57 protein-coding genes and 3 pseudogenes (1 of these 60 running past the window's edge) are annotated in these 56,688 nt (G+C 56.6%); 26 read left to right on the top strand and 34 right to left on the bottom strand.

Annotated features, from left to right (window positions below; all coding sequences use genetic code 11):
• Positions 1–1,376: pseudogene (locus DDA898_RS02780) on the top strand (dipeptide ABC transporter ATP-binding protein); it begins 320 nt to the left of the window's first position.
• 288 nt (positions 1,377–1,664) lie between these two features.
• Here DDA898_RS02780 and rhaR read toward each other — a convergent pair.
• Positions 1,665–2,519, bottom strand: coding sequence for an HTH-type transcriptional activator RhaR (rhaR, locus tag DDA898_RS02775; protein ID WP_038900177.1), 855 nt, complete (start codon positions 2,517–2,519; stop codon positions 1,665–1,667).
• Between the two features lie 20 nt (positions 2,520–2,539).
• Positions 2,540–3,376 carry an HTH-type transcriptional activator RhaS gene (gene rhaS, locus DDA898_RS02770; protein ID WP_038910140.1) on the bottom strand — a complete coding sequence of 279 codons (837 nt, stop codon included), beginning with the start codon at positions 3,374–3,376 and terminating at the stop codon, positions 2,540–2,542.
• A 379-nt stretch (positions 3,377–3,755) separates the two neighbouring features.
• Here rhaS and rhaB point away from each other — a divergent pair, with 379 nt between their 5' ends.
• The 5 genes from rhaB to DDA898_RS02745 all read left to right on the top strand — a co-directional run bounded on the left by rhaB (position 3,756) and on the right by DDA898_RS02745 (position 10,062).
• A complete protein-coding gene (gene rhaB / locus DDA898_RS02765; protein ID WP_038910139.1) occupies positions 3,756–5,228 on the top strand; it encodes a rhamnulokinase in 1,473 nt (490 codons plus the stop codon).
• Positions 5,225–6,481, top strand: a complete 1,257-nt coding sequence (locus DDA898_RS02760) for an L-rhamnose isomerase (protein ID WP_038910138.1) — start codon at positions 5,225–5,227, stop codon at positions 6,479–6,481. The genes rhaB and DDA898_RS02760 overlap by 4 nt, the downstream gene beginning before the upstream one ends.
• A gap of 23 nt (positions 6,482–6,504) precedes the next feature.
• Complete coding sequence (gene rhaD, locus DDA898_RS02755) at positions 6,505–7,341, top strand: rhamnulose-1-phosphate aldolase (protein WP_038910137.1); 837 nt, start codon at positions 6,505–6,507, stop codon at positions 7,339–7,341.
• A 255-nt stretch (positions 7,342–7,596) separates the two neighbouring features.
• Entirely contained in the window at positions 7,597–7,911 is a 315-nt protein-coding gene (gene rhaM, locus DDA898_RS02750) for an L-rhamnose mutarotase (RefSeq protein ID WP_038910136.1), read from the top strand.
• 561 nt (positions 7,912–8,472) lie between these two features.
• Positions 8,473–10,062 (top strand): methyl-accepting chemotaxis protein, encoded by a 1,590-nt coding sequence (locus DDA898_RS02745; protein ID WP_038900173.1) that lies wholly within the window; start codon positions 8,473–8,475, stop codon positions 10,060–10,062.
• A gap of 78 nt (positions 10,063–10,140) precedes the next feature.
• Here the strand turns inward: DDA898_RS02745 and DDA898_RS02740 are convergent, their stop codons facing one another.
• Entirely contained in the window at positions 10,141–10,947 is an 807-nt protein-coding gene (locus tag DDA898_RS02740) for an IclR family transcriptional regulator (RefSeq protein ID WP_013316167.1), read from the bottom strand.
• A 125-nt stretch (positions 10,948–11,072) separates the two neighbouring features.
• On the bottom strand, positions 11,073–11,783 hold the full coding sequence (locus DDA898_RS02735) for an HD domain-containing protein (RefSeq protein WP_033111566.1): 711 nt from the start codon (positions 11,781–11,783) through the stop codon (positions 11,073–11,075).
• A gap of 416 nt (positions 11,784–12,199) precedes the next feature.
• Between DDA898_RS02735 and DDA898_RS02730 the strand changes: the two genes are divergently transcribed.
• From DDA898_RS02730 to DDA898_RS02720, 3 genes are all read left to right on the top strand, one after another.
• Entirely contained in the window at positions 12,200–13,432 is a 1,233-nt protein-coding gene (locus tag DDA898_RS02730; protein ID WP_038910134.1) for an MFS transporter, read from the top strand.
• 383 nt (positions 13,433–13,815) lie between these two features.
• A complete protein-coding gene (locus DDA898_RS02725; protein ID WP_038900171.1) occupies positions 13,816–14,346 on the top strand; it encodes a chorismate mutase in 531 nt (176 codons plus the stop codon).
• A 183-nt stretch (positions 14,347–14,529) separates the two neighbouring features.
• Entirely contained in the window at positions 14,530–15,033 is a 504-nt protein-coding gene (locus DDA898_RS02720; RefSeq protein ID WP_033111564.1) for an Lrp/AsnC family transcriptional regulator, read from the top strand.
• A 44-nt stretch (positions 15,034–15,077) separates the two neighbouring features.
• On the opposite strand, the gene DDA898_RS02715 is transcribed toward DDA898_RS02720, so the two are convergent.
• From DDA898_RS02715 to DDA898_RS02670, 11 genes are all read right to left on the bottom strand, one after another.
• Positions 15,078–15,731: a DUF4276 family protein gene (locus tag DDA898_RS02715; RefSeq protein WP_038910133.1), complete on the bottom strand. Its 654-nt coding sequence runs from the start codon at positions 15,729–15,731 to the stop codon at positions 15,078–15,080.
• Positions 15,728–16,819: an AAA family ATPase gene (locus DDA898_RS02710; protein ID WP_038910132.1), complete on the bottom strand. Its 1,092-nt coding sequence runs from the start codon at positions 16,817–16,819 to the stop codon at positions 15,728–15,730. The genes DDA898_RS02715 and DDA898_RS02710 overlap by 4 nt, the downstream gene beginning before the upstream one ends.
• A gap of 170 nt (positions 16,820–16,989) precedes the next feature.
• On the bottom strand, positions 16,990–17,172 hold the full coding sequence (locus tag DDA898_RS21935; RefSeq protein ID WP_071604491.1) for a ribbon-helix-helix domain-containing protein: 183 nt from the start codon (positions 17,170–17,172) through the stop codon (positions 16,990–16,992).
• Positions 17,173–17,402: 230 nt separating this feature from the next.
• Positions 17,403–18,419, bottom strand: coding sequence for a 1-aminocyclopropane-1-carboxylate deaminase (locus tag DDA898_RS02705; protein ID WP_013316160.1), 1,017 nt, complete (start codon positions 18,417–18,419; stop codon positions 17,403–17,405).
• Between the two features lie 242 nt (positions 18,420–18,661).
• Entirely contained in the window at positions 18,662–19,594 is a 933-nt protein-coding gene (locus DDA898_RS02700; RefSeq protein WP_013316159.1) for a LysR family transcriptional regulator, read from the bottom strand.
• 376 nt (positions 19,595–19,970) lie between these two features.
• A complete protein-coding gene (locus tag DDA898_RS02695) occupies positions 19,971–21,389 on the bottom strand; it encodes a M20 family metallopeptidase (protein WP_038910131.1) in 1,419 nt (472 codons plus the stop codon).
• A gap of 40 nt (positions 21,390–21,429) precedes the next feature.
• Positions 21,430–22,293: an ATP-binding cassette domain-containing protein gene (locus tag DDA898_RS02690; protein ID WP_013316157.1), complete on the bottom strand. Its 864-nt coding sequence runs from the start codon at positions 22,291–22,293 to the stop codon at positions 21,430–21,432.
• The gene (locus DDA898_RS02685; RefSeq protein ID WP_038910130.1) at positions 22,290–23,339 is read right to left on the bottom strand and encodes an ABC transporter ATP-binding protein; all 1,050 of its coding nucleotides are present in this window, start codon (positions 23,337–23,339) and stop codon (positions 22,290–22,292) included. Before DDA898_RS02685 ends, DDA898_RS02690 begins: the two co-directional genes overlap by 4 nt.
• Positions 23,340–23,365: 26 nt before the next feature.
• On the bottom strand, positions 23,366–24,292 hold the full coding sequence (locus DDA898_RS02680) for an ABC transporter permease (protein WP_038910129.1): 927 nt from the start codon (positions 24,290–24,292) through the stop codon (positions 23,366–23,368).
• A gap of 9 nt (positions 24,293–24,301) precedes the next feature.
• Positions 24,302–25,219, bottom strand: a complete 918-nt coding sequence (locus DDA898_RS02675) for an ABC transporter permease (RefSeq protein ID WP_013316154.1) — start codon at positions 25,217–25,219, stop codon at positions 24,302–24,304.
• A gap of 46 nt (positions 25,220–25,265) precedes the next feature.
• Positions 25,266–26,798: an ABC transporter substrate-binding protein gene (locus DDA898_RS02670; protein WP_038912404.1), complete on the bottom strand. Its 1,533-nt coding sequence runs from the start codon at positions 26,796–26,798 to the stop codon at positions 25,266–25,268.
• 594 nt (positions 26,799–27,392) lie between these two features.
• Here DDA898_RS02670 and DDA898_RS02665 point away from each other — a divergent pair.
• The 4 genes from DDA898_RS02665 (at position 27,393) to DDA898_RS02650 (ending at position 30,137) form a co-directional block, all read left to right on the top strand.
• Positions 27,393–28,028 (top strand): delta-endotoxin CytB, encoded by a 636-nt coding sequence (locus DDA898_RS02665; RefSeq protein WP_022631961.1) that lies wholly within the window; start codon positions 27,393–27,395, stop codon positions 28,026–28,028.
• Positions 28,029–28,098: 70 nt separating this feature from the next.
• Positions 28,099–28,698 carry a type-2Aa cytolytic delta-endotoxin gene (locus DDA898_RS02660; protein ID WP_013316151.1) on the top strand — a complete coding sequence of 200 codons (600 nt, stop codon included), beginning with the start codon at positions 28,099–28,101 and terminating at the stop codon, positions 28,696–28,698.
• Positions 28,699–28,794: 96 nt separating this feature from the next.
• Complete coding sequence (locus DDA898_RS02655) at positions 28,795–29,406, top strand: type-1Ba cytolytic delta-endotoxin (RefSeq protein ID WP_038910128.1); 612 nt, start codon at positions 28,795–28,797, stop codon at positions 29,404–29,406.
• Positions 29,407–29,477: 71 nt separating this feature from the next.
• Positions 29,478–30,137, top strand: coding sequence for a cytolytic delta-endotoxin (locus DDA898_RS02650; RefSeq protein ID WP_038910127.1), 660 nt, complete (start codon positions 29,478–29,480; stop codon positions 30,135–30,137).
• Between the two features lie 102 nt (positions 30,138–30,239).
• Here DDA898_RS02650 and DDA898_RS02645 read toward each other — a convergent pair whose 3' ends face one another.
• The 9 genes from DDA898_RS02645 to DDA898_RS02605 all read right to left on the bottom strand — a co-directional run bounded on the left by DDA898_RS02645 (position 30,240) and on the right by DDA898_RS02605 (position 39,487).
• Entirely contained in the window at positions 30,240–31,037 is a 798-nt protein-coding gene (locus DDA898_RS02645; RefSeq protein ID WP_038910126.1) for an SDR family oxidoreductase, read from the bottom strand.
• Between the two features lie 10 nt (positions 31,038–31,047).
• Positions 31,048–32,559 (bottom strand): FGGY family carbohydrate kinase, encoded by a 1,512-nt coding sequence (locus tag DDA898_RS02640; protein ID WP_038910125.1) that lies wholly within the window; start codon positions 32,557–32,559, stop codon positions 31,048–31,050.
• The gene (locus DDA898_RS02635; RefSeq protein WP_038900157.1) at positions 32,552–33,619 is read right to left on the bottom strand and encodes an ABC transporter permease; all 1,068 of its coding nucleotides are present in this window, start codon (positions 33,617–33,619) and stop codon (positions 32,552–32,554) included. The genes DDA898_RS02640 and DDA898_RS02635 overlap by 8 nt, the downstream gene beginning before the upstream one ends.
• A 16-nt stretch (positions 33,620–33,635) precedes the next feature.
• On the bottom strand, positions 33,636–35,189 hold the full coding sequence (locus DDA898_RS02630; protein WP_050570308.1) for a sugar ABC transporter ATP-binding protein: 1,554 nt from the start codon (positions 35,187–35,189) through the stop codon (positions 33,636–33,638).
• A gap of 50 nt (positions 35,190–35,239) precedes the next feature.
• The gene (locus tag DDA898_RS02625) at positions 35,240–35,872 is read right to left on the bottom strand and encodes a DUF2291 family protein (protein WP_038900154.1); all 633 of its coding nucleotides are present in this window, start codon (positions 35,870–35,872) and stop codon (positions 35,240–35,242) included.
• 43 nt (positions 35,873–35,915) lie between these two features.
• The gene (locus DDA898_RS02620; protein ID WP_038910123.1) at positions 35,916–36,851 is read right to left on the bottom strand and encodes a D-ribose ABC transporter substrate-binding protein; all 936 of its coding nucleotides are present in this window, start codon (positions 36,849–36,851) and stop codon (positions 35,916–35,918) included.
• Between the two features lie 92 nt (positions 36,852–36,943).
• Entirely contained in the window at positions 36,944–37,747 is an 804-nt protein-coding gene (locus DDA898_RS02615; protein WP_038910121.1) for a GolD/DthD family dehydrogenase, read from the bottom strand.
• Positions 37,748–37,760: 13 nt separating this feature from the next.
• The gene (locus DDA898_RS02610) at positions 37,761–38,681 is read right to left on the bottom strand and encodes a transketolase family protein (RefSeq protein ID WP_038910120.1); all 921 of its coding nucleotides are present in this window, start codon (positions 38,679–38,681) and stop codon (positions 37,761–37,763) included.
• A 2-nt stretch (positions 38,682–38,683) separates the two neighbouring features.
• Positions 38,684–39,487 (bottom strand): transketolase, encoded by an 804-nt coding sequence (locus DDA898_RS02605; protein WP_038910119.1) that lies wholly within the window; start codon positions 39,485–39,487, stop codon positions 38,684–38,686.
• A gap of 344 nt (positions 39,488–39,831) precedes the next feature.
• Here DDA898_RS02605 and DDA898_RS02600 point away from each other — a divergent pair, with 344 nt between their 5' ends.
• The 3 genes from DDA898_RS02600 (at position 39,832) to DDA898_RS02590 (ending at position 42,526) form a co-directional block, all read left to right on the top strand.
• The gene (locus DDA898_RS02600; RefSeq protein ID WP_033111556.1) at positions 39,832–40,623 is read left to right on the top strand and encodes a DeoR/GlpR family DNA-binding transcription regulator; all 792 of its coding nucleotides are present in this window, start codon (positions 39,832–39,834) and stop codon (positions 40,621–40,623) included.
• Between the two features lie 122 nt (positions 40,624–40,745).
• A complete protein-coding gene (locus DDA898_RS02595; RefSeq protein ID WP_033111555.1) occupies positions 40,746–41,906 on the top strand; it encodes an AAA family ATPase in 1,161 nt (386 codons plus the stop codon).
• Complete coding sequence (locus DDA898_RS02590) at positions 41,903–42,526, top strand: DUF4276 family protein (RefSeq protein WP_081639205.1); 624 nt, start codon at positions 41,903–41,905, stop codon at positions 42,524–42,526. The genes DDA898_RS02595 and DDA898_RS02590 overlap by 4 nt, the downstream gene beginning before the upstream one ends.
• 59 nt (positions 42,527–42,585) lie before the next feature.
• On the opposite strand, the pseudogene DDA898_RS21930 reads toward DDA898_RS02590, so the two are convergent.
• The 3 genes and pseudogenes from DDA898_RS21930 to DDA898_RS02580 all read right to left on the bottom strand — a co-directional run.
• Positions 42,586–42,777 (bottom strand): annotated as a pseudogene (locus DDA898_RS21930) (MFS transporter); the annotation flags it as partial.
• A gap of 85 nt (positions 42,778–42,862) precedes the next feature.
• The gene (locus DDA898_RS02585) at positions 42,863–43,294 is read right to left on the bottom strand and encodes a carboxymuconolactone decarboxylase family protein (protein WP_038910117.1); all 432 of its coding nucleotides are present in this window, start codon (positions 43,292–43,294) and stop codon (positions 42,863–42,865) included.
• Complete coding sequence (locus DDA898_RS02580; RefSeq protein ID WP_038910116.1) at positions 43,291–43,740, bottom strand: GNAT family N-acetyltransferase; 450 nt, start codon at positions 43,738–43,740, stop codon at positions 43,291–43,293. Before DDA898_RS02580 ends, DDA898_RS02585 begins: the two co-directional genes overlap by 4 nt.
• A 106-nt stretch (positions 43,741–43,846) precedes the next feature.
• On the opposite strand from DDA898_RS02580, the gene pdxR reads away from it, so the two are divergent.
• A complete protein-coding gene (pdxR, locus tag DDA898_RS02575; protein ID WP_038910114.1) occupies positions 43,847–45,331 on the top strand; it encodes a MocR-like pyridoxine biosynthesis transcription factor PdxR in 1,485 nt (494 codons plus the stop codon).
• Here pdxR and DDA898_RS02570 read toward each other — a convergent pair.
• A complete protein-coding gene (locus DDA898_RS02570; protein WP_038910113.1) occupies positions 45,294–46,685 on the bottom strand; it encodes an MFS transporter in 1,392 nt (463 codons plus the stop codon). The two genes, pdxR and DDA898_RS02570, sit on opposite strands and share 38 nt — an antisense overlap.
• Positions 46,686–46,901: 216 nt before the next feature.
• Here DDA898_RS02570 and DDA898_RS02565 point away from each other — a divergent pair, with 216 nt between their 5' ends.
• Both DDA898_RS02565 and DDA898_RS02560 read left to right on the top strand, forming a co-directional pair.
• Positions 46,902–47,678 (top strand): HNH endonuclease, encoded by a 777-nt coding sequence (locus DDA898_RS02565; protein WP_038910112.1) that lies wholly within the window; start codon positions 46,902–46,904, stop codon positions 47,676–47,678.
• A 177-nt stretch (positions 47,679–47,855) separates the two neighbouring features.
• On the top strand, positions 47,856–48,482 hold the full coding sequence (locus DDA898_RS02560; RefSeq protein ID WP_038910110.1) for a LysE/ArgO family amino acid transporter: 627 nt from the start codon (positions 47,856–47,858) through the stop codon (positions 48,480–48,482).
• 69 nt (positions 48,483–48,551) lie between these two features.
• On the opposite strand, the gene DDA898_RS02555 is transcribed toward DDA898_RS02560, so the two are convergent.
• The 5 genes and pseudogenes from DDA898_RS02555 to DDA898_RS02540 all read right to left on the bottom strand — a co-directional run bounded on the left by DDA898_RS02555 (position 48,552) and on the right by DDA898_RS02540 (position 50,917).
• Positions 48,552–49,178 (bottom strand): LysE family translocator, encoded by a 627-nt coding sequence (locus DDA898_RS02555; protein ID WP_038900143.1) that lies wholly within the window; start codon positions 49,176–49,178, stop codon positions 48,552–48,554.
• Between the two features lie 70 nt (positions 49,179–49,248).
• A pseudogene (locus DDA898_RS02550) lies at positions 49,249–49,572 on the bottom strand (bacilysin biosynthesis protein BacA); the annotation flags it as partial.
• Positions 49,557–49,985 (bottom strand): hypothetical protein, encoded by a 429-nt coding sequence (locus DDA898_RS22975; protein ID WP_152490662.1) that lies wholly within the window; start codon positions 49,983–49,985, stop codon positions 49,557–49,559. The pseudogene DDA898_RS02550 and the gene DDA898_RS22975, both read right to left, overlap by 16 nt.
• 132 nt (positions 49,986–50,117) lie before the next feature.
• Positions 50,118–50,540, bottom strand: coding sequence for a DUF2000 domain-containing protein (locus DDA898_RS02545; protein WP_038900138.1), 423 nt, complete (start codon positions 50,538–50,540; stop codon positions 50,118–50,120).
• A 2-nt stretch (positions 50,541–50,542) separates the two neighbouring features.
• On the bottom strand, positions 50,543–50,917 hold the full coding sequence (locus DDA898_RS02540) for a Dabb family protein (protein ID WP_033111551.1): 375 nt from the start codon (positions 50,915–50,917) through the stop codon (positions 50,543–50,545).
• Positions 50,918–51,080: 163 nt separating this feature from the next.
• Between DDA898_RS02540 and DDA898_RS02535 the strand changes: the two genes are divergently transcribed.
• Positions 51,081–51,563, top strand: a complete 483-nt coding sequence (locus DDA898_RS02535; RefSeq protein WP_013316124.1) for an Lrp/AsnC family transcriptional regulator — start codon at positions 51,081–51,083, stop codon at positions 51,561–51,563.
• 193 nt (positions 51,564–51,756) lie between these two features.
• Here DDA898_RS02535 and DDA898_RS02530 read toward each other — a convergent pair whose 3' ends face one another.
• Entirely contained in the window at positions 51,757–52,560 is an 804-nt protein-coding gene (locus DDA898_RS02530; protein ID WP_038910109.1) for a hypothetical protein, read from the bottom strand.
• 472 nt (positions 52,561–53,032) lie between these two features.
• On the opposite strand from DDA898_RS02530, the gene DDA898_RS02525 reads away from it, so the two are divergent.
• From DDA898_RS02525 to DDA898_RS02500, 6 genes are all read left to right on the top strand, one after another.
• Positions 53,033–53,371: a hypothetical protein gene (locus DDA898_RS02525; protein ID WP_038910107.1), complete on the top strand. Its 339-nt coding sequence runs from the start codon at positions 53,033–53,035 to the stop codon at positions 53,369–53,371.
• Positions 53,372–53,815: 444 nt separating this feature from the next.
• On the top strand, positions 53,816–54,073 hold the full coding sequence (locus DDA898_RS02520) for a YjhX family toxin (RefSeq protein WP_013316120.1): 258 nt from the start codon (positions 53,816–53,818) through the stop codon (positions 54,071–54,073).
• Between the two features lie 16 nt (positions 54,074–54,089).
• Positions 54,090–54,803 carry an SAM-dependent methyltransferase gene (locus tag DDA898_RS02515; RefSeq protein ID WP_038912402.1) on the top strand — a complete coding sequence of 238 codons (714 nt, stop codon included), beginning with the start codon at positions 54,090–54,092 and terminating at the stop codon, positions 54,801–54,803.
• A gap of 572 nt (positions 54,804–55,375) precedes the next feature.
• Positions 55,376–55,648, top strand: coding sequence for a type II toxin-antitoxin system TacA family antitoxin (locus DDA898_RS02510; RefSeq protein ID WP_013316118.1), 273 nt, complete (start codon positions 55,376–55,378; stop codon positions 55,646–55,648).
• The gene (locus DDA898_RS02505) at positions 55,639–56,118 is read left to right on the top strand and encodes a GNAT family N-acetyltransferase (protein ID WP_013316117.1); all 480 of its coding nucleotides are present in this window, start codon (positions 55,639–55,641) and stop codon (positions 56,116–56,118) included. The genes DDA898_RS02510 and DDA898_RS02505 overlap by 10 nt, the downstream gene beginning before the upstream one ends.
• Before the next feature lie 28 nt (positions 56,119–56,146).
• Complete coding sequence (locus DDA898_RS02500) at positions 56,147–56,548, top strand: hypothetical protein (RefSeq protein ID WP_038910096.1); 402 nt, start codon at positions 56,147–56,149, stop codon at positions 56,546–56,548.
• Positions 56,549–56,688: the final 140 nt, after the last annotated feature.

Genomic DNA, 56,688 nt, shown 5'->3' with positions numbered 1-56,688 from the left:
GGATGCGCTGGTGTCGCTCGATCCGCTGCGGCGCATCGGGCAGGAAGTGGCGGAGCCGCTGCTGACCCATAAACTGGCCTCGCGTAATGATGTGGCGACGCGCGTCGCCGAGCTGCTGGCACAGGTCGGCATTCCCGATCCGGCCAACCGCGCGGCACAATATCCGCATGAGCTGTCCGGCGGTCTGCGCCAGCGGGCGCTGATCGCCTCGGCGCTGGCCGCCGGACCAAAACTGTTGATTGCCGACGAACCCACCACCGCACTGGATGCCACCGTTCAGCAACAGGTGTTGAAGCTGTTTACCGCGCTGGCGCAGGCCGGGCACGGCGTGTTGCTGATCACCCACGATCTGGCAGTGGTGTCGCAGGTCGCCGATCGGGTGATGGTGATGCAGAAAGGCGCGCTGGTGGAACGCGGCACGGCAGGTGCTGTCCGCGCCGCAACACCCGTACACCCGCCGGCTGCTGGCCGCGATCCCGACCGCCGCGACCCGCGGCAACTGGCTGGCGGGAGAAAACCCGCTCAGCCCGCAGGCATCGACCCTGCTCTCTTCCGTCGGCGAGTCCGGCGAAAAGAGCGGGCTGGCGTTGCAGGTAGACGGCGTGTCCGTCTCGTTCAAACGCCCGGACGGCAGCCGCATGACCGCGGTGAATAATATTTCGCTGACGGTGGAACGGGGCGAAACGTTGGGTATCGTTGGCGAGTCCGGCTCCGGTAAAACCACGCTGGGGAAGGTAATGCTGGCCTTGCAGCCGCCGGACAGCGGCGACATTCGTCTGTCCGGCCAACCCTGGAGTTCGCTGACCGAGCGGGAACGCCGCCCGCTACGCGCTAGCATCCAAACCATCACGCAGGATCCGCTCAGTTCGTTCGATCCGCAGTTCACCATTGAACAGATCCTGCTGCAGCCGTTGCGGTTGCGGCGCGATCTGAGCCCGCAAGCCCGTAAGCAACGCATTCTTGCCCTGCTGGAGCTGGTGGGACTGTCGCCGACGCTGCTCTCCAGACGGCCGCAGTCGCTATCCGGCGGGCAGCGCCAACGTATCTCCATCGCACAGGCGCTGGCGGCGGAGCCGGAGGTGCTGATTTGCGACGAACCGGTATCGGCGCTGGATGTCACCACGCAGGCGCAGGTGCTCGACCTGCTGGTGGCGTTGCAGCAACGCCTGCAATTGTCGATGGTGTTTATCTCCCACGATCTGGGGGTGGTGCAGCACATGAGTCACCGGATTGCGGTCATGAAAGACGGAAATGTGGTGGAACGCGGCACCGTGGAACAGATATTCAATCAACCGCAACACCCGTATACCCGGCAATTACTTTCCACCGTCGCCCCGGTGGCGATTAACCGAAAAAATAACGATATTTACGCCTGACGTTATTTCAACGCGCCATCATAGACATTACATTTTCAATTAACAGGAGAATGTAATTTATGATGGCGCCAGTTATCTACTAACTCGGAAACAAACCGATCTGTTAGTAACACTATCGGAAAAAGCCGGCTGGAAAGACCCTGAATTGTTCTACATCACCGTGATGTCAATCATCGATCTTATCGCCGCCACTCTCGCTTATGTAGCGATAATAAAACTCTGGCGCTATTACCACGCCTCACGCGCAGCACGTCAGGCTTCATCGAAATAACCCAGCCATTTATCACGCTATACCTTGCCGCCGGTCTGAAAACGTTGCCGGTAACCGCTCGGTGTGACGCCAAACGCCTGATGGAACACCACGGAAAAATAGTTGCTGTCGTCAAAGCCGCATTCGGCCGCCACTTCGCTGATGGTCTGGCGATTGTGGCGCAGCAGCTCCATCGCCCGGCACAACCGCAACTGGCGCAGGTACTGCGCGACGCTCATGCCGGTCTGCTGTTTGAAGCGGGCGCGCAGGCTGCGCATGCTGATGTCGTGTAGCCGGCAGAAATCCTCCAGTCGGAACGGTCGGGCGATGCTGGCGCGTAACGCATTCATCAGCAGGTCCAGCTGTTGGGCATCCGCCAGTTGCGTGCTGCCCGGTGCGTAGCGGTAACGCAACGCCAGCAGCGCAATCTGCAACAACAACACTTCGCTGAGCTGCAACGACAGCGGGTCTGACTTCATGCACTCCTGCGTCAGATTTTCCACTTTGTCGCGCAAGCTATCCATGCTGTGGGTCGCCAGCCGCCAGTAGCGTTGCTGCTGCGGCACCTCGCCGCCCGGCAGCAGGTTTTGCCAGTCGGTGGGCAGCGTCAGGCGGTCACGGATATAGAGAATATTGTCCAGCTCCAAATCATGCACCGATTCATAGCTATGACGATCGCGGGCGGAGACATAGAACAGGTCGCCGCAGGTAATACGGTAAGGCACATCATTCCACAGATGCAGGCCGTTACCGCGCCAGACGATCACCAGTTCGTCGAAGTCGTGATGATGCAACGGAAACGCCGGCTGCGGGCTGCGCTCCGCCACCGTGACCGTATTCTTGTCGGTAAGAAAGTAATCTTCCGTTCGTAACTTCAACCCGCGGGATGGCACAGCCTGTCGCCCCTATAACGTTAGTCCTCATACTGCGCCTGATGGCGCAACGTTTTGGGGGCCAGCGCAAAGGCTTTGCGAAACTGCGTGGAAAAATGATTGCTGTCGCTGAAGCCGCAATCATGGGCGATGGTGGTGATGGAATCATCGCTGTGCTGCAACCGTCGCCGGGCCTCCAGCAGCCGCAACCGGTTCAGATAGCGCTGCGGCGTCATGCCGGTGTGCTGCTTCAGTTGCCGGTGCAGCGTACGCAGCGACAGCGAAAAGCGGTCCGCCAGCGTATCCCAATCCACCTCTTCACAAAAGTTGTGCTGCAACCACCCCAGCAACGCCTGAATACCCTGCCGTTCGCTGCCGTCGCCCTGCGTCTGGAAACGCTTTTGCCGCAGCAGTACCAGAATCTGCAGGAACAGGCTTTCGCTGGCGGCGATATCCTCCGGCTGATCACGGCGCGCCAGCGCCGCCAGTTGCAGGATCAACTGTTTGACCTGCTGCTGGGCGGCGACGTTCACCTGCCATTGCCCCAGCCACTCGCCATTAGCGCCATACGGCAGAAACGGCGCGATGTCCGACAGAAAGCGAAACCCGCGCGGCGACCGATACAGCACATTGGTCAGGTGCAGTTCCTCTACCTGTTCAAACAGATGGCGATCGTTGTCCCGTACGAAAAACACCGCCCCGCTGCATAACGCGAAGGGTTGATCGTTGAACACGTGCACACCGGCGCCCTGCTCCACCAGCACGATCTCCCAGAAGTCGTGATAATGCCCAGGAAAGGCGCATTGCGGCATACGAGGCTCCACCGCCACCGTCGCCGCCTGCGAAGCAAAAAATTCATCGCCATGAAGTTGTGTCATGTCGCGTTCCTCCCCTCATCCTGACGCATCCGCATGTCCGGATAGTAGTCAGAAGGCAGGCCCCCGCGCCTTAAAATAGCGCCGCGACATCGCCGTCGCGAGGTCATTTTTTCAAGATCCGGCGGTTAAATCACTGAAATGTGTGCAGGATCACAAGCGTTTACCACCCGTTATTAGCGGGTTACAAGCCGGCTATCGCCATAAACTGTGAGCTGATTCACAGTCAACTTTGCCATTTTGCCAGCCCCATTTTGCAGATGGCACTCACCCAAAGGTGCCGCCGCGCCAACTCTCCTACACTGCCGGACACAGTCACAAACACACCATAACTAAACACTCCATAACTACACGCACCATAACGACAACGGAGGGAACGGCAATGGCGGTTAAGCATTACGTAGCGGTCGATCTCGGCGCTTCCAGCGGGCGGGTGATGTTGGCGTCGCTGGAGACGGGGACCCAGCGGCTGACGCTGGAGGAAATCCACCGTTTCAGCAATCCGCTGCGGCTCTGGCAGGGGCATCATCTGTGGGATCTGGACGAACTGGAGCGCCAGATTCGCCACGGACTAGAAGCCGTCGACGCGCGCGGCGTTCACCCCGTCAGCATCGGTATCGACAGCTGGGGTGTAGACATGGTGCCGCTGGACCGGCAAGGCAACCGGCTGGGCCTGTCTTACTCCTATCGCGACCACCGCACCGACGGCCAGATGGCGCACGTCATCGCCGAACTGGGCCGCGAGCGCCTCTACCGGCAGACCGGCATCCAGTTTCTGCCGTTCAACACCCTTTACCAACTGCGGGCGCTGCGCCAGCAGGATCCGGACGTCTGGGGGCAGGTGGCGCACCTGCTGATGATCCCCGACTACTTCCACTACCGGCTGACCGGCCGGATGGCGTGCGAATACACCAACGCCAGCACTACCCAGTTGCTGAATCTGGACAGCGGCGACTGGGACCGCGGCCTGCTGGATTATCTGGGCGTGCCGCCCAACTGGCTCGCCGCGCCGCGCCAGCCGGGCCACCGGGTGGGTGAGTGGATCGCGCCCAGCGGCCGCGCCGTACCGGTGGTGACGGTGGCGACCCATGATACCGCCAGCGCCGTGGTCGCCACCCCGCTGACCGACGCAGACAGCGCCTACCTCAGCTCCGGCACCTGGTCGCTGATCGGCATGGAAAGCCGGGAACCGTTAACCGGCCCGGCGGCGCTGGCCGCCAACATCACCAATGAAGGCGGCGTCGGCGGCCGTTACCGGGTGCTGAAAAATATTATGGGACTCTGGCTGCTGCAACGGGTGTGTCAGGAACAACAGGTCGCGGACCTGCCGGCGCTGCTCGACGCCGCGGCGGCGCAGCCGGGGTTTGTCAGCCTGATCAACCCGAACGACGAGCGGCTGATTAATCCGCCGTCGATGAGCGACGCGCTGCGTGAATGCTGCCGCGAGCACGGCCAGCCGGCGCCCGCCACCACCGCCGCGCTGGCGCGCTGCATTCTGGACAGCCTGGCGTTGTCCTACCGCCAGGGCCTGCTGACGCTGGGCGAGCTGCGCGGTGCGCCGCTGCGCCATCTGCATGTGGTAGGCGGCGGCAGCCGCAACGGCTTGCTGAACCAACTGTGCGCCGATGTTTGTCAGGTGCCGGTGCTGGCCGGGCCGGCCGAAGCCTCCACCCTCGGCAACATCGGCTGCCAGTTGATAGCACAGGACGAAGTGGCGAATCTGGACGCCTTCCGCCGCCTGCTCGCCGACAACATCCCGCTACAACCGTTTATCCCCCGACAGGATTGTGATTTTGCTGGTCACTGGCGCCGTTTTCAGGCGCTGTGCCAGGTTAACGAGGAGCTCACCGTATGAATACCGCGATAGAAACCGCCTGGCTGCTGGCCAGAGAACGTTACGCCCGGCTGAATATTGATGTGGATGCCGCGCTGCGCCAGCTGGATCAGATTCCAGTCTCCATCCACTGCTGGCAGGGCGACGATGTCGCCGGCTTCGAGCAAGACAGCGGCGCGCTGACCGGCGGTATTCAAGCCACCGGCAACTATCCCGGCAAAGCGCGCAACGCCACCGAGCTGCGCGCCGACCTGGAGCAGGCGTTTCGCCAGATCCCCGGTCCGAAACGGCTCAATCTGCACGCCATCTATCTGGAGTCGGAGACGCCGGTGGCGCGTAACGCCATCGAGCCGCAGCACTTCAGCCGCTGGGTGGCCTGGGCCAAAGAACATCGACTGGGACTGGACTTCAACCCTACCTGCTTTTCGCACCCGCTTAGCAGCGATGGCTTTACCCTGTCGCACCCGGATGAAAACGTGCGCCGTTTCTGGATTGAACATTGTCAGGCCAGCCGCCGTATTTCCGCTTATTTTGGACGTGAACTGGGCACCGCTTCGGTAATGAATATCTGGATCCCGGACGGCATGAAGGATCTGACCGTGGATCGGCTGGCGTTCCGTCAGCGGCTGCTGGCATCGCTGGACGAGGTGATCGCCGAAAAACTGGACCCTGCACACCACATCGACGCGGTGGAGAGCAAGCTGTTCGGGCTGGGCGCGGAAAGTTTTACCGTCGGCTCCAGCGAGTTTTATCTGGGCTACGCCACCAGCCGCCAGACCGCGCTTTGTCTGGACGCCGGTCACTTCCATCCCACCGAAGTGATTTCCGACAAAATCTCCAGCGCCAGCCTGTTCGTACCGCGCCTGCTGCTGCACGTCAGCCGCCCGGTACGCTGGGACAGCGACCACGTGGTGCTGCTGGACGATGAAACCCAGGCCATCGCCCACGAAGTCGTACGCCACCGGCTGTTCGACCGGGTGCATATCGGGCTGGATTTCTTCGATGCGTCCATCAACCGCATCGCCGCCTGGATTATCGGCACCCGAAACATGAAAAAAGCGCTGCTGCGCGCGCTGCTGGAACCCACCGATACCCTGCGCACGCTGGAGCAAAACGGCGACTACACCGCCCGGCTGGCGCTACTGGAAGAGCAGAAATCGCTGCCGTGGCAGGCGGTGTGGGAACACTACTGCCAGCAGCATGACGTCACGCCCGGCAGCGACTGGCTGCAGTCCGTGCGTCACTACGAAAACACCGTTCTCTGTCAACGTTAATCTGTCAACGTTAAGGATTCACCATGCAATCACTACTCACTTCCTGGTTTGTACAGGGAATGGTCAAGGCCACCGGCGACATGTGGCTCAAAGGCTGGGATGAACGCAACGGCGGCAACATCAGCCTGCGCCTGACCGAGGACGACGTGACGCCGTTTGAAAGCGACTTCTATCCGCAGCCGCGGCGCGAAGCGCTGTCCCAGCCGATGCCGGAACTGGCGGGCTGCTGGTTTATCGTCACCGGTTCCGGCAAATTCTTTCGCAACGTCCAGCTGGATCCGGCCGACAATCTGGTGCTGTTGCAGGTAGATGACGACGGCCGCGGTTACCGCATCTTCTGGGGGTTGAGCCACGGCGGCTTGCCGACCTCGGAACTGGCGGCGCATTTTCAGTCGCACATTGTGCGCATGAACGTCAGCGGCGGGCGGGACCGGGTAATCATGCACTGCCACGCCACCAACCTGATCGCCCTGAGCTACGTGCTGGAGCTGAACAGCGCGGCGTTTACCCGCGAGCTGTGGGAAGGCAGCACCGAATGTCTGGTGGTGTTCCCGGACGGCGTGGGCATTGTGCCGTGGATGGTGCCGGGTACCGACGCCATCGGCAGCGCCACCGCCGAGCAGATGCAACACCACTCGCTGGTGCTGTGGCCGTTTCACGGCATCTTCGGCACCGGTCCGTCGTTGGATGATGCCTTCGGGCTGATCGACACCGCCGAAAAATCGGCGGAAGTGATGGTCAAGGTGCGCGCGATGGGTGGGAAAAAACAGACCATCTCCACCGAAGAGCTGATCGCACTCGGCCAGCGGTTTGGGGTCACGCCGATGGAGTCCGCCTTACGTTACGTGTCGGGTAAATAGCGCCGGGCCGGGTAAGCGGCGCTATGCCGAATGTGTATGACAATCAGGACACCATGCGGGCAGAAACGCCGTCGGGGTTCACTGGTAATGGTGAAAGCAGGCGGAACCCTGCCGTCGCGCGCTGCCGGCATGGAACACAGGGATGTTTCCCGCCGAATGCGGGCCACTGTCACTGTCCACAGTGATAGCGAGCAACAGTGATGGCGAGCAACAGTGATGACGAGCAATAGGATGATGAACAACAGGATGACGAACATGTTGAAAAAAGCCTTTGTGATGCAGGTCTTCCCGGATTGCCACGAGGAGTATCAGCGTCGCCACAGCCCAATCTGGCCTGAGCTGGAAGCGGAACTGAAAGCGCACGGCGCACACCACTACAGCATCTTTCTCGACCCGGCGCGCAATCTGCTGTTCGCGTATGTGGAAATCGAATCGGAAGAACGCTGGAACGCGATCGCGCAAACCGACGCCTGCCAGCGCTGGTGGAAATACATGAAAGAGGTGATGCCCGCCAACCCCGACAACAGCCCGGTCAGCACCGAGCTCAGTCCGGTTTTTTATCTGGCATAAATAAAGGCTGCGCGCTTTAATCGACGTGGCCGCCGCTGGCGGTCATTCGCCGTGAAACCGGGCATACGTCTCAGGTTTAGGGGATTAAATAAACGATGAGCAATGCAGGCGGCGGCAATTATTGCCCATTCTGACGAGGCGCGTGCCGTAATACCAACACCGCCTGTGGTTATAATTTACGCGACCAATCATACAATTATCTATTTTGTATGAAACCATCCTCTTTCATCGGCCCCTTTCTTTTTTATTGAGCCGTACAGAAGGTGATTTTTCACACCTGAAATATCAGACAGACCACTGGCTGGCGGAGAAATAAAATAGCAAATCAGTTAGCTGATTAAACATAACATTATGAAATATATTGTTATTTATTATTTTCACATCGACTATTCTTTGTTTGTTCATAAAAAAGAAAAAAAAATCACAAACGATCATCACAAAACCACCATTCCAAAAATAAAAAACAATTCACCAAAATGACGACTCGCCCCATGAAGGGAATAAATTTTTGAATTACCCTGCCGTTATTAAAGATACTTTCCCTTGCCAAGAACAAAAATTATGAAAAAATTCTCGCAATTAACCGTCTTTTCCAAACTGCTGTTCGGTTTTTCCGTGCTAATCGTGATGATGCTGCTGATTGGCGCCGTTTCCATCTACCAACTCAGCGCCAATAATGGCCGTATCGACGCTTACCGCGACAGTCGCCTGCCAGGGGTGCGCTATACGCTGGAAATGCGTGGCGTACTGTCTGAACTGCGTCTGCAGCAGATACAGTACATCTCCTCTAAAACGCCCGATGAGCGAGAGGGTCACCGCAAGGAACTGTTGCAAAATCAGGACGTGTTTCTGAACGCTCAGGCCAATTACGCCAAACTGGTGAAAAGCGACGCGCAGGACAAACAAGCGCTGTTCAGCCAGGTAACGGATAATTTCAAGAATTTCGTGGACGTCAACGCCAAGGTGATTGACGCGGTCAACAGTGAAAAACTGGACGATGCCAGCAAAATCAGCGGCGCGGTTTCGGCTAAATACCGCACCCAGTTGATGAAGGATCTGGCGAAGCTGGTGGAAATGGAGATCGCCAGCGGCGACCAGGCCGCCGTTGAATCAGCAGAGGGTTATCGCACCGCGCTCTATATTCTGTCCGGTCTGCTGCTGCTGGCAGTGATCGCAACCGGCATTATCGCCACCCTGATTGCGCGCAATCTGTCCCGTCAGCTCGGCGGCGAGCCGGCTTACGCGGCATCGATCATGAACCAGATCGCCGCCGGCAACCTCAATACATCCATTATGCTACGCGCCGGCGACACCCAGAGCATGCTGGCCACCATGAAGAACATGAATGAGAAGCTGGCCGACATTATCCACAACATCGTCAACGGCAGCGAATCCATCTCGCTGGCGGCCAGCGAAATCGCCCAGGGCAACAGCGACCTGTCGCAACGCACCGAAGAGCAGGCGGCGTCGCTGGTGCAAACCTCCTCCAACATGCAGCAGATCACCGAAACCGTGAAACGCAACGCCGACAACGCCCATCAGGCCAGCGAACTGGCGCGTCAAACCTCGCAAACCGCGGTGCACGGCGGCAACGTGGTGGACGACATGCTCAAGCGTATGCATGAAATTTCCGACAGCTCGCAGAAAATCGTCGATATTATCTCGGTGATCGAAGGCATCGCCTTCCAGACCAACATTCTGGCGCTCAACGCCGCGGTAGAAGCGGCGCGAGCCGGCGAGCAAGGCAAGGGGTTCGCCGTCGTCGCCGGGGAAGTACGTAATCTGGCGCAAAAGAGCGCCAACGCCGCCAAAGAGATCAAAACGCTGATCGAAGGCACGGTGGAGAAAATTACCGATGGTTCCCGCCATGCCGACACCGCCAGCCAGGCGATGGATGAAATCGTCAGTTCGGTCACCAAGGTGACCGACATCGTGGCGGAAATTTCGATGGCGTCCAACGAACAGCATCAGGGGATCAAGGAAATCGGCGTCGCCATTGACCAAATGGACCGCGTGACCCAACAGAACGCGGCGCTGGTCGAGCAGGCCGCCACCGCCGCCCAGTCCATGACGGAACAGGGTGAGCAGTTACGCGACTCCGTTCGCTTCTTCCGTCTGGAAGCACAGCAGTCCCCGCTGCGCCTCGGTTGAGCCATCCCACCGGGTCGTCACGTCGACGGCCCGGCCTTCCTTCTTATCCTTTCGTATCGGGTTTCAGGTCCGCATTATTTACATGTCGTCGGGCAGGGTTTTCAGCGCCTGAGTGAGCGCGTCAGCGGTCTGGCGTAGCGGCGTCAACAGGGTTTCCTCATCGATTTGGCGCAGTTTGGCTGACGAGAGCGAGAGCGAAATGGCGTAATTCACGCGCTGATGCGCATCGAATACCGGCGCCGCCATGCAGGACACCCCGACTTCATGCTCTTCCCGATCGAACGCCACCCCACGCTGGCGCACGTCTTCCAGTTCCCGCGCCATATGTCCCGGATCGGTAATGGTATACGGAGTCAGCTTGCGGATATGCGGCTGATGGCGGCCCCAGTAGGAAAAAAGCGCGTCTTTGGTGTCGTCAGCCAGAAACAGTTTCCCCATCGCCGAGCTGAATAAGGTCATTTGCTGCCCGAGGTAAGCGCGGGTACGCAACATGCCGGTGGTAGGTTCTAGCTTGTGGATCAAAATGCAGTAGTCGCCATCGCGCCTGGAAAAATTGACGGTTTCTCCGGTCGCGGCGTTCAGCGCCTGCAACGGCGGCGCAATCAGCCGGATCACCTCCGGCGGCGCCAACGATGTCAGGCCAACAGTAATGAACCGGGTGGTCAGACGATAACTGCCCGCAGCGGGCGCCGGGGTGACGTAGCCACACGCCTGCAATCCCTGCAACAGGCGATGCACGGTGCTTTTATTGAGCCGGGCCAGCCCGGCCAAATGCGCCAGCGGGCACCCATTCGGGTAATTGCTTAAAATCTCAAGCAGCAGAAATCCCCGCAGCAGGCTTTGGTTCCCGGCGGGTTTATCATGACCGTGCGACGCCGTTCTCATGCATCGATCCCTCTGGCTGAATATTAACGTCTATCGATACCATGATTCGGCACAATATGACGTGATCTCGGCCCGCTCCGCTTCACATCGCCAGAAAAAAAGCGGCATGGCGAGACCAGCAATAGTCAGGCCAACCAGGGATGCCAGTCGCTGAATCGCGCGCGAACCTGCGGATCCAGCAGGGTCGGGTCGCCATTCACCTCCCCAGCCAGCTTAGCCAGAAAATCCACCAGCCAGGACGCATTGGCTTCGGCGATGCGTTTACCTTCCGCCGTATTCATGGTTTCCGGCAGGCGCATCAGTTTGACGCGGAAGTGATCCAGCGTGTAGAGGCGATCGTCCAGTTCACGCTCACAGGCGAACAGATCCTGCGGATCAAACAGCGGCCGTCCCATCATGCCCGCCACATAAAACACCCGCGCCAACCCCAGCGCACCGAGCGAATCCAGCCGGTCGGCATCCTGTACGATTTTGGCTTCCAGCGTTTGTGCCGTAATGCCGGCGCTGAAACTGTGAGCCTCGACGGCATGAAACAGCGCCGGGTACAGGGCGTAGGGAAAATCGGGGAAATCCAGCGACAGAATGCGCACCGCCTCTTCCGCCGCCATGCGCGAGGCCCGGCTGCGATCCGGGTGATTTTTCGGGATTAAAACAATGTCATGCAGCCAGGCGGCGGCGATAATCACCCGCAGGTCGCCCCCTTCCGTCCGCTGAATGTGCCGGGCGCTGTTCGCCACCCGCACCAGATGGTGGTGATCATGCGCACTATCCACCGAGTCCGCCAGATACCGGGCTACGTACTGACTGAGTGCCTGCTCAAAACCAAGTAAATCCATGCCGCTCTCCTGCACCAATCCATTTACACCACTACAGAATAACTAAAAAGTAATGACAACAACATGACTGATGCGGCAACGCATTTTTCAATATTGATAATAAGCGGTAAAATTATTTTAACCAAAAAATGTTTATTACCCGTTTTGTCAATAAATAAACATTTACTTTCCCGACGACACATTATTATATTTAGGCGCTTATACGGTGCCGTAGCGTTTATTTTTCGTTTCCGCTTACGTCATTTTTTTAATTTACAAAACATGACCTGATATACCCTAAATAATTCGAGTGGCAGGACAGCGGCGACGCAGCGAATCCCCTGGCGCAGACACAGTAAGCGACTGGGATGGGCGAGGAAAACCGAGGTGCCGCGGCTTGCAGTATGACGGGTAATATTGTCAGGGGTATTTACTCCATGAGTCCGGTTTTGCTTTTTTTTCTTGCATTGGTGTTTATCGCTGATGGTTTGATGGTGTTCCTGATCCCGGTGTTGGTCTACGCCGAAACCCAAAGCCTGACTTACTCCGGCCTGGCTTACACGCTATGGTGGTTGCCGCGCATCGTGTTGATCCCGGCGCTTGGCGCGCTGATTGATCGCTGGGGCGTTCGCCCTGTTTCCATCGCGTCCGACGCGGTCAAGGCGTTTGGCTGTCTGTTGCTCTGTCTGGTGCTGAATTTTGCCGAACAACCGCTGACGCTGGCGCTGGCCTGTGGGCTGCTGGGCGCCGCAGTGTCCATCGGCAACGCGCAAACCCTCACCGCGGTGGAAAAGCTGATCGCCGCCCACAGCCGCCACATTGATCGGGACGCTAACCTGCTGACCCGGCTGGATTTGCTCGGCATGGTGCTGGGACCGTTGATTGGCATACTATTGTATGAATACGGCTTTCTGACGCTGCTGTATATCGCCGCCACATTCTATTTATGCAATGCTTATTATTTCCTCACCTCTCGCTTGTTTTCTTTTACCCCGGAACCGTCGCCGGAAAATAAAGCCAACCCGCCTCACTCCGCGCAAAAAAAATTATTCCCATTACTAATGATAATCAGAAGTCCATTTATTATTTTGATGATCGTACTGGCGGCGGGAAATAATATGTTCGATGGACTGGTGGAGTCCGCCGGCGCCGCATTGATCGAAACCCAGATGGGGTTATCAGTGAAATATTTTGGTTTCATTGATATTTGCGCCGGCGCGGCAGGATTTTTATCCACGCTGGTTTATGGCGCGGCGCTCAATCGCGTGAGCCGGGAAGCGCTGCTGGCGGCGGGACTCGGCCTGATTGTCATCGCCTCGTTGCTGCTGACCACCACGCTCGACCACCTGGGGCCATTTCTGACGTTCTACGCGCTGGGCATCGTCGGTAAGGTCTTCACCGGCAATATCATGCGCACCCTGCGCCTGACGCTGATTCCCTACGAGCGGCTGGCCAGCGTTTCCTCGCTGATCCTGATGCTGAACCAGTCGGTGCTGCCGCTAATGGGGCTGTTCCTGTTTTTGTCCGAACGCTACGGCTGGCCGCTGACCGGGTTCATGCATATCGCCATTGCACTCTCGCTGCTGGCCGGCATCGGGTTATTGCTCGCCCTGCGGCGCAAACTGACGGACACATCGCTGTCGTCGCCCCGCCCCGATCACTCCGGATGATGCTACGTTCCGCCACGCCCGCTGACGGAACGTATCAATGTATGTCCAACAGTATGAAAATTTTATAAAAATGAAGCAGCTTCCACTCTCTCTTCCCTTTCCCGCGCCGGTGGTTGCAGGTGGCATAGCAGCGGCAGCGCGCGCGGAATCAGGGCAGCCGCCTCAGCTGGTAACACGAATTCATACAATCACATCCGGTAATCACCGCACAGAATGCAAAAAATAGGCACGTCTGGTTACGAATCCGCCGCCGCCACGTTACCCACAACACCATGCCATGCACTTAAGATGGTTACGCGATGATTGCCGTGTTCGCCGTTGGCGGCCGTGGCGACAGCGATATGGCGCCTTTGCCTTCTTACTTTCAACCACCTGGAGACAATATGTTACGGACAATGTGTCTGGTAGCCTGCCTGATCAGCACCAGTGCGCTGGCAGCAGAAAGCGCCGATCTGGCATCACTGGTTAACCAACGCCTCGGCTACATGAAAGATGTGGCGGGCTACAAAGCGGCTCATCACCTGGCGATTGAGGATCTGCAACAGGAGGACAACGTACTGAAAGCCAGCCGCCAGCAGGCGACGCAGTACGGGCTGGACGCCGATTCGGTTACGCCATTTATTCAGGCGCAGATGGATGCCGCCAAGGCGATTCAGTATCGCTACCGCGCCGACTGGCTGGCGGTGCCGGAGAAAGACTGGCAGCCGCGCTCGCTGGACGAAGTGCGCGCGCAGATAGCCAAACTGAACGGCGTGCTGCTGCAACAACTCGCTGATACCCTGCACAAACAGGGCGGCAGCCTGAGCCATCTGAATCACGCGGCGTTTATGCACGCCGTGACCCAGAAGAACCTCAGCGAGCACGACAAGGCGCGGCTGTTCACCACCCTGAAGCAGGCCAAATTACAGAATTAATCCCCAGCGGCGCGCCAGTCGTGCGCGCCGTTTTACGCCGTCCGCACCCCCCTTTATCCACCATCAGGCGCATCGTTCTGGAACAGGCCGTGTTATGTTGACAAAAATTGCGTCATACTCATTTAATGCGCAATTTTGCTGCGTCAATACGACTTACTTGTTTCCTGTAGAGACTCGACCGCCATGAAAACCAAAACCACCGCCGCCGATGGCCCGGACGACAAAAACGCCAATCTTGACCGTTTTGACCTCGCCATCCTGCGTTATCTCCAGTCCGACGCCTCCATCTCCAACGTGGCGCTGGCGGAAAAGGTCAAACTCAGTGCGCCAGCCTGTCTACGACGGGTGGAGCGGCTAAAACAGGTCGGGTTGATCAAAGGCTATGTCGCACTGCTGAACCCGCAGGCGCTGAATGTCGGGATGGTGGTGTTAATCGGCGTGGTGCTCGACCGTTCCACCCCGAAAAGTTTTGAAGATTTTGAAGCGGCGGTACAGAAAATCAGCGGCTGTATGGAGTGCCACGTGGTCACCGGCGAGTTCGATTACATTCTGATGATCCGCACCAAAGACAACCAGAGCTTCAATAAACTGCACGCCGAACAACTGCTGTTCCTGCCGGGTGTACGCCAGATCCGCTCCTTTATCGGCCTGCGGGAAGTGTTGTCGACGACACAGTTGGTGTTTTAAGGGTGGGGAAGCCGGGCCGTATCCCGCATATTTTTCCAAATACATTAATCAGCCAAAGCTTCAATGCGCTGAAGCCAACTGTGAAAATGAGGACACTGCTGACGCATGCTGTCCAGCCCAATATCAGCCGCAATCAGCGGGCCATGTAATGTTTTTTTGTATGTAGGGATAGTCGCCAGAATACGTTTAGACGGCGCAGTTTGCGGGCTGTTATTGATCTGTTCAGGCGTAGGAAACTCGGCTTTCATTGCCAGGAGTTTTTTTACCGGGGTTTCGTCATCGATCCAATCAATAAACTTTTCAGGCTGGCAAAACAGCAATGCCTCGTATTCATGCACGATAAAATTCGCGAGAAAATTAGGCAGATTGATATCTTGTTTAAATGCCTGCTCCAGACGAGCAATTCTGACGTAAATATCAGCATGTTGAGCCGGATTCTCATCCAGCCCCGGAAAATCCGTCGGTAAACCGTAGTAATCTATCATGGTTGTCACCCATGCCTGCGGATCTTGCTTACACAATCGTTCTATCTGATGTTTCACCTTGCCATAACTCACTATACCGCCTTTATACCCCCGGCTGGTTTGAGCAAGGATTGGCGTAAAGTAAATTTGTTGATACGCAAAGGCCGGCGCCAAAACATCACGGACAAAGGTTTCTTCTGTTTGTTCTTCCACAAAGATATTGACCCGAATCATCGTTGTGGCCTCCCGCCCAACAGATTTTTCGTCCACAGCTCACCCAGACTATAATCACTCAACCACTCTTCCAATGAGCCAGACTCAAGCCGTTTGAATGTTGACGCGCCACCTTTCTTATCAACGACAATCAGATCTTCCGCATCAAATTCATTTACCAATTCTACCGACTGGGTTGAGATAATGAGCTGATGTTCGTGACTGGCGCTTTTAATTAAACCTGCCAGCACGGCAATCGCATATGGGTGTAAACCCAGTTCTGGTTCATCTACGATGATCGCACTCGGTTTGTACTCTTCTGGTTGCAATAACACCGTTGCCAGGAGAATAAAACGCAAACTACCGTCCGACAGTTCATTGGCTTTGAACGGAACGTCCTGCTCTTTTTCTGTCCACTCAAGCTGAATAGTATCAGGGTTATCTGACGTGGGTCGCAGGTAGAAATCACCAAAAAATGGTGCAACCATCTGAATACTTTTAACGATTCGCTTATAGTGTGCAGCATGGTTTTTTTGCAACCGGTACAGGAACGCCGCGAGATTCGCACCGTCCTCTCTTAAATAGTCATTATCATTAATGCGGTGGATCTGCTTTACACGGGCTGATTCGCTGGTGTCATGAAAGTGGTAGACACGCCAGCGCCGCATAATTGGCAATGTGTACTTTTTAATACCGGTGTTGTGTTCTTCTGCCCGTGACTCGAAATGACCAGCAACAACACCTTTATCACCGCTCATGTTCCACCATAAAGCTTCACGTGAAAACATCATCCGGTTGTCATTGGTTGGCTCAAGTTCGAACTTATAACCGTTATTGCCAAAATAAAGTTCACCTTTCAGATGTGGCGTCTTTTTACGCCCGAAATGCAACATGGCATCAGGCCCGCCAGCCTTACTGACTAGCGATTGCAAACGCTGGTCAAGTAACGTCGCAATCAAACGGAAAAAACTGATAAAGTTCGATTTACCTGCACCATTCGCGCCAATCAGCACATTGAGGCTGCCCATGTGCAACTCACAACGTTCAATAGACTTGTAACCTTCAATCAGCAACTTACTGAGCTGGTCAGGATTGGTCACGTGTTTCATAAACGATTACCTTCTGTTGGTAAATTTAACCGCCAACGAATTTTGAATAAGGGGGTAAGTAGAGTATCCGTCGCTAACCTGATGCGGGTTCATCGCAACACAAGCCCCACAATCGTCTGAATCATTGAGTTTTCAGCTTTGCCTTCCTGCGCCGGCCTGTTCTGAGTACATCATTCAAACTCCTTGCGAGTGACCCGCAACGGCTCAAATTTCTTATCAGAATGTTGAGCAAGGAAATCACTGACAGCTTGCCTGATAAGCCAGGAGACAGACAACCCATTCATATCAGCCATCTCTTGCAACGACTGAAGCTGTTCGGCGGTTAAAGAAACTGTAGTACGAGTTGATTTCATAGCGGGGATTTGAACTGTAGCATCACATATATGAATAATGCATCATTTTGATGTAAAAGTCTGTTATACCACTAAAAAAGGCCGCTTTTGCGGCCGCTGTTGAAACCAATGCATGCAAATATTGCAACACATTATCAATGTCTAGAGCCTGTGACCTAATCTGCTGACAAACAGCCCCATGGTTTTGCTATTGGCGAACTTATGTCATGGTCCAGACGCCACTACGGCAATCAACCGTTACGGAAAATATAGCTGTAAGCACTCAGCGCCGGGGCGCCGCCGAGGTGGGCGTAGAGCACTTTGGAGCCTTTCGGGAATTCGCCGTTGCGCACCATGTCGATCATACCGTGCATGGATTTACCCTCGTACACCGGGTCGGTCAGCACCCCTTCCAGACGCGCGCACAGGCGAATGGCTTCCAGCGTGCCGTCGTTCGGCAAGCCGTATTCCGGGCCGCCGTAGCGGGTATCCAGCACCACGTCTTCTTCGGTGATGTCGCGGCCCAGTTCCACCAGCCCGGCGGTGTTCTGCGCGATGCGCAGGATCTGCGCCTTGGTTTTTTCCGGCTTGGCGGAAGCATCAATGCCGATCACGTTGCGGGCACGCCCGTCGGCGGCAAACCCCACCACCATGCCCGCCTGAGTGCTGCCGGTAACCGAGCACACCACGATGTAATCGAATTTGAAGCCCAGTTCTTTTTCCTGCTGGCGGACTTCTTCGGCAAAGCCAACGAAGCCCAGACCACCGTACGGATGCTCGGAGCAGCCGGCCGGGATCGGGAACGGTTTGCCGCCGTTCTGCGCCGCTTCTTCCATCGCCTGCTGCCAGCTTGCACGGATGCCGATGTCGAAGCCGGCCGGGTCAAGACGCACGTCGGCGCCCATAATGCGCGACAGCTCGATATTCCCCACCCGGTCGTACACCGCGTCGGCGTAATTCACCCAGTTTTCCTGCACCAGAATACATTTCATGCCCAGATGCGCCGCCACGGCCGCCACCTGACGGGTCTGGTTGGACTGCACGCCGCCAATCGACACCAGCGTGTCACAGCCCTGCGCCAGCGCTTCCGGAATCAGGTACTCCAGCTTGCGGGTCTTGTTGCCGCCGAACGCCAGACCGCTGTTGCAGTCTTCACGTTTGGCATAAATTTCCACATCGCCGCCCAGATATTCACTCAGGCGTTTCATCGGGGTAATCGGCGACGGTCCAAAAGTTAAGGGGTAACGCGGAAATTTTTCCAGGTTCATAGTCAGGCTCCGGTGGCTAACGTGGCTCAATCAGACATCAAATGACCGCTTTCCGACAGGAAAACCGCGTCATCGCTTAACCCTGATACTACACAAAACCTTAATGATTTAAATTGCGTTTTTATTTGTTATTTTTATAAAAAATTAACAATTTTTATTTTTTATAAAACTTAAAGTAAAAAATAAAACAAAAATACGAAATAAAATTAAATGTCGAATCAGGGGGTGAAAACGCACGCCGTTCAGCGCAGCAACAGCCCGAAATCCTGCCGGCATTGCTGGTCATACTGCTGCAACGCCTGCTTCAGGAAGGCAAAAAAACTCTCCAGAATGGCGGTACGGGGCTTGCCCATCTCGGTTTGCAACTGCAAGGTACGCTGGCTCAGTTGATCCAGATTGACCGCCTTCATCGTCAGGCCATCGCGCCGGGCGCTGCACAGAATGGAGAAATGACTGCACACGCTGACCGCCCCCGGCGTAGTGCGGACATATTCATACAGAGCGGAGAAATGGTTGCAGGTGAACACCGGTTCGATAAAGACGTTGTTCATCCGGCAGGAGAGATCAAACAATTGCCGGATAGTGGCCGATTGATCCGGCAGTACCACCGGCCAGGCGTTAAGGTCCGCCAGTTGGAAATCCCGATTGGCCAGCGGATGGTCTTGCGCCATGAACACCAGTGCCGGCGCGGGAAACGACGCCAGCACCGCCACGCCATGTTCCGGCGCCAGGCTGAACTTGAGGGCGACATCGCACTCGCCATTACGCAGTAGTTCCGGCACCTGTCGGGCGCTGCCGACCGTCAGGTAAAAATTGACGCGAGGATGCTGCTCACGAAAGCGCGCCAGCAGAGCGGGCAGCAGATTGAAAGCCAGCCCGTCGGTGCAGACCACCCGCAAGGTGGTCTGGCGCGCCGATTTCATGCCTTCGATCTCCGCCATCGCCAGTTCCATGTCGGCCATGCTGCGCCGCACATGATTCGCCAGAATGTGCCCGGCGTCGTTGAGCACCATACCGCGGGTGCTGCGCTCGAACAGCGGCATGCCCAGTCGGGTTTCCAGCCGCTGGATCTGCCGGCTGATGGCGGACACCGCCACAAACAGCTGCTGACTGGCGGCGCTGATGGAGCCGGCGTTCACCACCGCCATAAAGTAACGAATTTCGCTGTTATGCATGGATCATCTCCGAGAGACAGAATCTATCGGATACGTCATGCCATCACATTCAGAATCCGAGAGGGTTTCGGGCGTATTAACCTCATATTTTATCGTTAATATTTCTCGCTCCGCCCGACACAGGGAGGCTCAAACGCCGCCTCCCTGTGAACCCGGGCTTGCTGGCTAAATTTTGCCGCTAACGCGGTACCTTCGGGATAGGTGACCGCTTAACGGGCCTCTCGTGACGCGCTCCCGGCGCGGCACGAGTTTTCGCCGCATAATGCGGCTCACCCTACGGCCACCTATCCCTCAGCAAAATTTTTTACGCCAGAAGGCAACACGCGCCACTATCAAGATATGAGTGATATCTACGGGCTCACACAGTCATATGGGTTCACACAATCACATGTTGTTCTCTTAACTTCTTTACCCCATAGCCCTCTTCCGCCAGATCCCAAAACAGGCCGCTCATGATTTGCAGCGCTTCGCGCGCCACGTCCGCCAGCAGGTGTTCGTTGGGGGCGTGCTGACAGCAGGCGGGATAGGAGTGTGGCACCCACAGCGTCGGCAGGCCGAGCGTACGCAGGAAGCAGGCGTTGGGCAAGCCGCCGCCGAAGTTGGGCAGCACCGCCGCCTGCTTGCCGACCGAGCGTTCGATGGAATCCACGCCCCAGCGTACCCAGGGGTCGTCCGGGTCGATGCGGGTGGCTTCAAAACAGTTATCCGGTTTGACGATCGCCACATCCTCAAACCCGCAGGCATCAAGACGGCGGCGAATGTGTTCGGCGAAATTCTCGACATCGCTGCCCGGTACGTAACGCATATGACATTGGGCGCGGGCGCTGGAGGGAATGGCATGTTCCGGCTTGTCCGGGTTGCCGGTGACGAACGCCAGCACATCCAGCGTGTTCCAGCCGTATACCTTTTCCGCCGCGTTCAACCCCGGCTCGCCCCAGTGCGGATCGATAGCCGGGTCGCTCGGCGCGCCGCCCAGTTCCAGATCCGACAGCGCGCGGCGGATCGACGCCGACAGCGGCGGCGGCAGCAATTCCGGCACCAGAATGCGGCCGTTGGCGTCCACCAGGCAGCCAATCGCATGCGCCAGCCGGATGCCGGGGTTACTGAGCAACCCGCCCCAGTTGCCGGAATGGTGCGCGCCGTCGCGCAGCGTCAGCTGTAAGCCGAAGTTGAACACCCCGCGCGAACCGAGAAATAGCGTCGGCCGGTCGGCGGAGACGCGTGGGCCGTCCGAGGCGATAAACAGATCCGCCGCCAGCCAGTCGCGGTACTGCTGGCACACCGCCTCCAGGCCGGGAGAGCCGCACTCTTCGCCCATTTCCAGAATCAGCTTCACGTTGTAGCCCAGCCGGCCGCCGCGCGCGTTCAACACCAGCGCCAGCGCCGCCAGATTGATGGTGTGCTGGCCTTTGTTGTCGGCGGTGCCGCGTCCGTACCAGCGGTTGCCGTCCGGCGTCAGCGTCCACGGCGACAGCCCGCTGCGCCAGCGCGATGCATCCCCCATCACCACATCGCCGTGGCCGTAGGTCAGCACCGTCAGCGCCGCATCCGGTTCAATACGCCGCGCCAGCAGGAATGGCCCGCGCTCCGCCACCGGGTTGGGGACCACCTGGCACTCGAACCCCATCTGGTTCAACTGCGGAATCATCTCGTCGGTCAGGTAGCCCATCAGCGCCGGCGCGCGATCCGCGTTCTGGCTTTCGGTCTGGCAAGCTACCCGGCGCGCCAGCGCGCCACGGAATGCGCCGGATTCGAAATACGCCGCCGCGGCTTGCATCATCTCTTCACGTGTCATCGTCTGTCCTTTTTTATTCACGTCATACCGGCTTTACGGCTTACGCCACGCCAATGTCCGGAATGCCCAGTCCCGGCTCCGGCGTCAGTACCGACGCCAGCAGCGCGCGGGTATAAGGATGCTGCGGCGCGCCGAATACCTGCTCGCGGGTGCCCTGCTCCACAATGGTGCCTTTACGCATCACCGCCACGTGATCCACCAGATATTCCACCACCGACAGGTTGTGGCTGATGAACAGATAGGTCAGGCCGAACTCTTTTTTCAGCGTCAGCAGCAGATTGAGGATCTGCGCCTGTACCGACACATCCAGCGCCGAGGTCGGCTCGTCGCAAATCAGGATCTCCGGCTGCAGGATCAGCGCGCGGGCGATAGCCACCCGCTGGCGCTGGCCGCCGGAGAGTTGTCCGGGATACTGACCATGAGTACGTTCCGGCATCCCCACCACGTCCAGCATCTCGCGCACCCGCTGTTTGCGCTGTGTCGGGGTGCCGATGTTGTGCAGCCGCAACGCCACCTCCACGATATCCGCCACCGTACGGCGCGGATTAAGGGAAGAATAGGGATCCTGAAAGATCGGCTGGATACGCGATGCCAGCTCGCGGCGATCGCCGGCGTCGATCTCGCGCCCTTCGATCAACACGTTGCCGGAGGTCGGCGGCAGCAGGCCGAGCAGCATTTTCGCCAGCGTGCTCTTGCCGCAGCCGGACTCGCCCACCAGCCCCAGCGTCTCACCCCGGCGGATGCGCAGCGACACGTTGTCCACCGCGCGGATTTCGCCGGGCCGGGAGAACAGCCCGCGATTAAGCCGGAACACCCGGCTGAGCGCGCACAGCTCCAGCGCGATATCGTCGTTGCCCGGAATGTGCGGCAGCGGACGGCCGCGTTCTTCTGTCATCTGACTCATACCGGCTCCTCCGCCATCAGCGCCTCGACACAGCGCACCGCATGTTGATCCGTCACCGAAACATAGGGCGTGTCCTGCGCGCAGCGATCGCGGCACTGACTGCAACGGTTGCGAAACGCGCAGCCGTGCTGCGGGCCGATCAGGCTCGGTACTACGCCGGGGATGGCGTGCAGCGGCTCACCCGGCACGGTGCGCCCGGCCACCGGAATGCACTCCAGCAGCCCGCGGGTATAGGGGTGACACGGCTGGTGAAACAGCTCCCTCACCGGCGCGGTTTCCACCACCTGCCCGGCATACATCACCGCCACCCGGTCGGCGATGCGCGCGACCACGCCAAGGTCATGGGTAATGAAGATCACCGCGGTGCCGAATTCCTGCTGTAGCTCGCGCAGCATCCGCAGGATCTGCGCCTGAATGGTGACGTCCAGCGCGGTGGTCGGTTCGTCGGCGATGATCAGCTCCGGGCCGCACATCAGCGCCATGGCGATCATGATGCGCTGGCGCAGGCCGCCGGAGAGCTGGTGCGGGTACTGCCGTAGCCGCTCCACCGCCATCGGGATGCCAACGCGCTCCATCAGGTACACTGCGCGTTCACGCGCCTCGGCTTTCGATACCTTGCGATGCGCCAACAGCGTTTCGCACAGTTGATCCCCCAGCGTGAACGACGGGTTGAGCGAGGTCATCGGCTCCTGAAAGATCATCGCCATCTGGCTGCCGCGCAGCGCCGTCCGTTCGCGCGGGCGCAGCGACAGCAGGTCGGTATCGCGAAAGCGCAGCGTATCGGCGCTGCGTACCGCGTTGCGCGGCAGCAGGTCCATCAGCGCCAGCGAGGTCATCGACTTGCCGCAGCCCGATTCCCCCACCAGACACAACATTTCGCCGCGCCGTACCGAAAAATCGATGCCGCGCACGGCGTGCAACGTGCCGCGCGGCGTCGCCAAATCAACCCGCAGGTTTTTCACTTCCAGCACGATTTCGGCCTGTCCCTCGCTCGGCCCTCCGGCCGACGGGTTGGCCCTAACGGTAGTCTCAATCGTTGTATGCATAGCGTTATCCTCAGAGCCTAAGGCGCTCAATTGCGCCCGTCCAGCGCGGTCACATCGCGCAACCCGTCACCCACCAGATTGATGCTCAGCACCAGCAGCGCCAGCACCACGCCCGGAATCACAATCACCCACGGCTGGAAGAACATGTAGGCTTTACCTTCCGCCACCATCAGCCCCCAGGACGGCATCGGCGGCTGCACCCCGAGGCCGAGAAACGACAGCGTCGCCTCCAGCAGGATGGCGTGGGCGATTTCCAGCGTCGCCACCACCGTGAGCGGCCCCAGCAGGTTGGGCAGAATCTCCCGCAGCATGATGAACAGCGACGAGGCGCCGAGCGTCTGGGCAGCGGCGATAAACTCCGCCTCGCGCAGCTGGCGCGTCACCGTGCGGGAGACGATCAGAAAGCGGTCCCACAGCAGCAGGCCCAGCAGCATGATCACCACCTTGACCGAACCGCCCACCAGCGAGGCCAGCGCCAGCGCCACCAGAATCACCGGCATCGACAGGCGCACGGTGAGAAGATAGCTCACCGCCGCGTCCACCCGGCCGCCGAAATAACCCGCCAGCACCCCGAGCGCAATGCCGATGGTGCCCGCCAGCATCACCGACACCAGCCCAATGGTCAGCGACACCCGCGCGCCGAACAGCAGGCGGCTGAAGTAATCCCGCCCCAGTTTGTCGGTGCCGAGCAGATGTTCCCAACTGCCCTTGTCATGCCATACCGGCGGAATCAGCCGGCGGCTGACCTCCTGCGCGTAGGGGTCGTGCGGGCTGATGAACGGCGCCAGCACCGCCAGCAATATAATCGTCCCCAGAATCACCAGCCCCAGCGTCATGCCGTGGTGGCCCAGCACCTTGCGCCGCCAGCGCCGCCACGGTCCCGGCTCCGGCAGCAGGCCCGGCTGCGGAGCGGGTTTCATCATCACGGCCAGTCGTGCCATTGCAGTTTTCATCACGGCTCCTTATTTGCTGCGCAGTCGTGGGTCCAGCGCGGCGTTGAGCACATCCGCCAGAAACGTCAGCCCGATATAAAACACGGCGATAATCAACACGATGGCCTGCACCACCGGAAAGTCGTTGCGCGAGATGGAGTCCCACGCCAACTGACCCAGCCCCTGCAACGAAAACACCGATTCGATCACCACCGAGCCGCCGAGCATGAACCCCAGCTCCACCGTCGCCAGCGCCACCACCGGGATGATGGCGTTGCGCAGGCCGTGCTTGACCACCACCTTAAACGCGCTCAACCCTTTGGCGCGCGCGGTACGGATGTAATCGGAGCCGAGCACGTCCAGCATGCCGGAGCGGGTCAGGCGCATCAGCGACGGCATGGCGTAGTAACCGAGCGCCACCGCCGGCAGCACGAAGTTTTGCCAGCTGGCGTTGCCCGCTACCGGTAGCCATTTCAGCCCGACGGCGAAGATCAGGATGAGCACCAGCGCGAACCAGAAATTGGGCATTGCCTGGCCGATAACCGACACCAGCATGGCAAGGCGATCGACCCAGGTATCGCGGAACACCGCCGCCAGCACCCCGAGCGGGATCGCCAGCACCAGCGCCAGCAGCAGCGACACGCCGCCGAGTTTGAGGGTGACCGGCATCCGCTGGCCGACCAGTTCCATCACCGTGTTCTCAAAGTAGAACGAGCGGCCGAAATCCAGCTGCAGCGCCGACCACATCCAACTGGAAAACTGGGTCAGCAGCGGTTTATCCAGCCCGTTTTGCACCCGGATCTGGGCGATGGTTTCGGCGGTGGCGTCCGGCCCGGCGATGGCGGTCGCCAGATCGCCGGACAGGTGCAGCAGCGAAAAGCTGACCGCCGCCACGGTAAACAGCACCGCCAGCGCCACCAGTAACCGATGAAAAACGTACTTCACCATAAGCGAACTCCTTACAACTCAGGCGCGGCCGGTTTCCCGGCGGCGATTACTTCCAGCTCGCCTCGGCGAAGCGCGGCAGTTCATCCGGCCAGTCCTGGAAGTTCAGGTCGGACGTAAAGGCGTAATGGGTGGAATAGGAGAACAGCGGCGCCATATACGCCTGCGCCGAAATGCGACCCAGCAGTGCGGCGTACAGCGCGGCGCGCTGCTGCGGGTCCACCACCTCGTCCGCTTTCGCCAGTTCGGCGATCACCTGCGGATCTTTCCAGATATCGCTGCCTTTACCGCCGAAATAAGGGGTAACGAACGCGGTGGCGTCATTGATGGAGAACGAGCCCCAGGTGCTGAACGCCAGCGGCGCCTGACCGGACGCCAACGCGCTGGCCATCACCGGGTATTGCACGAAGTGCAGGCGGGCGCGGATGCCGACCTTGCGCAGATCGCCGATGATGGCTTCGGCGTAATCACGCTCGCGATAGGCCCACAAGTCGGTGTCGAAGCCGTTGGCGTACCCCGCTTCCGCCAGCAACTGTTTGGCTTTGGCCGGGTCGTAGGGGTACTGAATCACCTGGCTGGCGTCGCAGGCAGTCTGGGTGCGGAAGCAGGCGGAATACACCGGTTTACTGCCGCCGCGTACCAGATTGTCCACCATCGCCTGACGGTTGATGGCGTAATTGATGGCCTGACGCACGCGCAGGTCCTTGAACGGCACGCCCTCCGGCCCGCTGGCGTTGGTGTTCAGCTCCAGAAAGCCGACGCGCATGGTTTCACCGCTTTTCACCGCGATGTTCGGCATGGCGGACAACGAGTCCACCTGATCCGACGCCACGCGCCAGATCCAGTCCACCTGGCCGGTCATCAGTTGAGCCACGCGCGCTTCCGGGTCGCGGATCACCACAAACTGCAGTTTGCCGATTTTCGGTTGTCCGATCGGGCTGTCTTTGAAATAGTCCGGGTTTTTCACCATCGACACCCCTTGCCCCGGCGTCACTTTGACGATTTTGTACGGGCCGGTGCCGACAGGCGCTTTGCTGAAGCCCTCCAGCTTCACCTGCTGGAAATATTTAGCGGGGTAGATTGGCGTCGGGCCGGAGAGGTACTCCAGCGCCGCCGGGAACGGTTTTTTCAGGTGCAGGCGCACGGTGTAGTCATCGACCTTCTCCGCATGGTCGATCCAGTCCACGCTTTGCGGGATCACCGAGGCGGTATTCGGCCCGGCGATGCTCTGAAAGGTATACACCACGTCATCGGCGCTAAAGCTATCGCCATTATGGAAAGTCACGCCTTTACGCAGGTGCAGCAGCAATACCACCGGCGATTCCCATTTCCAGTCGGTCGCCAGTTCGCCTTTATATTCTCCGGTTTTCGGATCGCGATATATCAGCGTATCCCAGGCGAGATGCGCCAGAATCACCCCTTCGCGCATATTATTGTGGTATGGACTGACGTTTTCCACCTCACTGTCGGAGGCATAAACCAGCGTGTCATTTTGTTTGCCGGCATAACTATAAGTCGTACCGCCTAATAACAATGCCATTAATAGATATTGATAAATTCGCCTTGCCAGTTGATGAGTCATGATGTTCTCCACATCGTTCCTGAGGAATGATTAACAAAAACATGCATATTGGCATTGCAAGATTAACGCCAGAGACGGGTTATTATTGCTGTCGACTGTTATCAATTTTCGATGCAGGCTTTCTCAAAAAGAGAAAGAACCGATAAACACTGGATTCATTAGCGTCAGAAATAATAAAAATGAATGAAAAGCCCTCTCCGGCAGGCCGCGGCCGACGCCGGATAGCATAAAATCGAGGGCTATTTCAGTGCAAAAACTTCCCCACCTGCACCATTTGCGTGATTATCAATAAGATGAGGTTATTTCTTGTTTTTAGAAAGGCGCATTCAACGCCCGTAGCAAAATATCATTGACTATCATCAGCAATATAAAAATTAAAATAGGGGAAATAAAACACGCACTTACCCTGAAATAAATATATTCATTGAAATCCCCAAAAATAACCCGACGAATGATTAGCCATAAACAAATTATTTCGCACAATTAAAATACACAATTATGTAACTTGATTTTTATAAGATCGAATCCTAACCTTAAAAGGAAAATAGCTCTGACCACCCTCATCTCTATATTTTATATTTGGAGAGTATTACCATGAAATTCGACAATATTGTCGTTCTTAACAGCAATGAAATACTGGCCAAAGATTCAAATTTAGATCTCAATTTCAATACATTATTCCAAATGCCGACAAAATATGTTGGCCAGGCAATTGCCATGTCAAGAGTATTTCAGGATGCCATTAATGGGGACGATCTTGAATTTAACTTTGACAAAGCCATCGGTCTGGTAAAACAACATCCTGAAATGGCTATAATCGGCACAATAAATCAGTCGATTGTCAAACAGAACAACCAGGTATCCGCCATGGTTGATGACGTTATGAAGCTGCTGGATACCGTTGTCGGCGTGGTGCTCGATAAAGAAAGTCCAACCTATAAAAAATTCGCCAACACGATTGAACAAGGTTTTACCAACCTTGACGCGCAAAAAGAAAGTAAATGGATTTTCTGGAATAAGGAAAGCGAGTCAAAAACCACATATACCTACAACATCCTGTTTGCTATTGCTAATCAGGATACCGGGTCCGTTATGGCGGCTGCCCCTATCGGCCTGACGATTACCGTCGATGTCGATAAACAGCAAGTGCTTTGGATCACCACAAAAGACAAACATAATTATTCCGTTAATGTGAAATCCATCACTGTTGTTGAAGCGCTAAAATCCTAATCCTAAAAATGCCATGCTCGCCATGGCATTTTTACTATTATCCCGAACGGTTATGAACTAAGGCACTGAGATGAACAATATTGCATTGAATCCGACTAATACTGCCGACGAAAGTAAAAATTTCAGTGTAACGTTAAACGTTGATTTAAAGAATGTTGATCAGGCCATGAATATGGCTAGCATTTTCAATGAAGCCTGTCTTCCTCAGGAGGGCATCAATTTCGAAAAGGCGCTCTCGCTCGCCAAAAGTCACGATACCCTGGCGGTCGTGGGCACGCATACCGTAAAAGGCAACAGTAACGTGTCTCAGGTCTGGGTCGCGATAGACCAGCTTCAGAACCTTATCCGCATGGTGCAAGGCGCGGCAACGGAAAATTGGATGGCATTCGGTATTGCCGCTAAAGCCTTTATCGACCTCAATGCGCAGAAAAACGGTAACTACTTTACAATTTTCAGCGAGCAATCGAATACGCTGCATTATCAATATAATATGTTTGACGTTACACAAAATGAGACCACAGGCTCAGTCATGGTCGGTCAGTTAACCAGCGTAGAGATTACTATTACCAAAGCAAGTGCTAATGTTCTGGCATTGGTAGCAGGCTCATCAATTACACAAAAAATGAACTTCAAGAGTATGGTGATTGTTGAGGCACTGACGGCAGAATAGTGGCAGACTGGACCTATCAATATCAATTACATTGGTCAATATTAATTACATGAACAATATTAACTGCATGATCAACATTAATTTCATGGTGAGAACATGAGTATAGAAATCTACCCAGATGATGGTAATACCTTACCGTATCAGGTTTTTCTCAATCTGGAAAACGAGCACTATTATGCACAGGCCATACAGTTGGCCCAACTTTTTGCACACGAAGTCGATGATAATGGTCAATTAGATTTGGCTAAAGCATTGAAGAAAGCACAAGCGCAACCTGACTTAGCCATCATCGCCACCAATAACATGACCTTAAAAAAGTCATTTAGCACACTGTCAGCCTTAACCACCACACTGTCCGAGCAGCTGAAAATAGAAGGCGTGCTGGGTATTAGTCAGGATACCTATATCCAAAATATCTTATCTCATGCCTTTTGTGATCTGGAAACACAAAAAGATAAACCCTGGTTTCATATCAATGCCCAACCTGATGCGGGGCATTCGGTAACCAGTTACTCATACAGTTTATTTATTGTCAGTCAGGGTGAAGAAACAGGCGCCATGATGGCCGCTGGCCCGCTAATTATCACCGTGACGCCGAACACCGCGATATCCGATATATTTAGCACCAAAGACTGGCGTTTAACCTTGCAAAAAGAGCAGATCACGATAGGCGTAAAAGGATTTCAGGTTGTCACGCCGCTGGGATAATCATCAGGACGTATCCTTCCCCGATTAATCAACAGGATATCATTTCATTACCCTAAAAATGGGGGTCTACGTTGTATATTACCGACGACTTACATCCGACAATTTATAACAGCCCGATCGTGTTGAACGTTACCCCTGCTCCCACCATGCTCAGGGGGTATGCTTTGCAGGCCGAGCAAGATCAGCCATTGCATTTCAAAACTCTGTTCAGCGTTGATGCAAAATATATTCCCCAGTCGTTTGCCATCAGCCGGGTATTTCAGAATGCATTAACGTCCAGTCTCAGCTTTGATACCCCCAAAGCAATTAATGTGGCCAACGCAGCCGGATTAACCATAGAGCAAGTGATTAATTCCCACATTGCCAGCGACTCGCCTGAAAAAACCATCGCACAAGTTTCCGATCATATTGATTCGGTGATCGGCGGTTCGCTCTCCGCTTCACTCAAAAATCAAATTATCGATACCATTAAAACGGGATTTTTAAACCTGCATCGCAACAGTGAAAGCGCATGGATTTTCTGGTCAAAAGAGAGCGGCAGCAGTACCAGCTACAGTTATAATTTATTGTTCGCTATCCAGCAGAATCAAAAGTTAATCGCGATCCCTTTAGGGATGCTGGTCAATGTTGATGTTAGCGAAGAAAAAGTGTTGTTTATCACGATCTCATCCCATGCATACTACGCCGTGAATCTGGACGGCTTGAAAGTCAGCCAGCCATTATCAGGATAATGCCGCGACCCAAGTCCTGCCCAACCGGCGCGATTAGCGCAGTCAGTTGGGGTTCGGACTTGGGTGCGGATCGCACGCAGCGGGTAATCCGCCGCGAACCCGTCACGACATGATCAACCCGCCATCCACATTAATCGTCTGCCCGGTGATGTAGCGCGCGTCGTCGGAGGCGAGAAACGCCACCAGCCCGGCCACGTCTTCCGGTTTGCCGGCGCGTTTGAGCGGGATGCCCTGTACCCACTCCGCCATCAGTTCGCCCTTGCCGTAGCGTTTGTCATCGGTGCTGAGGATCTCCCCCCACACCCGGTCGTTGTAATCCCACATCTCGCTGTCGATGATGCCGGGACAAAACGCGTTGACGGTGATGTTCCACGGCGCCAGCTCCTGCGCCAGACTCTGGGTAATGCCGATCACCCCCATCTTGCTGGCGGCGTAATGCGGCGTATAGATAAAGCCTTTGCGCCCCTGACCGGACGAGGTATTAATCAGGCAACCGCGCTGCTGCTTCACCATGTACTTCGCCGCTTCACGGCAGCACAGCCATACGCCGGTGGTATTCACCGCCAGCACCCGCTCAAAATCGGCCTTCGGCATCCGGTCAAAGTAATCGATGGTGATCACCCCGGCGTTCTGCACCGACACGTCAATCTGCCCGAAGCGCGCCGCCGCCTGCTGATACACATCCTGTACTTGCGCTTCCTCGGTCACGTCCGCCACCAGCGGCAGCACGTCTGCGCCATAGCGGTGTTGTATCTCCTGCGCCGTCGACATCACCCGTTCCGAGTTGGACACCATCACCAGATTAGCGCCGTCGCGGGCAAACCGCCCGGCGATCCCGGCGCCAATCCCCCGGCACGCGCCGGTGATCACCACCGTCTTATCATAAAAATCGCGTTGCATCGTGCTCTCCTTACCCATTGAGATCCGCCTGCCACAGCGTGCGCCGGACCGCCGCCTGCCACCCTTGCCAGTTCGCCTGATAACGCTGATGGCGCGCGTCGTCCGGCAGCCAGCTATCGTGCGTCGGCAACAGCCGCGCCAGTTGTTCATCTTCCAGCGAGCCGAGCACGCGGCGCGCCAGCAGCCCGGCCCCCAGCGCCGACAGCTCGGTGGTGGTGCTGCGCGCCACCGGGCAGCCCAGCAAGTCGGCCTGAAATTGCATCAGCCAGGCGTTGCGGGTCGGCCCGCCGTCCACCATCAGCCGATCCAGATGAAAATCCGGATGCTGCCGCATCGCCGCCACCACATCGGCGATCTGGTAGGCGATAGCCTCCAGCGCCGCCCGCACCAGATGCGCCTGCCCGCTGCCGCGACTCAGGCCGCACATCACCCCGCGCGCCCGATCGTTCCACCAGGGCGCGCCCGCGCCGGTCAGCGCCGGCACGAAATACACCCCGTCGGTGGAATCGATGCCGGCGGGCAGCGTCTGCAACGCCCCGGCAAGCTCCGCCTCCGGCAACCGGTTGAGGCCGGTGGCCTGTAGCATCCAGGCCACGCCGTCGCCGGTGTGGGGAATGTTGCCCTCCAGCGCGTACACCGCCCGCTCGCCGTCGTGCCAGGCGACGGTGGTCGCCAGCGTGGTGATGCGCGTATCCGGCGCGCCCAGCGGCGCCATCACCGACGACCCGGTGCCGTAGGTGGCTTTCACCCCACCCAACCGTCCCAGTCCGTGACCGTACAGCGCGGCGTGGGAATCCCCCGCCATCGCCAGAATCGGGATGCCGTCCGCCACGCCGGGCACGCCGCAGGTGACGCCAAACTCGCCGGCCGAGGGCATCAGTTCCGGCAGCGCCGCGCGCGGGATGCCGAACAGCGCCAGCATCGCGTCATCCCATTGCAAGCGGTGCAGATTGAGCAACTGGGTGCGAGCGGCGTTGGAAAGATCGCAGCGGAACTGCCGCCCGCCGGTGAGGTGCCACAGCAGCCAGGCGTCGATGGTACCGAGGCAAATTTCGCCGCGTGCCGCGCGGGCATGGCCGTCCGGCGTGTTGTCCAGCAGCCAGCGCATTTTGGAGCCGGAGAACAGCGGCGCCACCGGCAGCCCGGTCGCCGCGCGGATCGCCGCCTCCTGCTGGTCGCGCCGTAGCTGCTCGCAAAACGGCGCCGAGCGGGAGCACTGCCAGCTTAGCGCCGCGGAAAGCGGCCGACCGGTGTCGCGTTGCCAGCCGATCGCCGTCTCGCGCTGATTGCTGACCGCCAGAGCCGCGACGCGTTCGGCGCCCACTTGTTCCATCACCTCGCGCACCACCGCGAAAGACCCGGCCAGCAGCGCCTCGCCATCCTGCTCCACCCAGCCGGCGCGCGGGGTGATCAGGCCGAGCGGTCGGGAGGCGCGGGCCAGCACCCGGCCGCCGGCGTCGATCGCCACCGCCTTGACGTTGCTGGTGCCCTCGTCCAGCGCGACGATCAGGTCTCTAGACATGGCTCACCTCCGACAGCGGGTTAACCGCCTGCTTTTTTTCGTGGCGACGCATCATGACCACCTTGTTTTGCAGCCGCTGCTGGAACTGGTCGATCACCACCGCGGTGACGATCACCACGCCTTTGATCACCATCTGCCAGAAGTCGCTGACGCCCATCATCACCATGCCGTCGGCCAGAAACACGATCACGAACGCGCCGATAATCGAACCGGACACCCGACCGCGGCCGCCCGCCAGCGCGGTGCCGCCCAGCACGGTGGCGCCGATGGCGTCCATCTCGAACATGTTGCCGGTCATCGGATGGGCGGTTTGCAGCTGCGACGCCACCACCAGCCCCACCAGCGCGGCGCACAGCCCGGAAAAGGCGTAGACGAAGATTTTCACATTGACGATCGGCACCCCGGCGAGGCGGGCGGCGGACTCATTGCCGCCAATGGCGTAGATATAGCGGCCCAGCGGGGTCTTGCGCGTCAGGTACAGCCCGAGTAGCAGAAACGCCAGCATCAGCCAGATCGGCAGATAAATACCAAGCAGCGTGCCGGAACCCAGAAAGGCGAACCCGGTGTTGCCCAGCGCCGGCATCCCGTTGAGGTTGGCGTAGGTGCTGCCGTCGTTGAACAACAGCGCCACGCCGCGGGCGACATACATCATGCCCAGCGTACAGATGAACGGCGCCACCACCAGCCGGGTGATCACCACCCCGTTCACCAGCCCGATCGCCATCCCCAATACCGCCACCGTCAGGATCACCTCTGGCACGTTGAGAAACAGGACATTGCCGCCCCACAGCGGAATGCCGTTGGTGAGCAGCGCGCCCGCCACCATGCCGCAGATACCGGCCACCGCGCCGACGGAAAGATCGATGCCGCCGGTGAGGATCACCAGCGTCATACCGATGGCCAGCAGCCCGGTGATCGCCACATGCTGAGTCATGATCAGCAGGTTGGAAGGGGTGAGAAAGTTCGGCACCATCAGGCTGAAGAAGACGATCACGATCAGCAGCGCGATGAAAGTACGGGCTTTCAGCAGGTACATATACAGCGTGTATTTTTGACTCATGATGAACTCCGGCCGGTTAGTCGTGAGGAGTGGAAGCGCTGATGAGGATTTCGCGGGTGACCTGGCTACGCGGCAGATCGGCGGTGATGCGGCCGTCGGCCATCACCAGAATGCGATCGGCCAGCGCCATCACCTCGTCCAGTTCGGACGACGAAAACATCACCGACAGCCCCTGCTGCGCCATGCGCCCAATCAGGTGGTAGACATCGGTTTTGGCGCCGACGTCGATACCGCGGGTCGGCTCGTCGAGCAGCACCACCTGTGGCCGGGTCATCAGCGCCTTGCCCAGCACCACTTTCTGTTGGTTGCCGCCGGACAGCGAGGTGATCGGCAACTCGTCGTCGCTGACCTTGACAGCCAGCTGGCGTACCATCTCGTCCACCTGCTTTGCCTCGTCCGGTTCGCGCAGCCACGCCCAGGCGCGCCAGAAACCGCGCAGGCTGAACGCCGACAGCGTCATGTTGGCGCGCACAGACATCAACTGGACCATGCCTTCGCCCTGCCGGTCCTCCGGCACCAGCGCGATGCCTTTTTCCAGCCGCTGGCGGAATCCCAGACCGTCAAGGCAGTCATCGTTCAGTTGCACGCTGCCCTGCTGGCACGGCATCAGGCCGATCAATCCCTTGAACAGTTCGGTGCGACCGGCCCCCAGCAGGCCATAAATTCCCACCACTTCGCCTTTACGCAGGCTGAAAGAGACGTCGTGCAGCCGGTAGCCGCCGCTTGGGTGCAGCGCCGTCAGCCCCGCCACCGTCAGCACGGTGTCGCCCTGCGGCGCGGGTTGATAGTCAAAATGCTTTTTCTTGTCGCCGACCATCTGTTCGATGATCCAGGGCACGCTGGCGTGGCGCACCTCACGCTCGCAGATGAAGCGGCCGTCGCGGAAAATGGTGATGTGGTCGCCAATTTCCATCAGCTCTTCCAGCCGGTGGGAGATGTAGATGATGGTGACGCCGCGCCGCTTGAGCTGTTCGATCACCCCGAACAGCACCTTCACCTCCGACTGGCTCAGCGCCGAGGTCGGTTCATCCATGATCAGCACCCGGGTGTCCTTGGACAGGGCGCGGGCGATCTCCACCAGTTGCTGGTGGCCGATGCCCAGTTCGCCAAGCGGGGTGTAGGGGTCGATATCCAGTTCCAGCCGTTCCAGCAAGGTTTTTGCCAGCGCGTACTGAAATGTTTCGTTGATGACGCCGCGCTGAAAAAACTCGTTGGCGATGAAGATGTTGTCCATCACGTTCATGTTGGGGAACAGGTTCAGTTCCTGAAAGATGATGCTGATGCCCTGCCGTTCCGCCTGATGGGTCGACCCCAGCGTCACCGGTTTGCCATCCAGCAGGATCTGCCCGGACGACGGCGTTTCCACCCCGGCCAGCATCTTCATCATGGTGGACTTGCCCGCGCCGTTTTCGCCGATCAGCACGTTGACCTTATTGCGGTACACCCGGTAATTGACCTCATCGAGCGCGGTCACGCCCGGATACACGCGCGACAGGTTGCGGGTTTCGATAATTACCTCCGGCGCGGCCCCGGCGTCCGCCGCCGGCGTCGGCGGCGCCGTAGTCACCATCGGGGCGCGGAATACGGCAGCCACTTTCATCGGTATGCTCATGTCGGCCATCATCCCCCCTTGTCGTCACGCGTTATCTGCGCCGGCGTGATATCCGGCACCGCCTGCGGGATGTCCCAACTGCTGAACACCCCCACCACGTCGAGTCGCTCGCCCGTTTTCGGGTGAGCGGCCTGAATCATCGCCAGCGCCTGCTGGTTGATGGCGCGGCCGAAATCGCCGTACAGCACCTGATCGTTGAAATCCTGATAGCTCGCGCCCCGGTAAGCGTCACGCAGGTCGGTGCCGCGAATCGTCGGCCCCAGTTGTACGGTGACGCTCGCGCCGCTGTCGTCCCGCACCACCATTTTGCCGTTGCGCGAGGCGGTATCGATGCTGACCACCGTACCGGTGACTCTTACGGTGAACACGCAGGGGTTTTCCTGCTGCGAGCGGTAACCGAACTGCTTGCAGGCCGCGTCCATGTCGCTGCTCGCCTGCACATCTTTCATCAGCGCCGCGACCGGGCGCGCCTCGCGGACCACCTGCGGCACAATGTGCTGCCGCCAGGTGTCGCCGAGATTCGCCATATGGGGATTAGGGGGATGCTTCAGGTCGGCCAGTTCCTGCTGCGACACGATGCGGCAGCCCCCCAATCCCAGAACGGCCAGCGCCAGCCACAGCGGTCTGGACCTCTTGGACATAATGATCTCCTCTGCGCCCCCGCAGGGGCGCGACAGCCGGGACTCAGGATTTGAAGTTGAAATCCTGCACCTTGTTCGCGTTTTCCGGCGTAATCAAAATGCCGCGGAACATCACGCGCTGTTTGGCGGGTTTTTCGCCCTTGCGGAGATAGTTGTCGAGGTCGGTGACGCCCTGCGCGGCGATGGCCTGCGCCTGCAACATCACGGTGGCTTTCAGAGCGCCTTCTTTCACCGCGTCGCGCTCATCGTTGCTGCCGTCGATACCGACCACCACCACATCGTTGCGGCCGGCGGCTTTCAGCGCGGCAATCGCCCCCAGCGCCACCGGACCGTTGCCGCAGATCACCCCTTTCACGTCCGGGTGCGCCTGCAGGATGCTGTCCATGATGCGCTTGCCGTCAAGCAAGGTGCCCTTGGCGTCCTGACGGGCGACGCTGGTCATTTCCGGGTACTGATCGAGCACCTGATGGAAGGATTTGGAACGGGTGACGCAGTTGTTGTCCGCCAGGCTACAGGTCAGCTCGGCGTACTTGCCTTTCTCGCCCATTTTGCCGACGAACACATTGGCGACGTCGGAACCGGCCTGGAAATTGTTATGGGTGATCTGCACCAGCGCCACGTCATCCACCGGGATTTCACGGTTGATCAGCACCACCGGAATCCCGGCGCTTTTCGCTTTTTTGATCGCCGCCACGCTGGCGGTGGAATCGGCGTTATCCAGCACGATACCCTGTACTTTCTTGCCGATGGCTGCGTCGATCAGCTCACTTTGCTTCTTCACATCTTCACCATGCGACAGCACGGTGGTGTTATAGCCCAGCTCCTGCGCTTTTTTATCCGCGCCTTTGGCCTCCGAGGCGTAATAGGGGTTATCCAGCGAATTGACCAGAATCATGATGGTGCCTTTTTCCGCCGCGTGGGCGGTCAGCGATAAGGCACTGGTGATGGCGGCAGTTAACAGCATTGAACGCAATTTCATGATGATGTTCTCTCTATCTTTCGTTATTGTCGGGGTACGGCGAAACAGCGTAATCAGTTGTTTTTCAGTCTATTTTCAATGTTCTATTTCAATCACCAGATGGTGAAACCGCCGTCGATCATCAAATCGGCGCCGGTGATCATGTCGCTGCCGTTGCTGGCGAAAAACAGCACCGCCGCGGCGATTTCATCGGTGTAGGCGAAGCGCCCGAGCGGGATTAGCTTTTTCATCGCTTCGCCCTTCTCGCCGCGCCAGGCTTTCTCGCCCATCGGCGTCAGCACTACCGTCGGCGACAGCGTATTGACGTTGATGCGATGCGGCGCCAGCTCTTTCGCCATCACCTTGGTCATGCCCAGCAGCCCGGCCTTGGCGGAGGTGTAGGCGACATGGTTGTCGATGGCGATCGACGCCGCCTGCGAAGCGATGTTGATAATCTTGCCGCCGTGGCCGGCGGCCACCATATGGCGCGCCGCCGCCTGCGAGCACAGAAACGGGCCGGTCAGGTTGACGGCAATCTGCTTTTGCCATTCGTCGAAATCGGTTTCCAACGCCGGTTGCAGCATCACGTAGCCCGCGCAGTTGATCAGGATGTCGATGCGGCCGTAATGCGCTTCCACCGCGGCAAACGCCCGCTCCACCTCCGCCGGCGTCGTGACGTCGCACTCCACCAGCCGCACCCGCGTCGGGTCAAACCGTTCGGCGGCCTGCGCCGCTTTGTCGCGCTCGAACGCGGGGTACAGCAGCGCCAGCCGCGCGCCTTTCGCCAGCAGCATCTCATTGCTCGCCATCGCGATGCCGCCCAGCCCGCCGGTGACCACCGCCACCTTGTCGCTCAGACTCAGGTCGGTATCCACGCCATAACGCAAATTCACGTCATACTCGTTGTCATGACTCATCAGGTTTTTCTCCTCAGGCAATGGTGCGTAACGCAAGCTGTTCCAGGGTTAAGCGCAGTCCGGCGGCATCGATGTGGAACTGACGCCGCAATGCGCTGCGGCTGCTGCTATGGGTAAATTCATAAGGCGGGACACCCAGCGCGGTGAAGCGTTGCCGCGCATGGTGTTTATGCAACAATTCACCAATGATGCTGCCAAGGCCACCACTGAGTACGTGTTCTTCCATCGAGATCACATACTGATGCTCGCTAATAATTTTCAATAGTGACATTTCATCCAAAGGCCACAGCGAAGGTAAGGACACGATGGTGGCGTCCGTCGCGGCGGCCAGCGCCTCATGGACCATCGTACCGAGGCAGAACACCACCACGTCGCTCCCCTGTTGCACCATCTCCGGCTTGCCCGGCGTCAGCGACCAGTCGGCCTCATGCAGCACCGGTACCTTGTCGCTGTCCATACGGATATACACCGGCCCGCGATGGCGAATGGCGTAACGCACTATCGCGCTGGCCTGCACCGCATCCGCCGGGGCGAAAATCTGCAAATTGCCGAACGAGCGGGCGATGGCGATATCGTTCATACAGTGGTGGGTCGCCCCCAACGGGCCGTAAGCAAACCCGGCGTTCAGCCCCAGCATTTTGACGTTGGCGTCGGTATAGCAGACGTCGTTCTTCACCTGTTCGTTGGAACGCGCCAGCAAAAACGGCGCGGCATTGGCGGTGAACACCGTCGGGCCGCTCAACGACAGACCCGTCGCCATCCCCACCATGTTTTGCTCGGCAATCCCGACATTCACCACCCGTTCGGGGAAGGCCTTCTCGAACGGCGCGATTTTCGATGTGGAGGTGGAATCCGCCACCACTACGCACAAATTGGCGCCCGCGTTTTGCTCTTCGAGCAGTGCGGCGACTACCGCATCACGTAAATCTTGCATCGTCAGTCCTCCAGCTCCGCCAGCCCCTGCGCCAGCTGTTCATCGTTAGGGACGGCGTGGTGCCAGGCCGGTACGTTGGCCATGAACGAAATGCCGTGCCCTTTTTCGGTATTGGCGAGGATCACCCGCGGCTTGCCCACCGACGGCGCCTCGACGGCGTGGATGATTGCCTGCGGATCGTGGCCGTCGCAGTGGTGCACGTCGAAACCGAAAGCGCGCCATTTATCCTCCAGCGGTTCCAGCGGCATGATGTCTTCGGTTTTCCCCGCCAGTTGCAGACGGTTTCGATCGACAATGGCGATCAGGTTATCGAGCCGAAATTTGCTGGCCGCCATCGCCGCTTCCCAGTTGGAGCCTTCCGCCAGTTCACCGTCGCCCATCAGCACGAAGACACGTCGATGGCTGCGACCGGCAAGCCGGTTGCCGAGCGCCAGCCCGACGCCGATCGGCAGCCCGTGCCCCAGCGCGCCGGAGTTGATCTCCACCAGATCCGGCAGTTTTTGATGAATCGGGTGACCGGCCAGCAGCGTGTCGTCGCCCATAAACTGATCTAATGTCGCCGGGTCAAGCAGCCCCATCGCCGCCGCGCTGCAGTACAGCCCGCCCGCGCCGTGGCCTTTCGACAGGATGAACCGATCCTGATTCGGCCGCGCCTGCGAACGATCCATCACCGCCATAAACAGAGTACAGATGATGTCCACCTCCGACAGATCCGCGCCGGTGTGCCCTTTGCCCGCCCGATGATTCATCTGCAACACATAGCGCCGGGCTTGTCGCGCTGTCTGCCTGATTGTCTGTACGTCCATCCTTACCTCCTGATCGCTGACAAATCGCTCCCGATCATTTTCAATTGATTTTCGATCGAAAACATACGCTCTCTGTTTAGCCTATTCTGTGGACAAGATCAAATATCAAACAAAAGCAGATCAAAATAATACCGCGGTGAGAACGGTGTGATCCGGCAAGAAGGCGCATACGGCAGGCGTGAACTGCGGCAGATGAGGGGGATCGCATCGCGGGATCAGCGAAAATGTCCATGCTTTTTCGCCGCCGTCACCTCGCATTCCGGGCAGGTGAAGGGTAAACTTCATGGCAATTAGCGGGTTGACGGCGGAACATCGTCACCGGTTTGAGTACAGGAGAGTTTCGATTGAAAAGCAAAAGTGAACAACTGGCGGATATGCAGCAACGTAGGGAAAAAATTCTGGAGATGGTGCGCGAAGACGGTACCGTCACCGTGAAAATGTTGACCGAAACCTTCGGGCTGACCGAAGCCACGATCCGCACCGATCTGCGCGAATTGCAGAAAGAGGGTTACGTTCAGCGTTATTACGGCGGCGCCACGCTGGTGACCGGCAAGCAGAACACCGGCGCGATGCTGCTGGAACGGCAGATCAATCTGGAAGAAAAAGACGCCATCGGCCGGCTGGCGGCCGCGCAGATCGAAAACGGCGACACGGTGATTTTCGATTCCGGCACCACCACCACCGCGATGGTCGAGCACATGGCGGACATTCACCGGCTGTCGGTGATCACCACCGCGGTCAATATCGCGCTCAAACTGGGCGGCGAACCCGGCATCAACATTCTGCTCACCGGCGGCACCTTCAAGTTTCCCACCCTCTCCACCTCTGGGGAAAAAGCCGCCAGCTTTTTCGAGAACGTACTGGCCGAAAAACTGTTTCTCGCCACCGCCGCCATCTCCCCGCGCATGGGGCTAAGCTTTCCCAGCGAAACCGACATCAAGGTAAAAAGCGCCATGATCCGCTCGGCCAAGACCGTCTATGTGGTGGCGGACTCCAGCAAGATCGGCAAGGTGTCGATGTTCGCCCTGCCGTGCGACTGGAGCAACATTCACTACCTGATTACCGACGCCGGCATCAGTCAGGAAGCGGTCAGCGCGTTTGAAGCGCTGGGAGTGACGGTGATGGTGGCGGGCTGATGCCGGTAAAAATAGGTACAGTGAAAAGCGTTTTCGCGCCAGTGTTTTTCATACATCCATATTTTTGAATACGCGCGACTGGCGCGTTAACATGCAGAGAAATGCATTGTGGAAAAAGTGACATGATTAAATCCATCCAGCTCACCAACTTTCTGAGTTTTGGCGCGTCAACTCAGCCTATCGAACTTAAAGCGCTCAATGTCATTGTTGGCCCTAACGGTTCGGGTAAATCCAATTTGCTGGAGGCCATCGAGTTATTACGTAATGCCCCCGATAAACTGATTACGCCGATAAGGGATGGAGGTGGGGTCAGCGACTGGCTATGGAAAGGTGGTCAGGGCAAGCCTACCGCTACACTAAATGCCGTATTCACCAATCCCAAAGGGCCACAATCTTTGCGCTATCAGCTTTCTTTTACGGAAGTTGCCCAGCGTTTTGAAATGGTGGATGAGCGGATTGAAAACGAACACCCCGCTGACGGGCATCCTGAGCCCTATTTTTACTACCATTTCAATAACGCCCGGCCCACATTGAATGTGAAAAACAAGAAAAGGGCACTGCAACTGGAAGATATCGATCTGGAAAAATCGATTCTGGCTCAACGCCGGGATCCAGACCAATATCCAGAAATTACCTATCTTGCTCAAGAACTTGCCCGAATTCGTCTGTATCGGGAGTGGAGCTTCGGTCGCTATACGCCACCACGTCAACCACAAAAGGCCGATCTGCCCAATGATCATCTGGAATCCACCAGTACCAATCTGGGGCTAGTGCTGAACCGTTTGCGTCGTGACCCTCTGGTCAAACAGCGATTGCTAAAAGCGCTACAGGCACTTTATGACGGTATTGATGATTACGACGTGCAGATCGAAGGGGGCACGGTTCAGGTCTTTTTCCATGAAGGGAGATTTACCATTCCTGCCACGCGGTTGTCTGACGGTACATTGCGCTATTTATGCTTGTTGGCCGTATTGTGTCACCCCAATCCCCCACCATTGATTTGTCTTGAAGAACCCGAGCTGGGCTTACACCCGGATGTGCTCCCCACGCTGGGAGCTCTGTTGAAAGAAGCGAGCAACCGTACGCAATTGATCGTCACCACTCACTCCGATGTACTGGTTGACGCCATGAGCGATCAACCCGATGCCGTGCTGGTCGCAGAAAAAACGCTGGAAGGCACCACGATGACGAGGCTGGATGCCGAAAACCTTAAACCCTGGCTCGAAAACTATCGGCTGGGGCAACTGTGGACACGTGGTGATATCGGAGGGACACGCTGGTGAACGTGTATGTCGAAGGCGGTGGTGATACCAATAGTCTGAGAGCAGAATGCCGTAGAGGATTTGCCGAATTTCTGAAAAAAGCGGGGCTGACAGGAACCATGCCCAGAATCATCGCGTGTGGTAGCCGACGTGATGCATATAACTCGTTCTGTATCGCTATTCGTCAGGAAACCCCCGCCATGTTGCTGGTGGATAGTGAAGAGCCTGTCATCGCAGTAGCACAGCAGAACGCAGATCCAAACCAGTGGCAGCCTTGGCTACACCTCAGGCAACGACAAGGCGATGGCTGGGAAAAACCGGCTGGATCGGACGATCAACAATGTCATCTGATGACACAGTGTATGGAAAGCTGGCTGATTGCCGACAGTATCACGTTGGCGTCGTTTTTTGGTCAGGGCTTTCGAACAAGTCTCTTACCTCAAGGGAATGTAGAACGCATCGCTAAACGGCAGGTTTACGACATGCTTGAAAACGCGACCCGCAGCACAACCAAAGGCCGCTACGGCAAAGGGGCACACTCGTTCACCTTACTGGCGCTCATTGACCCTGCCAAAGTACAGCAGGCCTCTCCCTGGGCGCAGCGGTTTATTACCCAACTACGCTCCCGTATGTCTTCGTGATTCTACTTACGTCGCAACATCAGGCCGTTTCAGTATCGCGGGAACGGCCCTATTCTTCGTTAAGGCTGAGATAACCGCGAAATCCGCTGCCCACTGACAATGGCGGCCAGCGTCGCGAAGGTGCCAGCCGTCATCAACGCCGCATGGGTCCTTAGCCCGCCGAACAGGTTAAACATCCGTGCCACCAGCGCCGCGCCGGTGGTCTGCCCCACCAGTCGGGCTGTGCCCAACATACCGCTGGCACTGGCGGCATCAGGTGTAGCAGGAATCGCTTTCACAGACAACCGGACGTTCTCCACCGGGATGCATGCGCCAACCCCGGTGGGTATCAGCTGGCTACTGACGTGCCCCGATAGCCAGTCGATTGAAGGCGCTCATCAGGGCGATGGCAAAGCAAAGATCGGCGATCTCCATCTCGGTGAAGTGCTCGCGCAGCGGCGTAAAGTGCTCATCCGGAGCATGGGTCAGCGCCACATCCGCCAGCGATTCCGTCCAGGCCAGCGCGGCCTGCTCGCGAGGGCTGAACAATGTACAGACCCGCCACCCAGCCAGACTATCCATTTTTTCATTGCTTACGCCGGCCCCCCGCAGCCATCCGGCATGCATTTTTAAACAAAAGGCACAGCCGTTGATCTGAGAAATGCGCAAATAAACCAGTTCTATCAGCTCAAGCCCGAGGGTACTTTTCTCCAGCGCCTTTTTAGTCATCAACAACCCCTGATAGGCTTCCGGCGACAGCGTGGCATAGGGCAAACGTAATGCATTCATAGTACTTCTCCACAGTGAATCGGCGCGCTAAAACGCAGGGCTCGCGCCAGCAGCCCCTGACGAAAATAGAAACGATGGGCTAACGCGTTAGATAACGCGGAGTCCAGCACCAGATGAGCGCACCGTTCGCGCGCGGCCTCCTGATACATCGCCTGCATCAGCCGATCGCCGATGCCTTGCCCGCGCACATCGGCCTGGCATACCAGGTCATCAACGTACAAAAAGCGCCCATAAACCAGATTTTCCTGCAACCGATACCCAGCCAGCCCGATCGCCATGCCTTCCTGCCAGGCCACGAGCAGCCGATAACCGTGCTGAGCCTGTCGTTGTACCTGACGAACAAATTGCTCACCGTCGGTTAAATGTGGTCGCAGGGCCTGCATCAGGCTAAAACACGCCAGCTGCTCTGTCTGACTACTGGCCAATGCCAGGTGAATGTCGGCCATCTTCCTGCTCCTTACTGCATTAAGGGGGTTGCAATGCGGGCTACTGTAGGCCAACAATGACCCACTCAATAGGGGCAAGATATGTCATATTGATAAGGACATAGCGATGGATTTTCTGACCAGACCGTTCTCGCCACGGCCTTCGGCACCGCTCAATCAACAGCTTTACCAGCGGATTCGGGATGCGATCGCCACCGGGCAATTACACCCCGGCGAGCGGGTACCCTCAGTACGCAGTCTGGCTAGCGAGCTGAATCTGGCGCGCGGCACGGTGGAAGCGGCCTATCAGAGACTGACAAGCGAAGGTTATCTGCTACCCCGAGGGCCGGCCGGTACGATCGTTTCACCCGGCCTAACCAACCTGACGCCAGGTCATGCGCCCGCCGCCCCGCCGCCATCACGCCCGCAGCCCGAACCGCAAAGCCCGGCGATTCTGCCTTTTCAGTTGGGATTACCGGCTCTGGACGCCTTTCCGCGTAAAACCTGGAACCGACTGGCTGGACAGCGCCTGCGAACGCTGGGCGGTGATGCGTTGGCCTACCCTGACCCACAGGGATGCCTCCCGTTACGCCGTGCTATTGCCGCCTATCTCGGTATCTCCCGCGGTATCGCCTGCTCAGAGCAACAGGTTTTCATCACCGCAGGCTACCACTGCTCGCTGGATTTGATATGTCGGTCGCTGTTCACACCCGGCGATCTCGGGTGGTATGAAGACCCCGGTTATCCGTTTGCGCGTCGGTTTCTGCTGCACGCCGGTATGCAATTGGCGCCGGTGCCGGTGGATGAAGCAGGGATCGATGTGGCGGCGGGTGAACAATACGCAGGGCACGCCCGCTTCGCCGTTGTGACGCCGACCCACCAGAGCCCGCTTGGCGTAGCGCTATCGTTGCCGCGCCGTCTGGCGTTGCTGGCGTGGGCGGCTCGCCGGGGAGCGTGGATTATCGAAGATGATTATGACAGCGAATTCCGCTATCACGGCCGACCGTTACCTGCGCTAAAAAGTCTGGATAGCGACGAACGGGTTATTTACACCGGGACATTCAGTAAAGTTTTTTTCCCCGGCCTGCGACTGGCCTATCTGGTGGTGCCGCAGACACAGATCCCGATATTTCAGCAGACGGCGCAAATCCTGCACAGTAATGGTTTCACGCTGGCGCAAGCCACCGCGGCCGACTTTATGGAGCGGGGATATTTCGCCCGGCATATCAGAAAAATGCGGGCGCTCTACGCCAGGCGCCGTGGTTATCTGCAAGACGCACTCACCACACTGGCAGGCAACAAACTACATCTTCACGCCAGTGCGGGCGGAATGCATCTGCTGGCCCGCCTGCCGCCGGGAGACTCGCTCGATGTGGATATCGCGGCAGAAGCCATCTCCGCCGGGTTATCCATTCAGGCACTGAGCCAATGGCGGCAACGGCCGGACAGCGCCGGAGGATTACTGATGGGATTCACCAATCTGGTTAGCGCTGAGCAAGCGCATCAACTGACGCAGCGCCTCTGCGCGTTGCCGTCGTTCCAGCACCTGCTGAGCGCCGACGGCAACAACCTGACTAGTCCGTTTTCAGCCGCGAAATCCGCTGACCGCTGACGATGGCGGCCAGCGTGGCAAAGGTCCCGGCAGTCATCAACGCCGCATGAGTGCCCAACTCGCCGAACAGGTTGAACATCAGCGCCACCAGCGCCGCGCCGGCGGTCTGACCCACCAGCCGGGCGGTGCCCAGCATGCCGCTGGCGCCGCCGCTGCGATGGCGGGGCGCCGCGCTGATGATGGTGTGATTGTTCGGCGACTGGAATAATCCAAAGCCAATGCCGCACAGCACCATACGCAGGCAGATGTCCAGATAGCCCGGCGAAGCCGGCAGCCAGGCCAGCGAGAACAATCCCAGCGCAAACAGCGACAGCCCGATGGTGCACAATACCCCGGCGTTGACGCGCTCAAGCCAGCGCCCCGCCAGCGGGGCCACCGCCATGATCGCCAGCGGCCAGGGGGTGAGCAGCAGACCGGTTTCGATTTCATTCATCCCCAGCGCACTCTGGAAATAGAACGGCAGCGACACCATCGCCAGCATCTGCGCGCAGAACGAACTGATTGACGTACCCATCGACAGCGCAAATACCGGAATACGCAGCAGATCCACCGGCAACAGAGGGTAAGACTGAGTCAACTGCCGCCGGAAGAAATAGCCGCCCACCAGCAAGGTGAGCGCCAGTTCGCCCAGCACCAGCCACAGGTTCTGACCGTGAGCGAATCCACCCAGCGCGATGAAAAACAGCCCGAAGGTCAGCGCGTTCAGCAACGCGCTCGGGGCGTCGAAACGCTGCGCTCTTACTCCGTCGTTACGCGGCAGGAAACGCCACCCCAACAGCAGCGCCACAATACCGAACGGTATATTGATGGCAAACAGCCACTGCCACGACGCCACGCCCAGAATCCCCGCCGCGACGGTCGGCCCGGCGGCGGTGGACACCGCCACCACCAGCGAGTTGATCGCCATGCCGCGCCCGAGCTTATCTCTGGGGTAAATCAGCCGGATCAGCGCGGTGTTGACGCTCATCAGCGCCGCGGCCGCCAGCCCCTGCAGAATGCGCGCCAGCGTCAGCGTCGGTAGCGAATCCGCCAGCGCGCACACCACCGACATCAGCGTAAACAGTACCAACCCCACCAGATAGACGCGGCGATAACCGACGATATCGCCCAGCGACGACAGCGACAGCAGCGTCATGGTGATCGCCAGCTGATAGGCGTTGACGATCCAGATCGACGACGCCGGGCTGGTGTTGAAATCCGCGGCGATGGTGGGCAACGCCACGTTGACGAGCGCCCCGTCCAACACCGCCATGGCAATGCCGAACGCAATAGCGAAAATGGCGCCGATACGCGCCGGCATCGGTAATCCGTCGACGGCGGATCCCGCACCCTGAGAGGTAACAGCAGCGTTCAAAATAATGTCCGAAGAAAATGGAAGGCGTGAAGTACGCGGCAGGTCACCACCACACGTTTTTTGTACCCGTTACCCTACTGGGTTTGGCCGGGGGGCGCAATTGATGCGCCCGGCAATTCGTGCTTCATCCCGTTGATGAACACCATGATTTTTACGCCGTCGCCTGGCATAGTTAGCGCATCGACTAATGCGATACGTTAACTCGCAGGAACACGCATGGCAGCCTCCACGCTCTGGACGCGTGACCAATTATTGGTTGCGTTTACGTTGTACAGCCAATTACCGTTCGGCAAGCTCCACTCCCGCAATCCCGAGATTATCCACTACGCCAAGCTGATTGGCAGAACCCCTTCCGCGCTGGCGATGAAGCTGGTGAATATCGCCAGTCTAGACCCGGTGATCATCGACTCCGGTCGTACCGGGTTAAGCCAGGCGTCCAAAGCCGATCGCGAACTGTGGCAGGAACTGGAGCAAGACCCGGAAGCCTTCGAGCAGCAATGCCAGCAGGCGATAGCGGCGCTGGCGGCCCCCGATACAACGCCGCTGCACGCGCAAGAAGAAAGCGCGCCCGATTATTGCGGCCACGAATGCCTGACCGCCACCAAAGCGCGCGTCGGCCAGCAACAGTTTCGCAAACGGGTATTGAATGCGTACGACGAACGCTGCTGTATTACCGGGTTGGAAGAGCCGATCTTATTGATCGCCAGTCATATTCGCCCGTGGAAAGACATCGCCGAGCACCGGTTGGATCCCAGCAACGGATTATGTCTGTCCGCGCTGCACGACAAAGCCTTTGACCAAGGGTTGATTGGTTTTAACGATCATCTGGAATTACTGCTGTCGCCGCGCATCAAAGTCCTGACCAGCGATATTGTGCAAAGTCAGTTTGAACAATATGAAGGCAAGCCGCTGCATCTGCCCAAAGAAGAGAAATATGCGCCGAAGCTCGCGCATATTCAGCACCACCGGGAGAATATCTTTTCAAAGCATTAGCCGGCCTGATTACCGATTAAATCTATTCATTGGCCTTCTCACCGTAATTTATCAATGATGCACGCCGAGCGCCGGAGCGAGGGATAACGCCCCGCCCCGGCGTAATTCTTCACGTTATTGATTCACCACGTTATTGATTCACAAAGTTATTGATTCACACGGGATTCAAGAGAAACCATGCCACTACCTGTTTTTATCACCGGTTTTATGACCAGCGCCGGTTTGATCGTCGCGATCGGTGCGCAGAATTCGTTCGTGTTGCGCCAGGGGATGCGCCGGGAGCACGTGTTCTGGGTCAGTTCGGTGTGTTTTTTATGCGATATGGCGCTGATGACGCTCGGCGTGCTGGGGCTTGGCAAAATCATCAACGACAGCAAACCGGCGATCACCACGCTGACGCTGGCCGGGGTGCTGTTTCTGCTGTGGTACGGTTACAACGCGCTGAAAAGCGCCTGGCGCGGCAACAACCAGCTGACGCTCACCACCCAGGGCGACGGCCTGCGCCGCCGGCGCACGGTGATCGGCGCCTGTCTGGCGGTCAGCCTGCTCAATCCGCATGTCTATCTGGACACGGTGGCGATCATCGGCGGCATTTCCTCCGGCATCGCCCCCGACCTGAAACTGTTTTATCTGGCCGGCTCCATCAGCGCGTCGTTTATCTGGTTCTACACCATCGGCTACACGGCCGCCGCCTGCTCGCGCTATTTCGCCAACCCGCTCACCTGGCGCGTCATCGACACCCTGATCGGCTGCTACATGATTTTTATGGCGTTTCAGCTGTGCCGTTTTTTGTATCAGGTATAAGAACCGCAGGCGGGAGACAACGCCACGAAAACGCGACCGTAGTTCCTCCTGTGTTATGCGTGGCGCCGCCTACAGTGTCTTCCACACCATTCCCAGTGAGGCGGCCAGCATAATCATCGCCGCACTTCTGAAAAGCCAGAGCTGCGCGCGAGTGCTGGCTAGCAAATGCCGAATTCTCAATGCACCGAGAATAAATACCGCACCTACCGCCAGCAACACGCTGATGGTCAGTGGCACCAGCATCAATGCCCAAGTCTGCAGCGACACGGTATCCAGTGTGATCACCAGCGGCAATAACGCCAGATAGAAAGCAATGGTTTTGGGATTACCCAACGTAATAGTCAGGCCGGAGAACCAGGCGGAAGCCAGCTCACGCCGGCTGATTCTTTGATCGATAGCGATCGCCTCTGGGTTATGGCTCCAGAACTGCCAGGAAAGCCAGCCAAGGTAAATCGCCGCCCCCCAGCTGATCAGAGTAAACAGCGCACCGTAACTGTGCGCCACGACCGCCAATCCGAAAACAGCAAATGACAGGTAAATCAAATCGCCGATAATCAAGCCAGCCAGCATAGTAAAGCCAGTGATCGCGCCGCCACTGACACTACGCGCAACCAGCGCCGTCATCCCCGGACCGGGAATGGCAGCCGCCAACCCCAATGCGGTGATATAAGCCAGGATTTGTGCGGGTTCCAGCATTGTGTCTCTTTCCTCATTCAACGTTGTGGTTATATTCCAATCACATGTCTAAACCAGTTCCCTGATTGACGGCTACCTCCGTCGTCAATGCCATATCAACTTCATGGTTGGCTACCGCCTGGGCCGCCGCGCTGGTGGATGACATCGTAACCACACGCTCCACACTTAAACCGTCCGGTAAGAGTTCCTGAATAAGTGGGACAGGCGCAGGATGAGAGGCAACGATCACTGGACGATTGGGTAGCGTTTCCTTAATCGCCAGTCCATAAAGCGGTGTATCAAACACAAAGGTTCCCGTTAATTTCAGCCGGAGATCCATATAGAAATCGTTAATCTGAGGATATGCATTTGCCACAATCAATAAACCATTACTCTGATTTAATTGTTCTCTAGCCTCTCACGATAGCGAAGAATCAAAGGCGTATTGTTATGTAATGAATCAATTTCATTACGTGGGCACGGAGTGGGAGTACCGGTTGTGCCTGTTGTTTCATAATAAATCCAACAGTCATGCAAAGCTGCCGAAGGCAATAATCCGCCGTTTTTACGCAAATCCTCTTTTGTAGTAAAAGGTAATGAAGATATCTGCTCAAGGCTGAATTGACTCACATCATTAGCAGTCAATCCTGCCAAATGTTTTTTATAAAATAAAGAATGGTTGGTGACATAATCTAACGTTGATATTAATTGTATTTTCTGATGCTCGCGTAGAGCAGATAACGTGGTTTCACCTCGCTCAAAACGCAAGTGTTCTTCATATATATGTTGAGCTTTTTGCATCAGCGCTGGTTTGAAAATAGCATACATATCATATTCCTTGAGCAGTATGAAATAAATAGGCGAAACAGCAGAAAAGCACGATTGCATTCCACACAAGATTTATTAGCAACAATCGTCATTACTAATAAAACTTGCGTGAATTAACAAATAACTCATATATTATTTAAAGAGTGGGAGATTACCCGTTAGCCGCGTAATTTTCTTTTTCGGACCAATTAATCCAATCGCCACTAGTTCGATATTATCGCTACTTACCGCAGATATTCGCTCACCATATTCATCATAGGTTCGGCAGGACTGCGCTAGTGCGCTGAAAGGCATGGCGTAAACTTCTTCGTCATTTTCGGCATGTCGAAGCAACTCCTGCACGTATCCCCCCGGCGCCAGCAACACCGGCAACGGAGCATAAATCACACCAGGGTAGTTCACGGCATCCTGACTTTGCATATCCGGACCAACCAGGTTCTCCACCGTCCGCCCAAAACTGATACCAATGACGCTGGCCGCGTTGATCGAAAGGCCCGCACCTAAATCTTTATCGATAACAATCGTACACTTATGAGAAGTTGCATCAAATTTCATGATTAATCCCCAACGACCTCAAGGCAATTATTTCCCGCCATTCCCAGCGACCGTAACAGGCCATAGGTATGCGATAAATCGCTATTCAAATCGATATCCACTACGTTCCATTCAGCGATAGCTTTCCACTTTTCCACCCCAACCTGATGATTTGAGTGGACAAGATAAGCAGCAACATCCTGCTGGGTATCGAACATACCTAACACAACGAAATCGGCAGCCACCGCTCTATCAGTAATATTTCGTCCACATCCCCAACCACGAATTTCACTGATATGAAGCGGATGACTCCGTGTAATTTCTTCCGCTTCCAGCGCAGCTGGCGATGACCAGTTATAAGGGTTTTTGAATGTGAACAGCACAATATGCAGGATCATACTTTTCCTTACCGCTCCCTTTACTGACCGCATTACCCATTAGCTTTGGAAAAGTATTATGAATCATTAAAAAGGAAATTTTCTATCTATAACCGTTGAGAATACAACCAATAAGGGTAAGATTAACCCATATAAGACATCAAAAAGAAAGAAAATTACCAGAATGAAACTAAACCTAACAGACATTAAGATTCTGACCCTGTTACAGAAAGATGCCCGAATCACCAACCAGACATTAGCAGAACAAATAGGTATGTCTCCCTCTCCATGCTGGCGCAAAGTCCGCAAGCTGGAAGAAGAAGATGTCATCCAAAGCTATCGCGCCGTACTGGACCGCCGGAAAATTGGCCTTGGCGTCATGGTATTCGTTCGTGTCACGATTGATAGCCACAGTGAAGCTCAGGCGCGTAAATTCGAGCAGGAAGTGACAGACCTGGAAGACGTGGTGGCCTGCTACAGCATGGGTGGCGACGCCGACTTCCTGTTGCAGGTGGTTTCACGCGATCTGGATTCCTATGCGGAATTCGCTATGTCCGTCATCAGACGCCTGCCTGGCATCAAAGAGATGCAAAGTATGTTCGTCCTCAAAGAAATCAAACCCTTCGCGACATTTCCTATCAAGAAACCACTCAAAACACCCCAGTAGCAAGCCATGAAGAGCCGTGCGGCCTGAAAAATAGCGAAGCACAGCAACGTTTAACGTTAAGGTGGGTTAAATGTTTATCAACAGGCGAAATCTCTTGATCAGACAGCCTGACCAAGAGATAGCCTTATAGCGGAGGACGTGGTACCTGCCCGAGATACACCAGCAACCGAAAAGAACCGGCAAAACAGAGAAACTAGTTCCCCTGATAAGCTGAATTCGCGCCCATACCACTGACATACACATTATGCGCCAGCCCGGTTTCCTTCATCGCTTCCCAGAAATGAACGTCTTTCGCCAGCACCGACAGGCTTTGCCACTGCGGCGCCTTCCCTATCACACCGTTACGCTGATACAGACCGAACCAGCCGGCAAAGCCGGACGATTCAGCCACCGGAGCGAGTAGTACTACCGTCGAGGACGGATAGCCGTACGCCTGACGCATCAGTTCCAGCCAACCCAACAATTGCGGCGGCGACAGCGGCTGTCCTGCATGTCCATGCAGCACGCCGGCATAGAGGCAAGCAGGCCGGGGTTTCAGTTCCAGAAACTCGCTTGCCGACATGTCTTTACCGGTCAGATGATTGTCTCCCCAGCCATGCGGCGAGATGCAGGTATCGCCTTGCTCAACGGCGGCAAACAAATCCAACCCCAACAGCAGGTAGTGTTTGTCCGGTAATACGTGGTCTTCCTGAGCGATCACCGGCAGCGCCAGATCGGCACCGGGCACCCACTCCGGCGTAAACTCTTCTTTCACGGAAAAGATCTTCTCAATCTGGTGGATGTTTTGCCGGGCGTTAAAATCACACCGATAGAGAATATCGAAAAAGGTTTCGCCCTCAATGTCGCGGGTAATCACCGACGGCGGCACCGGCATTGTCAGCTTCAGCATGTTCAGTAGTTCGGGCAGGTAGTTCAGCAAAGCCGCCTCTGCATCCGTATTCGTATCACGCACCCAGGATTTACGGCGATGTTGCTCTTTTAAATGGTACCCTTTCATGGTGTTTCCCCCGACAGATAGATGTCTTCACACCATAATTCAGCACGGACAAATCCCTCCGGCGGCAAATAGGGAAAAGCGGGTGGGGAATGGGGAGTTGCAGAGGGCTAGCGCGACCTGCCAGCGACAGTTTTTAGGGAGCAATTCTGGCCCATTTTGCGAGCAGCATTCCAAAATGCATCGCAACATCACTGTAAATCCATCCAGCTTCTTTCACCCGGTTAGCGGCTGGCATAGAGTGCTTGTGCTGCGGCCATATCCGCAGCCGGGCGTGGAACCCCGAATATCTGGAACTGGAAAACGCTTTGTTTTTTCAGGGGCTGCGTGCACACTCTTTATCCGTGGCTCAGGCAGGGCAACCGTAAGGTTGGCCGGTCGCTAGATCCGGTGTTCCAACCCTGTCTGGGTCACACCTTTAGCTTGGAACCTGAAGGCGTGATGGCATAACTATCTAGCAATGGAAGATTTAACTATGACGGATACCCACACCACTCCCGCTGACAGCAGCATCACCATTTTTCGTGACCTGATCGCCAGCCTGCCGTTCTACCAGCTTGATGATGCTCAACTGTGCGATCTGGGCGCTATCGCCGCTGAATCCGTTTCCGGGTTGTGCCACGGGCTCAGCGAACTTGGCGACCGGTTGCAAAACGGCGCCGACATCGGCCCCGAACAGCGCCGCCATCTTGGCGCCAGCCTGAATGCCGCCGCGCACCTGATCCCGGCGCTGCTGGAGATTTGCGAGCAGGCGGAACGCTGCACACGGACCGTGCCGCATGTGGGTGAATTGATACCGCGCTACGTGATTTAAAGTTCAGCCGCATGGTTGATGGCCGCTGACGGCACACAGTGACGAGCGCCAGATACGCCGGAGAATGATGCAGCATTGTATATAGTGACAATGCTGCCATGAACAAGCCTATTACTCACCCCGGCGGATCGATATCCACAACATAATAAAACCGCGCCTGATATCCCCGCTCTGACGGGCGGGACTCTACACCGCACTGGGTAACCTCACCTGAAATCACATTTCTGTGCTGTGGGAGTATTTTTAAAAAATCTAAGCGTGTTAGCTTCAACTGCGTAACGACCTTTCAACTCGTACCGAGGCTTTGATGCTGGAGAATGTCATCATCAGATAATCAGCTTCCCGACCGCTCAGGCCGGACTGATTATCGCTGCGCTTAAACTTTACGCAAACATCTGCGGGTGTTGGCTTGTTTTTGCACATGATGATTAACAGGTTTCCAGTATGAATTTATCGCGTCAGGAACAACGTACCTTACACGTTCTCGCTAAAGGCGGTCGTATTGCGCACATACGCGATGCATCCGGGCATATCACTTCAGTTGAATGCTATAGCCGCGAAGGGCTGTTGCTCAGCGACTGCACGCTCGCCGTCTTCAAAAAACTTAAAACCAAAAAACTGATCAAATCCATCAATGGTCAGCCTTACCGCATCAACACCACCGGGCTGAACACTGTTCGCGCCCAACCGGACAACCGCTAAGGTACAGGTGATGAATATGGTTATTAATACTCCTTTTACCGATGGCTATGACAATGCGTTTCTTCTGGACACCATGATGGGGCCGAATGCCATGCGCATTACGGAGGAAATGGCCACTATGCTCCCCATTTCGCCGGGTATGCGTATCCTGGACCTTGGTTGCGGGAAAGGCATTTCGTCCATCCTGCTGGCGAAAAAATACGACGTAACGGTGTTTGCCGCCGATTTATGGATCTCCCCGACCGAAAACGCAGAGCGCTTCGCCAGTCTGGGCGTTGATTCTAAAATTTTTCCTCTGCTGGTAGACGCCACAAAGGAGATACCCTTTGCTCATGAATACTTCGACATGATCATCAGCGTGGATGCCTGGCAGTATTTTGGCAGCAACGACGGCATGCTGACGAAACTGCTGCCGTTTGTGAAAAAAGGCGGGCTGATAGCGGTTGCCGTACCCGGATTTATACAGGACTACTCTGAAGGCAACCTGCCCGAAGTCGTCAAACCTTTCTGGACACCAGACTGGTATTTTTATTCCTGTAGCTGGTGGAAAGCGCTATGGGAAAAAGAATCCGGTATAGAAATTACCCTGCTGCGCGAAATGGATTCATGCCAGCAGGCATGGGATGACTTTATGGAATGTTCTCTTGCTCAGGAAATGATGGTCCCCATTATGGAAGCGGGGGCCGGAGAATACTTCAACATTATCCAAATCGTGGGACGGAAAGTTTGAGGTAGACCGCACCTAATTTTCTCCCCACTCGGAAGCGGTGGGGAGAATATCTACACAGCAACGTCAGTCAGCACCATAATTGGGGGTCAACTCATAATCGAAGCGAATTGGCCCTCATCTTGACCCCAATATCTTCTGATATGATGACGGACAAAAAACACAGGCACAAATCACGAATTAAATCTTTATTTAACAATAATGTATTGAATAAAACGGACGATAGCGGACACAAAAAAAAGCCACCCGAAGGTGGCTTGATTTTTGAATTTTGGTGCGAAGGCCGGACTCGCAAAATGATGTAATTGATTGAATAATAAAATTTAATACTCACCAACCTAATTTAGGTGCCCCCTTTTATGCCCCCACTTCATTTTTAGCCCATGTTTTCAATGAGCTATATCACGTCATTTTATCAATAAGATTAATTCTTATCCGTTCCGGTTCGATTCCGTGTAACAGATCCTAACCCAACCCCGCTATGACGAAAATGTTGTTCATGAATGGCGTGTGGCTATTTGCTGTACCGTTCACTATACTGGATGTATAGCTATTCGCTACACAGAGAGGTCACGATGCGAACAGAGCCAAAAGAAATGCCGATTAATATTCGTGCTAAAGCATCACAGCGGGAGCTGATTGATGTCGCCGCTAAATTGCTGTCGAAATCAAGAACAGAGTTTATCCTTGATGCTGCCTGCCGTGAGGCTGAGGATGTGTTGTTGGATCAAAGGCTGTTTCTGGTCAATGATGAACAATATGATGCTTTCATTCAGGTGTTGGAATCACCAGTCACAGATAATCCGCGTGTGAATGCATTACTGAACAGGAAATCTCCGTGGGAATAACGGCACCTGAATTATTGCTGCCTCAACATGCAGTTGTGGATTTTCATTGTTCCGAGCCGTCATTGAATGAATGGCTGAAACGCAAGGCGTTAAAAAATCAGACGCTGGGCGCTTCACGCACCTTCGTGGTGTGTGAAGCCGGTACACAGCGTGTGGTGGGGTTCTATGCCCTCGCGTCGGGTAGCATCCAGCGTCAGGTTGCACCGGGCGCATTCCGGCGCAATATGCCTGACCCCATTCCTGTTCTGGTACTTGGCCGATTAGCCGTTGATGAACGTTATCAACGTATGGGGATCGGTGCCGGGCTTCTGAAAGATGCGGTACTCCGCTCCCGCAATGTAGCGCAGCAGGTAGGCAACAAAGCGTTATTGGTACATGCGTTATCTGATGAGGCAAAAGCGTTCTACCAATACTGGGGTTTTGTCCCGTCAGAAATACAGGAACACACCTTATTATTATCGTTATGGTAATAAATTTTTATCAAAATAAAGAGGGTTTATGAAGCATTTAATTAAGTTCTCTCTGATTTTAAGTACCTCATTAATGGCTATTCCCGCTTTTTCAGCTCCCTTCTCGAATGCTGAAATCTGTAAAGCAGCCATGTCAATGGAGTTCGCAAAAGAACCCAAAATAATGAAAACAAAAGTGAATGGGGATCTCGTTAATTTGCAATATCACAGGCCAAGTGATAATAGCCTGTGGAAATATCAGTGCAAGATGATAGAAGGGTCACGAGTGCTATGGCGAACCGCTGGAAGTGATTCGGAACCTAACTACATAGGCCGTTGGCGAGATAACCCGAATGACGCCTTAATCACTTATACAGAAGAGAATAGCATGCTAAAAATGACAAATAGCCAGGCTGGCGAACAAACATTTAAGCATGCTGATTTAAAATAAATGGCGTCATTTCCCATCAGTATTAGTCGAAAGCCAACCAATTAACGTTATTAGTAGCAACCAGACCTTATGGTTTGCCAATCATGATAGCGTCTGGCACCGCGCCCGCCCCCTTTTTGGGGAGGGGGCGGGCGCGGTGG

It is taken from the genome of Dickeya dadantii NCPPB 898 (genome assembly GCF_000406145.1).
Lineage (GTDB): Bacteria > Pseudomonadota > Gammaproteobacteria > Enterobacterales > Enterobacteriaceae > Dickeya > Dickeya dadantii.
This window is presented reverse-complemented; position numbering and strand designations above follow the sequence as displayed.

What these genes read in the sequence shown, in the direction of transcription:
- rhaS (WP_038910140.1), bottom strand. Translation starts at nt 3,376, where the DNA reads ATGACACAACTTCATGGCGATGAATTTTTTGCTTCGCAGGCGGCGACG.
- rhaB (WP_038910139.1), top strand. Translation starts at nt 3,756, where the DNA reads ATGGCGGTTAAGCATTACGTAGCGGTCGATCTCGGCGCTTCCAGCGGG.
- DDA898_RS02760 (WP_038910138.1), top strand. Translation starts at nt 5,225, where the DNA reads ATGAATACCGCGATAGAAACCGCCTGGCTGCTGGCCAGAGAACGTTAC.
- rhaD (WP_038910137.1), top strand. Translation starts at nt 6,505, where the DNA reads ATGCAATCACTACTCACTTCCTGGTTTGTACAGGGAATGGTCAAGGCC.
- rhaM (WP_038910136.1), top strand. Translation starts at nt 7,597, where the DNA reads ATGTTGAAAAAAGCCTTTGTGATGCAGGTCTTCCCGGATTGCCACGAG.
- DDA898_RS02745 (WP_038900173.1), top strand. Translation starts at nt 8,473, where the DNA reads ATGAAAAAATTCTCGCAATTAACCGTCTTTTCCAAACTGCTGTTCGGT.
- DDA898_RS02740 (WP_013316167.1), bottom strand. Translation starts at nt 10,947, where the DNA reads ATGAGAACGGCGTCGCACGGTCATGATAAACCCGCCGGGAACCAAAGC.
- DDA898_RS02735 (WP_033111566.1), bottom strand. Translation starts at nt 11,783, where the DNA reads ATGGATTTACTTGGTTTTGAGCAGGCACTCAGTCAGTACGTAGCCCGG.
- DDA898_RS02730 (WP_038910134.1), top strand. Translation starts at nt 12,200, where the DNA reads ATGAGTCCGGTTTTGCTTTTTTTTCTTGCATTGGTGTTTATCGCTGAT.
- DDA898_RS02725 (WP_038900171.1), top strand. Translation starts at nt 13,816, where the DNA reads ATGTTACGGACAATGTGTCTGGTAGCCTGCCTGATCAGCACCAGTGCG.
- DDA898_RS02720 (WP_033111564.1), top strand. Translation starts at nt 14,530, where the DNA reads ATGAAAACCAAAACCACCGCCGCCGATGGCCCGGACGACAAAAACGCC.
- DDA898_RS02715 (WP_038910133.1), bottom strand. Translation starts at nt 15,731, where the DNA reads ATGATTCGGGTCAATATCTTTGTGGAAGAACAAACAGAAGAAACCTTT.
- DDA898_RS02710 (WP_038910132.1), bottom strand. Translation starts at nt 16,819, where the DNA reads ATGAAACACGTGACCAATCCTGACCAGCTCAGTAAGTTGCTGATTGAA.
- DDA898_RS21935 (WP_071604491.1), bottom strand. Translation starts at nt 17,172, where the DNA reads ATGAAATCAACTCGTACTACAGTTTCTTTAACCGCCGAACAGCTTCAG.
- DDA898_RS02705 (WP_013316160.1), bottom strand. Translation starts at nt 18,419, where the DNA reads ATGAACCTGGAAAAATTTCCGCGTTACCCCTTAACTTTTGGACCGTCG.
- DDA898_RS02700 (WP_013316159.1), bottom strand. Translation starts at nt 19,594, where the DNA reads ATGCATAACAGCGAAATTCGTTACTTTATGGCGGTGGTGAACGCCGGC.
- DDA898_RS02695 (WP_038910131.1), bottom strand. Translation starts at nt 21,389, where the DNA reads ATGACACGTGAAGAGATGATGCAAGCCGCGGCGGCGTATTTCGAATCC.
- DDA898_RS02690 (WP_013316157.1), bottom strand. Translation starts at nt 22,293, where the DNA reads ATGAGTCAGATGACAGAAGAACGCGGCCGTCCGCTGCCGCACATTCCG.
- DDA898_RS02685 (WP_038910130.1), bottom strand. Translation starts at nt 23,339, where the DNA reads ATGCATACAACGATTGAGACTACCGTTAGGGCCAACCCGTCGGCCGGA.
- DDA898_RS02680 (WP_038910129.1), bottom strand. Translation starts at nt 24,292, where the DNA reads ATGAAAACTGCAATGGCACGACTGGCCGTGATGATGAAACCCGCTCCG.
- DDA898_RS02675 (WP_013316154.1), bottom strand. Translation starts at nt 25,219, where the DNA reads ATGGTGAAGTACGTTTTTCATCGGTTACTGGTGGCGCTGGCGGTGCTG.
- DDA898_RS02670 (WP_038912404.1), bottom strand. Translation starts at nt 26,798, where the DNA reads ATGACTCATCAACTGGCAAGGCGAATTTATCAATATCTATTAATGGCA.
- DDA898_RS02665 (WP_022631961.1), top strand. Translation starts at nt 27,393, where the DNA reads ATGAAATTCGACAATATTGTCGTTCTTAACAGCAATGAAATACTGGCC.
- DDA898_RS02660 (WP_013316151.1), top strand. Translation starts at nt 28,099, where the DNA reads ATGAACAATATTGCATTGAATCCGACTAATACTGCCGACGAAAGTAAA.
- DDA898_RS02655 (WP_038910128.1), top strand. Translation starts at nt 28,795, where the DNA reads ATGAGTATAGAAATCTACCCAGATGATGGTAATACCTTACCGTATCAG.
- DDA898_RS02645 (WP_038910126.1), bottom strand. Translation starts at nt 31,037, where the DNA reads ATGCAACGCGATTTTTATGATAAGACGGTGGTGATCACCGGCGCGTGC.
- DDA898_RS02640 (WP_038910125.1), bottom strand. Translation starts at nt 32,559, where the DNA reads ATGTCTAGAGACCTGATCGTCGCGCTGGACGAGGGCACCAGCAACGTC.
- DDA898_RS02635 (WP_038900157.1), bottom strand. Translation starts at nt 33,619, where the DNA reads ATGAGTCAAAAATACACGCTGTATATGTACCTGCTGAAAGCCCGTACT.
- DDA898_RS02630 (WP_050570308.1), bottom strand. Translation starts at nt 35,189, where the DNA reads ATGGTGACTACGGCGCCGCCGACGCCGGCGGCGGACGCCGGGGCCGCG.
- DDA898_RS02625 (WP_038900154.1), bottom strand. Translation starts at nt 35,872, where the DNA reads ATGTCCAAGAGGTCCAGACCGCTGTGGCTGGCGCTGGCCGTTCTGGGA.
- DDA898_RS02620 (WP_038910123.1), bottom strand. Translation starts at nt 36,851, where the DNA reads ATGAAATTGCGTTCAATGCTGTTAACTGCCGCCATCACCAGTGCCTTA.
- DDA898_RS02615 (WP_038910121.1), bottom strand. Translation starts at nt 37,747, where the DNA reads ATGAGTCATGACAACGAGTATGACGTGAATTTGCGTTATGGCGTGGAT.
- DDA898_RS02610 (WP_038910120.1), bottom strand. Translation starts at nt 38,681, where the DNA reads ATGCAAGATTTACGTGATGCGGTAGTCGCCGCACTGCTCGAAGAGCAA.
- DDA898_RS02605 (WP_038910119.1), bottom strand. Translation starts at nt 39,487, where the DNA reads ATGGACGTACAGACAATCAGGCAGACAGCGCGACAAGCCCGGCGCTAT.
- DDA898_RS02595 (WP_033111555.1), top strand. Translation starts at nt 40,746, where the DNA reads ATGATTAAATCCATCCAGCTCACCAACTTTCTGAGTTTTGGCGCGTCA.
- DDA898_RS02585 (WP_038910117.1), bottom strand. Translation starts at nt 43,294, where the DNA reads ATGAATGCATTACGTTTGCCCTATGCCACGCTGTCGCCGGAAGCCTAT.
- DDA898_RS02580 (WP_038910116.1), bottom strand. Translation starts at nt 43,740, where the DNA reads ATGGCCGACATTCACCTGGCATTGGCCAGTAGTCAGACAGAGCAGCTG.
- pdxR (WP_038910114.1), top strand. Translation starts at nt 43,847, where the DNA reads ATGGATTTTCTGACCAGACCGTTCTCGCCACGGCCTTCGGCACCGCTC.
- DDA898_RS02565 (WP_038910112.1), top strand. Translation starts at nt 46,902, where the DNA reads ATGGCAGCCTCCACGCTCTGGACGCGTGACCAATTATTGGTTGCGTTT.
- DDA898_RS02560 (WP_038910110.1), top strand. Translation starts at nt 47,856, where the DNA reads ATGCCACTACCTGTTTTTATCACCGGTTTTATGACCAGCGCCGGTTTG.
- DDA898_RS02555 (WP_038900143.1), bottom strand. Translation starts at nt 49,178, where the DNA reads ATGCTGGAACCCGCACAAATCCTGGCTTATATCACCGCATTGGGGTTG.
- DDA898_RS22975 (WP_152490662.1), bottom strand. Translation starts at nt 49,985, where the DNA reads ATGTATGCTATTTTCAAACCAGCGCTGATGCAAAAAGCTCAACATATA.
- DDA898_RS02545 (WP_038900138.1), bottom strand. Translation starts at nt 50,540, where the DNA reads ATGAAATTTGATGCAACTTCTCATAAGTGTACGATTGTTATCGATAAA.
- DDA898_RS02540 (WP_033111551.1), bottom strand. Translation starts at nt 50,917, where the DNA reads ATGATCCTGCATATTGTGCTGTTCACATTCAAAAACCCTTATAACTGG.
- DDA898_RS02535 (WP_013316124.1), top strand. Translation starts at nt 51,081, where the DNA reads ATGAAACTAAACCTAACAGACATTAAGATTCTGACCCTGTTACAGAAA.
- DDA898_RS02530 (WP_038910109.1), bottom strand. Translation starts at nt 52,560, where the DNA reads ATGAAAGGGTACCATTTAAAAGAGCAACATCGCCGTAAATCCTGGGTG.
- DDA898_RS02525 (WP_038910107.1), top strand. Translation starts at nt 53,033, where the DNA reads ATGACGGATACCCACACCACTCCCGCTGACAGCAGCATCACCATTTTT.
- DDA898_RS02520 (WP_013316120.1), top strand. Translation starts at nt 53,816, where the DNA reads ATGAATTTATCGCGTCAGGAACAACGTACCTTACACGTTCTCGCTAAA.
- DDA898_RS02515 (WP_038912402.1), top strand. Translation starts at nt 54,090, where the DNA reads ATGGTTATTAATACTCCTTTTACCGATGGCTATGACAATGCGTTTCTT.
- DDA898_RS02510 (WP_013316118.1), top strand. Translation starts at nt 55,376, where the DNA reads ATGCGAACAGAGCCAAAAGAAATGCCGATTAATATTCGTGCTAAAGCA.
- DDA898_RS02500 (WP_038910096.1), top strand. Translation starts at nt 56,147, where the DNA reads ATGAAGCATTTAATTAAGTTCTCTCTGATTTTAAGTACCTCATTAATG.